This is a genomic window from Collinsella aerofaciens (genome assembly GCF_019131995.1).
GTDB lineage: Bacteria > Actinomycetota > Coriobacteriia > Coriobacteriales > Coriobacteriaceae > Collinsella > Collinsella aerofaciens_S.
Window position 1 is genome coordinate 1 of record NZ_JAHONA010000014.1, and the last position, 52,354, is coordinate 52,354.

Annotated in this window: 46 protein-coding genes and 2 pseudogenes; 36 read left to right on the plus strand and 12 right to left on the minus strand. The window is 60.0% G+C overall.

Translation table 11 applies throughout. From position 1 onward, the window contains the following. Nucleotides 1-174: 174 nt before the first annotated feature. The 24 genes from pyrG (at nucleotide 175) to KSY82_RS05965 (ending at nucleotide 26,857) form a co-directional block, all read left to right on the plus strand. Entirely contained in the window at nucleotides 175-1,836 is a 1,662-nt protein-coding gene (gene pyrG / locus KSY82_RS05845) for a CTP synthase (RefSeq protein WP_006234274.1), read from the plus strand. A gap of 2 nt (nucleotides 1,837-1,838) precedes the next feature. Then, nucleotides 1,839-2,780: a site-specific tyrosine recombinase XerD gene (gene xerD / locus KSY82_RS05850; RefSeq protein ID WP_171025140.1), complete on the plus strand. Its 942-nt coding sequence runs from the start codon at nucleotides 1,839-1,841 to the stop codon at nucleotides 2,778-2,780. A gap of 462 nt (nucleotides 2,781-3,242) precedes the next feature. Then, nucleotides 3,243-3,677 (plus strand): division/cell wall cluster transcriptional repressor MraZ, encoded by a 435-nt coding sequence (locus KSY82_RS05855; RefSeq protein WP_006234269.1) that lies wholly within the window; start codon nucleotides 3,243-3,245, stop codon nucleotides 3,675-3,677. A 20-nt stretch (nucleotides 3,678-3,697) separates the two neighbouring features. Continuing rightward, nucleotides 3,698-4,663, plus strand: coding sequence for a 16S rRNA (cytosine(1402)-N(4))-methyltransferase RsmH (rsmH, locus tag KSY82_RS05860; RefSeq protein ID WP_006234266.1), 966 nt, complete (start codon nucleotides 3,698-3,700; stop codon nucleotides 4,661-4,663). Nucleotides 4,664-4,753: 90 nt separating this feature from the next. Next, a complete protein-coding gene (locus KSY82_RS05865) occupies nucleotides 4,754-5,224 on the plus strand; it encodes a hypothetical protein (RefSeq protein ID WP_217750581.1) in 471 nt (156 codons plus the stop codon). 182 nt (nucleotides 5,225-5,406) lie between these two features. Continuing rightward, nucleotides 5,407-7,107, plus strand: a complete 1,701-nt coding sequence (locus KSY82_RS05870) for a peptidoglycan D,D-transpeptidase FtsI family protein (protein WP_368042040.1) — start codon at nucleotides 5,407-5,409, stop codon at nucleotides 7,105-7,107. Nucleotides 7,108-7,233: 126 nt separating this feature from the next. Beyond that, a complete protein-coding gene (locus KSY82_RS05875; RefSeq protein ID WP_217750579.1) occupies nucleotides 7,234-8,658 on the plus strand; it encodes a UDP-N-acetylmuramoyl-tripeptide--D-alanyl-D-alanine ligase in 1,425 nt (474 codons plus the stop codon). Between the two features lie 3 nt (nucleotides 8,659-8,661). After that, nucleotides 8,662-9,681 carry a phospho-N-acetylmuramoyl-pentapeptide-transferase gene (mraY, locus tag KSY82_RS05880; RefSeq protein ID WP_006234262.1) on the plus strand — a complete coding sequence of 340 codons (1,020 nt, stop codon included), beginning with the start codon at nucleotides 8,662-8,664 and terminating at the stop codon, nucleotides 9,679-9,681. Between the two features lie 9 nt (nucleotides 9,682-9,690). Continuing rightward, entirely contained in the window at nucleotides 9,691-11,097 is a 1,407-nt protein-coding gene (murD, locus tag KSY82_RS05885; RefSeq protein ID WP_217750578.1) for a UDP-N-acetylmuramoyl-L-alanine--D-glutamate ligase, read from the plus strand. Nucleotides 11,098-11,132: 35 nt separating this feature from the next. After that, entirely contained in the window at nucleotides 11,133-12,626 is a 1,494-nt protein-coding gene (gene ftsW / locus KSY82_RS05890) for a putative lipid II flippase FtsW (protein ID WP_217750577.1), read from the plus strand. Beyond that, nucleotides 12,616-13,731 (plus strand): undecaprenyldiphospho-muramoylpentapeptide beta-N-acetylglucosaminyltransferase, encoded by a 1,116-nt coding sequence (gene murG, locus KSY82_RS05895; protein ID WP_089571582.1) that lies wholly within the window; start codon nucleotides 12,616-12,618, stop codon nucleotides 13,729-13,731. Before ftsW ends, murG begins: the two co-directional genes overlap by 11 nt. Nucleotides 13,732-13,828: 97 nt before the next feature. Beyond that, complete coding sequence (gene murC / locus KSY82_RS05900) at nucleotides 13,829-15,247, plus strand: UDP-N-acetylmuramate--L-alanine ligase (RefSeq protein ID WP_055286074.1); 1,419 nt, start codon at nucleotides 13,829-13,831, stop codon at nucleotides 15,245-15,247. 5 nt (nucleotides 15,248-15,252) lie between these two features. Continuing rightward, nucleotides 15,253-16,164 (plus strand): UDP-N-acetylmuramate dehydrogenase, encoded by a 912-nt coding sequence (gene murB / locus KSY82_RS05905; protein ID WP_006234257.1) that lies wholly within the window; start codon nucleotides 15,253-15,255, stop codon nucleotides 16,162-16,164. A 424-nt stretch (nucleotides 16,165-16,588) separates the two neighbouring features. After that, complete coding sequence (locus KSY82_RS05910) at nucleotides 16,589-17,377, plus strand: cell division protein FtsQ/DivIB (protein ID WP_022094490.1); 789 nt, start codon at nucleotides 16,589-16,591, stop codon at nucleotides 17,375-17,377. A gap of 199 nt (nucleotides 17,378-17,576) precedes the next feature. Continuing rightward, complete coding sequence (gene ftsZ, locus KSY82_RS05915) at nucleotides 17,577-18,731, plus strand: cell division protein FtsZ (protein WP_022094491.1); 1,155 nt, start codon at nucleotides 17,577-17,579, stop codon at nucleotides 18,729-18,731. A 210-nt stretch (nucleotides 18,732-18,941) separates the two neighbouring features. Continuing rightward, entirely contained in the window at nucleotides 18,942-19,742 is an 801-nt protein-coding gene (locus KSY82_RS05920) for a purine nucleoside phosphorylase YfiH/LACC1 family protein (protein ID WP_217750576.1), read from the plus strand. Further along, nucleotides 19,739-20,575, plus strand: a complete 837-nt coding sequence (locus tag KSY82_RS05925) for a phosphate ABC transporter substrate-binding protein (protein WP_055251678.1) — start codon at nucleotides 19,739-19,741, stop codon at nucleotides 20,573-20,575. Before KSY82_RS05920 ends, KSY82_RS05925 begins: the two co-directional genes overlap by 4 nt. A 1-nt stretch (nucleotide 20,576) precedes the next feature. Beyond that, a complete protein-coding gene (gene pstA, locus KSY82_RS10380; RefSeq protein ID WP_254881742.1) occupies nucleotides 20,577-22,412 on the plus strand; it encodes a phosphate ABC transporter permease PstA in 1,836 nt (611 codons plus the stop codon). A gap of 12 nt (nucleotides 22,413-22,424) precedes the next feature. Beyond that, nucleotides 22,425-23,228: a phosphate ABC transporter ATP-binding protein PstB gene (pstB, locus tag KSY82_RS05940; RefSeq protein WP_006234249.1), complete on the plus strand. Its 804-nt coding sequence runs from the start codon at nucleotides 22,425-22,427 to the stop codon at nucleotides 23,226-23,228. A 92-nt stretch (nucleotides 23,229-23,320) separates the two neighbouring features. Continuing rightward, complete coding sequence (locus KSY82_RS05945) at nucleotides 23,321-24,178, plus strand: phosphate signaling complex PhoU family protein (protein WP_006234247.1); 858 nt, start codon at nucleotides 23,321-23,323, stop codon at nucleotides 24,176-24,178. 119 nt (nucleotides 24,179-24,297) lie between these two features. After that, nucleotides 24,298-25,035 carry a YggS family pyridoxal phosphate-dependent enzyme gene (locus KSY82_RS05950; RefSeq protein WP_217750575.1) on the plus strand — a complete coding sequence of 246 codons (738 nt, stop codon included), beginning with the start codon at nucleotides 24,298-24,300 and terminating at the stop codon, nucleotides 25,033-25,035. Between the two features lie 60 nt (nucleotides 25,036-25,095). Further along, a complete protein-coding gene (locus tag KSY82_RS05955; protein WP_022094497.1) occupies nucleotides 25,096-25,818 on the plus strand; it encodes a cell division protein SepF in 723 nt (240 codons plus the stop codon). A 36-nt stretch (nucleotides 25,819-25,854) separates the two neighbouring features. After that, nucleotides 25,855-26,121, plus strand: coding sequence for a YggT family protein (locus KSY82_RS05960; protein WP_488212537.1), 267 nt, complete (start codon nucleotides 25,855-25,857; stop codon nucleotides 26,119-26,121). A gap of 61 nt (nucleotides 26,122-26,182) precedes the next feature. Further along, complete coding sequence (locus KSY82_RS05965; protein ID WP_217750574.1) at nucleotides 26,183-26,857, plus strand: DivIVA domain-containing protein; 675 nt, start codon at nucleotides 26,183-26,185, stop codon at nucleotides 26,855-26,857. Between the two features lie 166 nt (nucleotides 26,858-27,023). Here KSY82_RS05965 and KSY82_RS05970 read toward each other — a convergent pair whose 3' ends face one another. From KSY82_RS05970 to KSY82_RS05980, 3 genes are all read right to left on the minus strand, one after another. After that, nucleotides 27,024-27,554: a nitroreductase family protein gene (locus KSY82_RS05970; protein WP_138339888.1), complete on the minus strand. Its 531-nt coding sequence runs from the start codon at nucleotides 27,552-27,554 to the stop codon at nucleotides 27,024-27,026. Nucleotides 27,555-27,840: 286 nt separating this feature from the next. Further along, on the minus strand, nucleotides 27,841-28,464 hold the full coding sequence (locus KSY82_RS05975; RefSeq protein WP_217750573.1) for a DUF47 domain-containing protein: 624 nt from the start codon (nucleotides 28,462-28,464) through the stop codon (nucleotides 27,841-27,843). Nucleotides 28,465-28,531: 67 nt separating this feature from the next. Beyond that, the gene (locus tag KSY82_RS05980; RefSeq protein WP_117655139.1) at nucleotides 28,532-29,581 is read right to left on the minus strand and encodes an inorganic phosphate transporter; all 1,050 of its coding nucleotides are present in this window, start codon (nucleotides 29,579-29,581) and stop codon (nucleotides 28,532-28,534) included. A gap of 250 nt (nucleotides 29,582-29,831) precedes the next feature. On the opposite strand from KSY82_RS05980, the gene KSY82_RS05985 reads away from it, so the two are divergent. The 4 genes from KSY82_RS05985 to KSY82_RS06000 all read left to right on the plus strand — a co-directional run bounded on the left by KSY82_RS05985 (nucleotide 29,832) and on the right by KSY82_RS06000 (nucleotide 32,956). Beyond that, the gene (locus KSY82_RS05985) at nucleotides 29,832-30,170 is read left to right on the plus strand and encodes a hypothetical protein (RefSeq protein ID WP_217750572.1); all 339 of its coding nucleotides are present in this window, start codon (nucleotides 29,832-29,834) and stop codon (nucleotides 30,168-30,170) included. 78 nt (nucleotides 30,171-30,248) lie between these two features. Further along, nucleotides 30,249-30,944: a Bax inhibitor-1 family protein gene (locus KSY82_RS05990; RefSeq protein WP_217750571.1), complete on the plus strand. Its 696-nt coding sequence runs from the start codon at nucleotides 30,249-30,251 to the stop codon at nucleotides 30,942-30,944. 141 nt (nucleotides 30,945-31,085) lie between these two features. Next, a complete protein-coding gene (locus KSY82_RS05995) occupies nucleotides 31,086-32,219 on the plus strand; it encodes a TIGR02452 family protein (RefSeq protein WP_217750570.1) in 1,134 nt (377 codons plus the stop codon). 77 nt (nucleotides 32,220-32,296) lie between these two features. Further along, complete coding sequence (locus tag KSY82_RS06000) at nucleotides 32,297-32,956, plus strand: SGNH/GDSL hydrolase family protein (RefSeq protein ID WP_217750569.1); 660 nt, start codon at nucleotides 32,297-32,299, stop codon at nucleotides 32,954-32,956. 247 nt (nucleotides 32,957-33,203) lie between these two features. Here the strand turns inward: KSY82_RS06000 and thiD are convergent, their stop codons facing one another. Together thiD and thiC are read right to left on the minus strand one after the other, a co-directional pair. Then, a complete protein-coding gene (gene thiD / locus KSY82_RS06005) occupies nucleotides 33,204-34,034 on the minus strand; it encodes a bifunctional hydroxymethylpyrimidine kinase/phosphomethylpyrimidine kinase (RefSeq protein WP_217750568.1) in 831 nt (276 codons plus the stop codon). A gap of 180 nt (nucleotides 34,035-34,214) precedes the next feature. Then, complete coding sequence (gene thiC / locus KSY82_RS06010) at nucleotides 34,215-35,549, minus strand: phosphomethylpyrimidine synthase ThiC (protein ID WP_217750567.1); 1,335 nt, start codon at nucleotides 35,547-35,549, stop codon at nucleotides 34,215-34,217. 170 nt (nucleotides 35,550-35,719) lie between these two features. On the opposite strand from thiC, the gene KSY82_RS06015 reads away from it, so the two are divergent. Then, the gene (locus KSY82_RS06015) at nucleotides 35,720-36,235 is read left to right on the plus strand and encodes a hypothetical protein (protein WP_217750566.1); all 516 of its coding nucleotides are present in this window, start codon (nucleotides 35,720-35,722) and stop codon (nucleotides 36,233-36,235) included. A 40-nt stretch (nucleotides 36,236-36,275) separates the two neighbouring features. On the opposite strand, the gene KSY82_RS06020 is transcribed toward KSY82_RS06015, so the two are convergent. Beyond that, the gene (locus KSY82_RS06020) at nucleotides 36,276-37,085 is read right to left on the minus strand and encodes a YaaA family protein (protein ID WP_217750565.1); all 810 of its coding nucleotides are present in this window, start codon (nucleotides 37,083-37,085) and stop codon (nucleotides 36,276-36,278) included. 103 nt (nucleotides 37,086-37,188) lie between these two features. Further along, the gene (locus KSY82_RS06025) at nucleotides 37,189-38,586 is read right to left on the minus strand and encodes an aminopeptidase (protein ID WP_217750564.1); all 1,398 of its coding nucleotides are present in this window, start codon (nucleotides 38,584-38,586) and stop codon (nucleotides 37,189-37,191) included. Between the two features lie 166 nt (nucleotides 38,587-38,752). Between KSY82_RS06025 and polA the strand changes: the two genes are divergently transcribed. Then, a complete protein-coding gene (polA, locus tag KSY82_RS06030; protein ID WP_217750563.1) occupies nucleotides 38,753-41,503 on the plus strand; it encodes a DNA polymerase I in 2,751 nt (916 codons plus the stop codon). Between the two features lie 276 nt (nucleotides 41,504-41,779). Here the strand turns inward: polA and KSY82_RS06035 are convergent, their stop codons facing one another. Then, the gene (locus tag KSY82_RS06035; RefSeq protein ID WP_217750562.1) at nucleotides 41,780-42,607 is read right to left on the minus strand and encodes a Cof-type HAD-IIB family hydrolase; all 828 of its coding nucleotides are present in this window, start codon (nucleotides 42,605-42,607) and stop codon (nucleotides 41,780-41,782) included. A gap of 554 nt (nucleotides 42,608-43,161) precedes the next feature. Here KSY82_RS06035 and KSY82_RS06040 point away from each other — a divergent pair. From KSY82_RS06040 to ndk, 4 genes are all read left to right on the plus strand, one after another. Then, entirely contained in the window at nucleotides 43,162-44,388 is a 1,227-nt protein-coding gene (locus KSY82_RS06040; RefSeq protein ID WP_035138001.1) for an argininosuccinate synthase, read from the plus strand. 233 nt (nucleotides 44,389-44,621) lie between these two features. After that, the gene (locus KSY82_RS06045) at nucleotides 44,622-44,792 is read left to right on the plus strand and encodes a hypothetical protein (RefSeq protein ID WP_217750561.1); all 171 of its coding nucleotides are present in this window, start codon (nucleotides 44,622-44,624) and stop codon (nucleotides 44,790-44,792) included. Between the two features lie 118 nt (nucleotides 44,793-44,910). Beyond that, nucleotides 44,911-46,341, plus strand: coding sequence for an argininosuccinate lyase (argH, locus tag KSY82_RS06050; protein ID WP_217750560.1), 1,431 nt, complete (start codon nucleotides 44,911-44,913; stop codon nucleotides 46,339-46,341). Between the two features lie 385 nt (nucleotides 46,342-46,726). Continuing rightward, a complete protein-coding gene (gene ndk, locus KSY82_RS06055; RefSeq protein WP_006234152.1) occupies nucleotides 46,727-47,131 on the plus strand; it encodes a nucleoside-diphosphate kinase in 405 nt (134 codons plus the stop codon). 151 nt (nucleotides 47,132-47,282) lie between these two features. Here the strand turns inward: ndk and rpiB are convergent, their stop codons facing one another. Beyond that, nucleotides 47,283-47,750, minus strand: a complete 468-nt coding sequence (gene rpiB, locus KSY82_RS06060) for a ribose 5-phosphate isomerase B (RefSeq protein WP_006234151.1) — start codon at nucleotides 47,748-47,750, stop codon at nucleotides 47,283-47,285. Nucleotides 47,751-48,021: 271 nt separating this feature from the next. Here rpiB and KSY82_RS06065 point away from each other — a divergent pair, with 271 nt between their 5' ends. Beyond that, nucleotides 48,022-49,344 carry an L-cysteine desulfidase family protein gene (locus KSY82_RS06065; protein WP_217750559.1) on the plus strand — a complete coding sequence of 441 codons (1,323 nt, stop codon included), beginning with the start codon at nucleotides 48,022-48,024 and terminating at the stop codon, nucleotides 49,342-49,344. A gap of 414 nt (nucleotides 49,345-49,758) precedes the next feature. Here the strand turns inward: KSY82_RS06065 and KSY82_RS10385 are convergent. Continuing rightward, nucleotides 49,759-49,842 (minus strand): annotated as a pseudogene (locus KSY82_RS10385) (helix-turn-helix transcriptional regulator); the annotation flags it as partial. 34 nt (nucleotides 49,843-49,876) lie between these two features. Then, nucleotides 49,877-50,035: pseudogene (locus tag KSY82_RS06075) on the minus strand (helix-turn-helix domain-containing protein); the annotation flags it as partial. A gap of 350 nt (nucleotides 50,036-50,385) precedes the next feature. Here KSY82_RS06075 and KSY82_RS10390 point away from each other — a divergent pair. Then, nucleotides 50,386-51,519, plus strand: a complete 1,134-nt coding sequence (locus KSY82_RS10390) for a helix-turn-helix transcriptional regulator (RefSeq protein WP_229055578.1) — start codon at nucleotides 50,386-50,388, stop codon at nucleotides 51,517-51,519. A gap of 235 nt (nucleotides 51,520-51,754) precedes the next feature. Here KSY82_RS10390 and KSY82_RS06085 read toward each other — a convergent pair. Then, on the minus strand, nucleotides 51,755-52,354 hold a 600-nt coding region (locus tag KSY82_RS06085; RefSeq protein WP_217752371.1), incomplete at its 5' end, for a helix-turn-helix domain-containing protein.

Consider the following 52,354-nt stretch of genomic DNA (forward strand, 5'->3'; position numbering starts at 1 on the left):
TCCGCACATGTACGGATGAATGTGGGAGGTGTTCGGATGAAGTTGATAATCAAGGAGATTGAGAAATGCAATCGCACGCGAGAAAAATTGCGAACGGTCCGCGGCGCGAGTATTACAATGAAGACCCGTAAGATGTGGATAAACAACTTCTACGGGAAGCGCAGGTAACTCAATATGACCAAGCATGTGTTCGTAACCGGTGGCGTGGTTTCGTCCTTGGGCAAGGGTATCACCGCGGCCTCGCTGGGCCGTCTGCTCAAGTCGCGTGGCTACAAAGTAACGATGCAGAAGGCCGATCCGTATCTGAACGTCGACCCCGGTACCATGAGCCCCTTCCAGCATGGTGAGGTCTTCGTTACCGAGGATGGTTACGAGTCCGACCTGGACCTGGGTCATTACGAGCGCTTTATTGATGAGAACCTGACCCGCGATTCCAACTTTACGACCGGCGCCATCTATAAGAGCTTGATCGCCCGCGAGCGTCGCGGCGACTTTTTGGGCGGTACCGTGCAGGTGATTCCTCACGTCACCAATGCCATTAAGGACAAGTTCCGCCGCATTGAGGAGCAGACCGGCTCCGATGTAGTCATCACCGAGCTGGGCGGCACGATCGGCGACATCGAGTCGCAGCCGTTTGTCGAGGCCATCCGCCAGTACCGCAAGGAGGCCGGCCCCGAGAACGTCTGCTACATCCACGTGTCGCTCGTTCCCTATATCGCCGCCGCCCACGAGGTCAAGACCAAGCCCACGCAGCATTCCGTCAAGGAGCTCCGCAGCTTTGGCATCCAGCCCGATATCATCGTGCTGCGCTCCGACCACCATATCGATGACGCTATCCGCGGAAAGATCGCAAGCTTCTGCGACGTCGACACCGATTGCGTCTTTACCAACGAGGACTGCGCGAGCATTTACGATGTTCCGCAGCTGCTTGCCGAGCAGGACTTTGACCTGCGCATTTGCGAACGCCTGGGTCTGGATCCGCGTGAGCGCGACATGAGCGAGTGGAACGAGTTCCTGCGCAAACAGAATCACGCCAATCATCACGCCGACAAGGTGAAGATCGCCGTCGTGGGTAAGTACACGCAGCTGCCCGATGCGTACCTGTCGGTTATCGAGGCCCTGCACCATGCGGGCGTCTTCTACGATCGCCATGTGGACGTCCAGCTGGTCGACGGCGAGAGCCTCGACGAGCAGAATGTCTCTGAGGTTTTGGGCGACGCCTCGGGCATCCTGGTCCCCGGCGGCTTTGGCAAGCGCGCCCTGGAGGGCAAGATCCTCGCGGCCGAGTTTGCCCGTGAGCACAAGATTCCGTATCTGGGCATTTGCCTGGGTATGCAGGTGGCCGTGTGCGAGTTCGCCCGCAACGTCGTCGGCCTTGCCGGCGCCAGCTCCTCCGAGTTCGATCCGGACGGCCCGTATAGTGTCATCGATCTGATGAGCTCGCAGGAGGACGTGACCGAGAAGGGCGGCACCATGCGCCTGGGCGCCTATCCGTGCAAGCTCGCCGCCGATACCCTTGCTCGCGAGGCATATGGCGAGGAGCTCGTCTACGAGCGTCACCGTCACCGCTTTGAGTTCAACAACGCCTTCCGTGACCAGCTCGAGGACGCCGGTTTGGTTATCTCGGGTCTGTCGCCCGACGAGCGCCTGGTCGAGATGGTCGAGCTGCCGCGCGACGTGCATCCGTGGTATGTGGCAACCCAGGCTCATCCCGAGTTCAAGAGCCGCCCGACCAACCCGCAGCCGCTGTTCCGCGAGTTCGTGCGCGCTTCGATCGGCCAGCACGAGGGTGTCGACCGTCTGCAGGTGACGCCCATGAACCTCGCTACGGACTAAGGGTGCCGGCGAATAAGGAACATACCGAAGCTACTCCCTCGTCGCTCGCCGTGGCGGCGGGGGAGTATCTCGATTACCTCGCGGTCGAGCGGGGTTTGGCGCGCAACACGATTGCGGCCTATCGTCGTGACCTGACGACGTACTGCGCCTATCTGGAGCGGGCGGGTATTGTGTCTTTTGAAGAGGTGACCCGTCAGGTCGTGGAGGGCTTTGTCGCCGACCGTCGCGATGGGGGCTATTCCGATGCCTCGGTGGAGCGTGCGCTTGCGGCCGTGAAGGGCCTGCATGCCTTTTTGGTGCGCGATGGGGCTGTGGCCCAAAATCCAACGGCGGCGTTGCGCCTGCCTAAAAAGGCTGAGCGTTTGCCGGAGTATCTATCGGTGGAGGATGTCTCGGCGCTGCTCGATCAAGACTTCCCCGAGGGCGAGATGGGCTTGCGCGACCATGCCATCTTGGAAGTGCTCTACGGATGCGGTTTACGTGTGAGCGAGTTGGTGGGGCTCGATGTGGGCGATATCCATATCGACGATGGCTTTGTGCTCGTTCGCGGTAAGGGCTCAAAGGAACGCCTGTCACCGCTGGTGGGAAGCGCGGCGCGAGCTCTGACGCTTTATGTAACTGAGGGGCGTTCTCGCTTGGCGGCCCATGCCCGCGGAACCGAGACCTCGGCGGTCTTTTTAAATAAGAACGGCCGCCGTCTGTCGCGCCAGGGCATTCATGCCATCTGTGAGCGCTACGGGCGCCAGGTGGGGCTGGTGGGACTCCATCCCCACACGCTGCGTCACTCCTTTGCCACCCATATGCTTGCGGGCGGCGCAGACCTCCGTGTGCTACAGGAGATCTTGGGACATGCCGATATATCGACCACGCAGGTCTACACGCATGTCGACCGAACGCAACTGACCGAGGTCTATCTGGCGGCGCATCCGCTAGCACATCGCTAGCACCTCGCTGACCTGCATATTTATAAATATTAAATGGGACGGGCCCCAGATTGCCGAGACGCACTTTTGCGCGCATGGGCAATCTGGGGCCCGTCCCATTTTTCGCCAGACACCGACGCGGTGGTGGGCCGTGTGTACCGTGGGCAGGGGAGTTTGGGGGCGATGTGAACGGCGTGTAAAGGGACGTAAAAATCGCCTCAACGTCAACTTGAAGGTTGAGGTTCGCGGGCGTGGTTCTACAGGTGGCATCCCGCTGTTGCTGTAAACACAACATATTGTGTTTTCGAACATATGCTTGGGGGTGTTTTGCAATATATGGTGGGTGGAGTAGTGGGGCGGGGTGGGGGAAGGGGTGGGGAAAGGTGTTGAAAAATGGGGCGGTTCCCCATATTATTAATGACGTCGACAGGCGGGGTGGTTCCCCGCGTACGTGCCATCTGAGTAACCGAGGGGAGGGCGCACATGGGAATGACTGGTGCATACGAGCGCAATCTCGATGCAAAAGGTCGTCTGTCCCTGCCTGCACCCCTTCGCGAGGAGCTTGGAGAGCACGTTCGCGTGTTCAAAGCCCTGGATGTCGATGCTCTGTACGTGTTCTCTGCCGAGGCCTTCGATAAGTGGGTCGAAGGACTCTTCGCGGGTCGTGAGGGCCACGAGGGTTTTAACCCGCGTGACATTAATGACCAGAAGCTCATGAGGGCGATCAACAAGCGCACCACGTCGATGGACGTGGACAGCGCCGGTCGTATCGGTCTTTCCGAGTCTCTCCGCAAGCAGGCGAACCTTGACCGCGAGGTCACGGTTGTGGGCAACTACGACCACCTTGAGGTTTGGGATCGCGCCGCGGCCGATGAGGACGATGACGATGAGGCCCTGCTGGACCTCTTCTTCTCGTAAGGGCAAGGCACGGGTAACGGATGGAGCGTGGGATCTTGACACAAGAATATCGGCATGAACCTGTCATGCTCGGCGAAGTGCTTGAGTCGCTGCGGCTAAAGAGCGGCTCCGTTGTCTGCGATTGCACCCTTGGCGGTGCCGGCCATTCGGTAAAGATGGCCGCGCAGGTGGGGGAGACGGGCCTTTTGCTCGGCGTCGATCAGGACGACATGGCCCTCGAGGCCGCTGGCGCCCGTCTGGACCGCGAGGTTCCCGGCGTTCCGCACCAGCTGCTGAAGGGCAACTTCGGCGACTTGGACGAGCTGCTTTGCTCGGCCGAGGTGCCCGGGGTCGATGGCTTCCTGTTCGATTTGGGCGTTTCGTCACCGCAACTCGATATCCCTGGCAGGGGCTTTTCGTATAACGAGGACGCCCCATTGGACATGCGGATGGATCCGGGTAATAACACCTTAAACGCAGCTGAGGTCATCAACACCTATAACGAACACGACCTCGCCCGGATTCTACGCGTCTACGGCGAAGAGAAGTTCGCCTCGCAGATCGCGCGCGAGATCGTGCGCCGCCGCGAGCAAGAACCGATCGAAACCACCGGCCAATTTGTCGAGATCATCAAGGCGGGTATCCCGGCTGCCGCTCGTCGGCATGGCGGACACCCGGCCAAGAAAAGTTTCCAGGCCATTCGCATCGAGGTCAATCACGAGCTCGATGTGCTCGAACGAGGGCTTGATGCCGCCACCAGGTGGCTCAACCCGGGCGGACGTATCTGCGTCATCTCGTATCACTCGCTCGAGGACCGTATCGTAAAGAACCACTTTAAGGAGATGAGCCAGGGGTGCACGTGTCCGCCGGAGATTCCGGTGTGCGTGTGCGGCAACGTGCCGATACTCAAGGTCATCACCCGCAAACCCTTGGTTGCCCAGCCTGATGAGGTTGAGCGCAACCCTCGGGCGAGATCAGCCAAAATCCGCGTGGCGCAGCGTCTGTAGGCGCGACCGCGCGATATTGGACCTCCCGCTCGCACCATAAACGAAGCTTAAACACACTACCAACGTACTCGGGATGGGAGGCGGCATATCATGGGCTACAACACTTCAAGCGCAGCACTCGCCTATGATATGAACGCCATGCCCGCCTATCGTGAGACGCCGCAGGCCCCCGTTGCTCCCCGTGAGCAGCGCACGCCGCGCTTTGATGTCTACACGGGCGCGGGCCGTCAGGCAAACCAGGCGGTAAGCCCGGTTTTCATGAGCGTTCTTAAAACGTTTTGCATCATTGCGGCTATCTTCATGACGATCGGCGTCGCCCGCGTGGCGCTCGCCGGCGTTACGGCCCAAGTGCTCAACAGCAACGCCGAGCTTACCAACACGCTCGAAAAAGCGACCGATGAGAGCTCCGACCTGGAGGTCATGCATTCGGTCTATGGCGCCGACACGCGCATTCGCGACTTTGCGGGCGCTTATGGCATGGTGGAGCCCAGCGAGAGCGTTACACTTGACTTTTCGCAGGATGCAGCCGCGGGCGCCAACGCGACCGCGACCGCTCAGTAGCAAGACGGTAGCTGAGTATGACAAATGACTATCGCCGCGGTTCCGATGGGGGCCGCGGTTCTGGACGTCCCTCGTCGCGGGGACGTTCTGGTTATCAAGGAACGGGTCGGCAATCTTACAACGCCGAGCAGTCCCGTGGCAACGACCCGGCGTCGCGACTTCGCGGCTCGGGCGGCCCTCAAGTGCATAACACCAGGTCGCGCAAGAGTTCGTCGACCGAATGGCTCACAGGCGCGCCTCTGCCTCGCCGCAAAGCCGTCATGGGCTTCATCGGGCTTGGCTTGGGCTTGGGCGTCTTTCGCCTTGCCGACTATCAAATTGTCGAAGCCGATAAACTGCGCGAGCGTGCCGATGCGCGCCGCCTGCTTGCGCAGACCCTCTATGCCAAACGCGGCACCATCTACGACCGCAACGGCAACGTGTTGGCGTCGTCGGTCGAATGTCGCAACATCGCCGTGAACCCGCAGCTTGTCGAGGATGTTGACAAGACGGTGTCGGCGCTGGTCAAGGCAACTGGAATCGATAAAAAGACCTGCCGCAAGCTCGTTGAGTCCGATGGAACCTGGGTGTATATCAAGCGCCAGGTGGACGAAGACGATGTTGCGGCGCTGGAGAAGAAGAACCTGCCCGGCGTGCTTTTTGAGCAGGCCATGAAGCGCGTATATCCATACGGCAATCTGGCATCGCAGGTGCTGGGTGTAGTGAATGTAGACAACGACGGCTTGACGGGTCTCGAAAAGCAATACAACAAGTTTCTGACCGGCACGAACGGTTCTCTCGTACGCGAGCGCGCGAGGGACGGCAGCTATATCGCGGGCGGTGCCTATAAAAAGGTGGCTGCGGTCGACGGCGTTGATATCGTGACGACGCTCGACGTCAATATCCAGCGTGCGGCCGAGGATGCCCTGGCAGAGGCAGTTGAGAAGACTAAGGCCAAGAACGGCTCGGCGCTGGTCACCGATCCTACGACAGGCGAGATCTTGGCAGCCTGCTCGTACCCGACCTACGACCAGACCGATCTGGAGAATGCCAAGACCGAGGATATGAACTTGCGCCTGGTCACCGACGCCTACGAGCCCGGCTCGGTTTTTAAGACGCTCGTGGCGGGCGCCGGCTTCGACTTGGGCGTCGTGCGATCGAGTACGTCGTTTGAGGTGCCGGCGAGCATCAAGGTGGGCGACGATACCGTCACCGATGCCGACAAGCGCGACTATGCCATGACCATGGATGTGCGCGAGATGATGCGCCGTTCGTCCAACGTGGGCTTTGTCCTGGTGGGGCGCAAGATCGGTGCCGACGACTTTGCCACCTATGTGGACAAGTGGGGCATCGGTCACAGCTCGGGTGTCGATTTTCCGGGAGAGAGCCTGGGTATCGTCAAGGAGCGTGACCAGTATGACGGCGCCACGCTGGGCTCGATGAGCTTTGGACAGGCACTGTCCGTCTCGCCGATTGAGATCGCACGTGCCGTGGGCGGCATCGCCAACGGCGGCGTGATGATGACACCGCACTTCTATAAGTCCAGCAAAGGCGACGAGAAGGACTGGGGCGAAGGCGAGCGCGCGATTTCGGAGGACGCCGCATCCCAGGTGACATCGTGCATGCAGACGGTCGTGTCCGAGGGAACGGGCGTTGGCGGCGCGGTTGACGGCTATGACGTGGCGGGTAAGACCGGTACGGCCGAACGTGCCGACGAGAACGGCGGCTACCTCAAGGAGAACTACATGTCGTCCTTTATGGGCTTTGCACCGGCACAATCGCCCAAGGTGCTGTGCTATATCACGCTCGACGGAACGCCGAGCGGCTCAGATGCCGCTGCGGTGCCGTTCCAGTCCATTATGGCCAACGCGCTCGACGTGCTGGGTATCCCGCACACGAAGTAGGGGGTTACAATCTTTGGGGCGTGGTTTGTTGTCCCATATGAGGGTGTTCACATGCCCTGCACCACGCATGTGCGGCGCTGGGATACAATACGCCGATAGCATTATTAGGTTTACAGGGGAGCTGCAATGATAGAGATCGCCGTCAACAACCTCGCGGCCGCAACAGGGGCCCGAACCGTGACGGGAGAAGCCGATCGGGTATGCCGCGGGTGCGTTATCGACTCGCGCCAGGTCGAGGAAGGGACGATTTTCGTCGCCTTTCCCGGTGAAAACGTTGACGGCAATGATTTTGCTTCCCGTGCCGTCCAGTCGGGTGCCGGCGCCGTCGTGATGACGCGTGAGCCCGAGGCCGAGCTGGTCTCGCTGGCACAGGACAAGGGATGCGCCATCCTGCTGACCGATGATCCCGAGGAGTTTCTGCTGCGTTTGGCGCACACGTATCGCCTGGAGCTTGGCTGCCTGGTCGTTGGCATTACCGGTTCCATCGGCAAGACGACGACCAAGGACGTGCTCGCCGCCGTGCTCGCCAAGCGCTATCGTGTCTGGGCCACCAAGGGCAATTTCAATAACCTGATCGGCATGCCGCTCACGGTGCTTTCCGCTCCGGCCGATACCGAGGTCCTGGTGCTCGAGATGGGCATGAACCATTTCCACGAGATTGAGCGCCTGTCCCAGTCCGCCAATCCCAACCTTGCCATCGTGAGCAAGATCGGCACCTCTCATATCGGCATTATGGGCAGCCGCGAGAACATCGCCCGCGCTAAGGCCGAGATTGTCCAGGGTATGTGCGCCGCCGGCGACTTCTTGCCGCTGCTGGTTTTGGGCGGCGAGGACGACTTTACGCCGTTCATTCGCGATACGTTCGCCCAGCCTGCTGGTATCGACGTGATGCTGGCCGGCGTCTCGGACGATGATGAGGTCCGCGCCCGCGACATTCGTGTTGATGACGAGGGCCGTCCGGTCTTTACGCTCGATTTTGGCCAGGGTGAGACGATCGATACCATGCTTGCCATCCCCGGCGTGCAGTCCGTCCCAAATGCCGTTAAGGCCGCCGCAGTTGCCTATCGCCTGGGCGTGACGCCCGAGCAGGTCGATGCTGCCTTTAGGGGCCTCACGATCACCGGTCACCGCCAGGAGATCAAGCGCGCCAAGAGCGGTGCCCGCGTCATCGATGACTCCTATAACGCCAGCGCCGAATCCATGGCTGCTGGTCTCGATCTGCTGTGCTCGCTTTCGTGCACGGGGTCTCGCATGGCGATCCTGGGCGAGATGGGCGAGATGGGCGATGAGGCTCCTCGCATGCATGAGCTCGTGGGCGCCTATGCCGCCGCCAAGAAGCTCGACATGCTGGCGTGCGTGGGTGGTGAGCTGGCCCAGCTTATGGCCGATGCCGCGCGCATGATGGGTATGGACGAGGACCGCATCCAGGTGTTCTCCGATTATCAGCAGGTGCTCGACCGCATGGGCGGCGCGCTTGAAAAACATGATGTTGTACTGGTCAAGGGTTCCCGCTTTGTTGAGCTCGACCGCTTTGTGGAAGGTGTGTGCTAGCCCATGTTCGGCAATCCCTCGTATCCAACGTATCAGGCTTTTTTGGGGCTTGGCATCGCCGCTGCCATTGCGCTGCTGCTCATGCCGTGGTGGATCAAGCTGCTCAAGGTCGAGGGTATCGGCCAGCAGGTTCGTGCCGACGGCCCCAAGCGTCATTTGGTTAAGCAGGGAACGCCCACCATGGGTGGCGTTGTCATCCTCGTCGCGATCTCGCTGACCTGCCTGCTGATGGGCAAGCTCACCACCGAGCTCGTGCTCGTGCTGCTCGCCACGCTGGCGACCGGCGTGCTGGGCCTGATCGACGACCTGACCTCCGTTACGCATGGGCGCTCGCTCGGTCTGACGCCTCATGCCAAGATGATCGGCCTAACCATTATCTGTGTCACCTTTACGGTACTTGCCGTCAACTGGTGCGGCGTCGCCCCCGAGATTCGTTTTCCCGGCGGCCTGACGATTGACCTCGGTGTTCTTTCGACCACCATCTGTGGCCTTTCGTTCCCGTGGCTCTACATTGTCTTTTGCTGGCTGATGATCGCCGGTCTTTCTAATGCCGTGAACCTGACCGATGGCCTTGACGGTCTTGCTGGCGGCACCTCCATGATTGCCATGCTCGCCATGGCTGCCATGGCGTTTTTGCACGGAGACGTGAACCTGTCCATCTTCTGCACCGCGTGTGCCGGTGCCTGCTTGGGCTTTCTGTGGTTCAACTGCTATCCGGCGAGCATCTTTATGGGCGATACCGGCTCGCTTGCCCTGGGCGCCGCGTTTGCCTGCACGTCCATCATGACCAACACCGAGGTCGTCTCCCTCATCATCGGCGGCCTGTTTATCGTTGAGACCCTGTCGGTCATGATTCAGGTTGTCTACTTCCACTTTACGCACAAGCGCGTCTTCCTTATGGCGCCCATCCATCATCATTTCGAAAAGAAGGGCTGGGCCGAGACCAAGGTCGTCATCCGTTTTTGGATTATCGCTGCGGCCTTTGGTGCCGTTGGCCTTGCTCTGTTCTTCCAGTTGGGATAGTGGTCTTTCATGTCTCTTGCTGATGTCTTTAGCCTGCTCGTTTTGGGTCAGGGCAAATCCGGTCTCGATGTCGCCCGCTGGGCGTTGGCACATCCCGAGCGCGTAAGTGCCGTTACCGTGTATGGCGGTGGCACCTCTGAGCCCAATGACGCCACGCGTGCGCTCGAGGCTGCTGGTGCGTCGTTTGTCTATGGGACCGAACAGGTCGAGGGCGCCTATGACGTATGCGTGACGTGCCCGGGCATCTCGGAGTTCTCGGGCTTCTTTAAGGCCGGGCGCGAGCATGCCGCCCAGATTATGGGTGAGCCCGAGTTTGCCTATCGCCTGTCGCCCGATAACTGGATTGCCATCACGGGCACCAACGGCAAGACGACCACCACGTCGCTGGCTGATTATCTGCTTAAGGCTGCCGGCGAGGCCAGCGTTGCTGTCGGCAACATCGGCGAGCCGCCGGTCAACGAGATTGACGGCCGAGCCCACAACGAGTGGTTTGTGGCTGAGCTCTCAAGCTATCAGATTGCTACGACAACCGAGCTCCACCCCCGCGTGGCGGTGCTGCTCAACATCACTCCCGACCACTTGGGCTGGCATAAGAGCCATAAGAACTACGCGCTTGCCAAGATCAAACTGTTTGACAATATGGTCGATGACGATCTGGCGGTTGTCGACGTCGAAGACGCCGGCATTCACGAGTTCGATGAGTACATCTACACGCCGGGTCGTCGCATCTGCAAGGTTGCCTTTGACGAGCCTGAGGGCGAGGATGCCGCCTTTGTGCGCGACGGCAAGATGGTCGTGCGCCTGAAGGGCGTCGAGACCCCGCTCATCGCTACATCCGAGCTCAAGATCTCGGGCCATCACAATGTTATCAATGCCCTGTGCGCCGCCACGGCTGCCTTGGCGGTCGGTGCCGATGTCGATGGTGTCTGCCACGGTCTTGCCTCGTTCCAGCCGCTCGAGCACCGCGTGGAGCCGTGTGGCGAGATTGACGGCGTGCGCTACGTCAACGATTCCAAGGCGACCAACACCGATGCGGTCGAGAAGGCACTGACGGCATTTCCCGATGACGACGTGATCTTGCTGCTCGGCGGCCACGATAAGGGCACGCCGCTCACGGACTTCGCGCGCGTCGTTATGGACAACGTGCGCTCGGTCGTCTGCTTTGGCGATGCGCGCGAGCGCTTCACCGCCGCTATGGACGAGGCCGATGTCGATGGCGATGTGGATATCGCCCAGGCGGATGACCTACGCGACGCCGTGGACGTCGCCCGTTCGCTGTCGAGCCGTGGTGACGTGATCTTACTTTCTCCTGCCTGCTCTTCGTTCGATGAGTTCTCGGGCTATGAGGAGCGCGGCCGCGTGTTTAAGGACTACGTGGCCCAGCTTGCCGCTGCAGCGAAATCACAAATGGAATAGGGGTTGCGGTGAGAGAGGAGAGCCCCCGACAAGGTATGAGGAGGCCCGACTCGGACCGTGCTTCCTCACGTCGTATCACACCGCGTTCCAGCCGCGGCGGGCAGTCGTTTAGCGAACGCTATATTGCCGGCGTTCCCGCCCGTATCATGCGCCCCCGTTTGATATTCATGGCCTGCTTGTTTACCTTGGTATGCTTTGGCCTGCTGATGGTGTACTCGGCGTCTTCGGTCGAGGCGCTGCACGAGAATGGCTCGGCGACGTTTTTTCTGGGTCGACAGGCCGCGTTTGCCGTGGTCGGTGTTCTGGCGCTGATTGCCATCGTGCGCGTTTTGCCGGACAGCTGGTTTGGGGAGGATGTGCTCAGGATCTTCCTCATAGGCATGATAGGGCTACTGTTTCTGGTGTTCTTGGTGGGCAGCGGCAGCCGTGGCGCCACGCGCTGGCTTAACATCGCCGGTATTCAGTTCCAGCCTTCCGAGTTTTTAAAGCCATTTGCCATTGCGTATTCGGCCATCATGCTTGATCGCTTCTTTTCGCCCGGTGGCAACATCAACGAATTCCTTCGCAAGATGGGCATCTACCTGGGCATTTCGCTCTTTCTGATCTTTATCCAGCCCGATTTCGGTACTGTCCTGATCATCCTGTTGACCCTCATGTGCATGGCGTTGTTTGCGGGTCTCGACCCCAGATTTATCATCGGCGTGCTAATCTTCGGCATTCTCGTGATCGTGATTGCGCTTGTCGCAGAGCCGTACCGTATGGTGCGTATTCAGGTTGCCTTGAACCCTTGGGCCGACGAGTATGGTGACGGCTATCAGGCCACGCTTGCCATTATGGCCTTTGCCTCGGGCGGTCTGTTCGGCCGTGGCATCGGCAACTCAACCATGAAGTACTCGTATCTGCCCGAGGCGCACAATGACTACATCCTGGCCATCATTGGCGAGGAAGTCGGTTTTGTCGGAACCGTGCTGTTCTTCTTGGTGTTTGCGATGCTGATCTACTCGGCGTTTCGCATTGCCGAGCAGGCGACCGATCGCCGGGGCGCGCTTATGGCGTCTGGCTCCGCGGTCATTCTCGCAGTGCAGTTTTTGATTAACGCGCTGGGCATCCTCAACGTGTTTCCCATGACGGGCAAACCGTTGCCGTTTATTAGCTACGGCGGTTCGTCGATTATTGTGTCGCTCATGCTTGCCGGGTTGATCCTGCGCGTTTCGTACGAGAGCGCCCGCCGCGATGAGTATGACCGCCGCCGCGAGAGCTTTGCCGTTATGGATGAGAGTACCGCCGGCGTGCCCCACGTGCGCGGCGAGCGATCTTCGCGTAACGGTTTTACCGTCCTGGATGGCTCTGCGACCGAGCCGGCAGCCCGCCCGCGTCAGCGAACGGCGCCGCAAGGTCGTCCTCAGCGCCCCAGCCCTCGCAACGCGGGCGGCGGATATAATCGAATCGATTTGAACTCGGACCCGTCGGCGCGTCTGCGTACCGACGACCAGGGACCGCGTGTACGAAGGGACTACCATGACCGATAAAATGACCGTTGCTATTGCAGCCGGCGGCACGGCCGGGCACATCAACCCCGCGCTCGCCTTGGCCGAAGAGCTGCGTGACCGTGGCCACCACGTTGTGTTCGTGGGCCAGTCGCGCAAGCTCGAGGGTCGTCTGGTCCCCGAGGCTGGGTTTGATTTTGTGCCCATTACGGTCACGGGCTTCGACCGCTCCCGTCCTTGGACGGCGCTGACCTCGCTGTGGCGTGTCAACAAAGCCAAGCGTGCGCTCGCCAGTCATTTCTCAAAGGTCGGCAAGCCCGATGCCGCCATTGGTTTTGGTGCCTATGTCGAGGTTCCGCTGCTGGGGTGGTGCAAGGGCGCGGGCGTTCCGTATCTGCTGCATGAGCAGAACTCTGTTCCGGGCCTGGCCAACAAGATGATGAACTCCCACGCCGCCCGCGTGTGCATCTCGGTGCCGGCAGCGCGTTCGGTCTTTGAGCGCGAAGGTGACCCTGACCACGTGCTCATGACCGGCAACCCCGTACGTCGCTCGGTGATCGAGGGCGATCGCGCTCGCGGCCGCAAGGCACTTGGCGTTCCCGAGGACGCTACGCTGCTGCTCGTCTTTGGCGGTTCACTTGGCGCCCAGCACCTCAACGAGCGTGTGGCTTCGCTCAAAAACGAGCTGCTTTCGCGCAAGAACCTCTATGTGTTGCATTCGACGGGTGCCGACGGCTTTGAGGAGACCGAGCGCGCTTTGGCGCTGACGCCCGAGGAGGCGAAGCGTTACCGCGTCCAGCCTTACATCGACAACATGGGCGATATGCTGGCTGCTGCCGATTTGGTGCTCTCGCGTTCGGGCGCATCGAGCGTGGCCGAGATCGCTGCACTCGCCGTGCCTTCGGTGCTCGTGCCGTACCCGCATGCGACGGCCGACCACCAAACCACCAATGCCCGTTATCTGGTCGACGCTGGGGCCGGCGTGCTCTGCGCCGATGCCGATATCGACGGTTCTGCCTTTGCCGATGAACTGCTGCACCTGGTCGATGACGCGGCAGCGCGCGACGCCATGCGTCAGGCGGCGCGTGGTCTGGCTCAGGATAGGGCCGCCGCTCTTCTGGCGGATGCGGTAGAGGGTTTGCGTTAGTTAGACGGGATATCGTCGGTCGCCCTCGCGCTGATGCGGTAGGTGCGGTACAGTTAACGGGTTACAGGCAGTGTTTACGCAAGGAGTACACGAGCACATGGCTGATTCCCAGACTGCAACCTCCGCGCCCGAGTTTAAGAGCGCCCACTTTATCGGTATCGGCGGCGCCGGCATGAGCGGCATCGCCCTCGTTCTTCACGAGCGCGGTTATGCCGTTACCGGCTCCGACCTTAAGACGTCACGTTATATCCGCCAGCTTACCCGCGCTGGTGTGAAGGTGCATGTGGGCCATGAGGCCGCCACGATCGACGAGGTCAAGCCCGACGTGGTTGTTGTCTCCACCGCTATTCCGGAGTCCAACCCTGAACTCGTGCGCGCTCGCGAGCTTGGTATTCCCGTGTGGCCCCGTGCCAAGATGCTCTCTGCTTTGGGCCACGGCTACACCACCGTCGCTGTTGCCGGCACGCATGGCAAGACCACCACGTCTTCGATGTGCGCCACCATGCTCGACCGCATGGGTCTGGATCCGAGCTTCTTGATCGGTGGCATCGTCGAGGGCTATGACACGAACGGCAAGAACGGCTCGGGCGACTACTTTGTCGCTGAGGCCGACGAGTCCGACAGCTCCTTCCTGTTCCTGAACCCCAACGTGGTCATCGTGACCAACGTCGAGGCCGACCACCTCGATCACTACTCGGGTATCGAGGAGATCGAGGCAACTTTCGCCAAATTCATGAGCCTGGTGGGCGAGGACGGCACCGTCATCGTCTGCGGTGAGGACCCGCATCTGGTCGAGCTCGCCAAGTCGACGGGTCGTCACGTGCTTTCCTACGGCTTTGCCGAGAGCAACGACATCGTCTGCATGCACCCGGATGTCAAGGGCATCCAGAGCGATTTTATCGTTCGCTTTGAGGACGGCACTGAGCACGCTGTGGAGATCAAGAGCAATCCCGGTCGCCACAACATGCTCAACGCCACGGCGGTGCTCACCGTCGCCCATGTCCTGGGCCTTGACATCGACGCCGCCGCCAAGGCGCTCTCGAGCTTTGAGGGCGTCCGCCGTCGCTTTACCCACGTGGGCGATATCGATGGCATCACCGTGGTCGATGATTACGGCCATCACCCCACCGAGATCAAGGCGACGCTTGCTGCTGCTTCGTCGCTGGGCTACAAGCACGTCGACGTCGTGTTCCAGCCGCACCGCTATTCGCGCCTGCAGGCCCTGTGCGACGACTTTGCCGATGCATTTGCCAATGCCGATAAACTGCTGCTGATTGATGTGTTCTCGGCTGGCGAGATGCCCATTCCGGGTGTCACCTCTAAGATGCTCGCCGATACCGTGCGCGCCAAGCATCCTGGCAAGGAGGTCGTGTACTGCTCCAGCCGTCTTGAGCTCAATCAGGAGCTCGAGCAGATGGTGGGCGAGGGCGACCTGCTGCTCACTATGGGTGCCGGTGACGTTACGACCGTCGGTCCCGAGTTCATTGAGTATCTGACTGCCAAGAAAGACGCTTAAGTCTAATGGGTCTGTTTAACGCCGTCATGGCGCTCTCGGGCATGATCGACACGGATGTGATCGAGGACGAGCGCCTTGCGCGTCATACGAGCTATCGTATCGGCGGCAAGGCCGACCTCTTTGTGACGTGCCATAGCTATCATGCCCTCCGCCGCGCCGTGGCGGTGCTCGATCGCGAGCAGGTGCCGTGGGTCATCATCGGCAAGGGCTCCAATCTGCTGGTTGCCGATGGCGGTTATCGCGGCGCCGTCATTTCGCTCGGACGTGAGTTTCAGCGCACGGTTGTTGCCGATGACGGTTGTACGCTGACGGTCGGTGCGGGCGTGATGTTTGCGCGCCTGGTCAACGATGCCCTGTCGCGTAGCCTCTCGGGCCTTGAGTTTGCCGTTGGCATCCCTGGTTCGGTTGGCGGTGCTATATCTATGAATGCCGGCACACGGACCGAGTGGATTGGCTCGCTGGTTGAGGATGTCGTAACGTTTGACCCGGCATCCGGTATCAAACATTATGCGGGGTCCGAGATCACTTGGGGCTACCGCGAATGTAGCCTTCCCCGCAATGAGATCATCCTCGAGTGCGTGCTCAAGCTTAAACCGGCGCCCAAGGCCGACATTCGCGAGCGCATGGAGCGGTACCTGACGAGGCGCAAGCGTACACAGCCCATGGGTCGCGCATCCTGCGGGTCGGTCTTTCGCAACCCGCCCGATGCGAGCGTGGGCAAGCTTATCGAGGATTGTGGATTAAAGGGTTTTTCGATTGGCGGCGCGGAAGTTTCGCCCGTTCACGCTAATTTTATCGTTAATAACGGAACTGCCTCGGCCGATGACGTTGCCGCGGTTATCAGACATGTGCACGGAAAGGTGAGGGAGGCGTATGGCATCGAGCTCAGACCGGAAGTTAAATTCCTCGGCTTCTAGAGCATCGAAACCCACCTTCCGCCGCGCCGGAGGGCGTTCCGGCGCGCCTGCCAAACCTCAACGCAATATCGTCGCGCACTCTAAGCCTGTCGGGCATGCTCGACAGACCAGTCGTCCGGTTGTCGGCTCGCAGCTCGGTAATCGTCCGGCCGCAAAAAAGTCCTCGCGTCCCTCGGTGACGTCAAAGCCTGTTATGGGCGCCAAGCCTGCCCGTCCTATGGCAACTCCTAAGCCCTCGACAGGAACTAAGGCGGCGCGTCCGAGTCGCACGCTGGGCGCATCGAAACCGCGCTCGCTGACATCGGTGCCGGCTACCGCCAAGAAGCCTTCGGGTAAAAAAGGCGTCAACCCGTTGTCTTTACTTAGGGCGATGGCAAATAAAACATCAGACGCCGCTTCTGTCGTTACAGGCAAAGGCAAAATCGTGGGCGGCGTTTTGGCCGTCTTGGCCGTGCTCGTCGTCGTTGCTATCGTGGTGATTAACTCTGGATTGTTTACCGCCACTGATATTCAGATTCAAGGCAGCGAGCATGTGACGAAGCACGATGCTATCCAGCTGATCGATTTGCCCGAGGGAACGTCGCTTTTTAACGTCGATCCCGACCAGATTACCGAGGACCTCAAGCAGAACCCGTGGGTCTCGGGCGTGGATGTCCAGCGTCAGTTCCCACATACGCTCATCATTACGCCGATGGAGCGCAAGGTCATTGCAATTGCCTATATCAGCTCCGATGACCTTGCCTGGGCCATCGGGGATGATGACACCTGGATCGCCCCGCTGTCGACGTCGGTCGAAGTGGATGACCAGGGCAACGTCATCACGACGGGGCAGGGCTCAAATACCCTGACCGGCATTGATGCCGCGCTGGCGCTCGCTAAGCACTATGGCGCGGTGTTGTTGACTGATGTCTCGGCGGATGTCGCTCCGGTTTCCGGCCAGGCAGTGAGCTCCAAGGCCGTTAAGGCTGGCTTGGATTATGTGCGTGGTTTTTCGAGCGAGTTCTTGGGACAAGTCAAGGATATTTCCACGCCTTCGGTCGAAGCCATCTCGGCAAACCTTAATAACGGCATTGAGGTGTCGCTGGGCGATTCGAACGATATCGTCAAGAAGGAGCGCGTAGTCACCAAGCTGCTTTCGCAGGTAGAGGGCGTAACGTATATCAATGTGCGCTCTCCGGGTAACTATACATTTAGGAACGCTCCGACCTCGTAGCGCTGGTTGATGCTTTGTTGAGGGGCCATACCACGCCGTTTATCTGGTTTGTTTGGTTTTCACGGTCAATTATTTGACTGATACGTTCATAATGTGCAAACATAATACGGTTTACCTTTGCATTTACTTTCAACCTGAAGGTTAATGTGCGCAGGGGTCGACCCATGCTATGGCTATAACCTTTGTTCGGAGGACCGACATGCACGAGACAGAGATCAACAACTACCTTGCCGTCATTAAGGTGGTCGGCGTCGGCGGCGGCGGTACCAACGCGGTCAATCGAATGATCGAAGAGGGCATCCGCGGCGTCGAGTTTGTTGCCATCAACACCGATGCTCAGGCACTCGCGATCTCTGATGCCGATATCAAGGTGCACATCGGCACCGACCTTACCCGCGGCCTGGGCGCCGGCGCCAACCCCGAGGTTGGCCGCAAGGCTGCCGATGAGTCCCGCGACGACATTGCCGAGGCGCTCGCTGGTGCCGACATGGTGTTCATCACCTGCGGCGAGGGCGGTGGCACCGGTACCGGCGCTGCTCCCATCGTTGCCGATATCGCGATGAACGAGGTCGGTGCGCTGACCGTCGCCGTCGTGACCAAGCCCTTCACCTTCGAGGGCCGCAAGCGCAAGAAGAGCGCCGAGGAGGGCATTAAGACCCTCTCCGATTGCGTCGACACCATGATCGTCATCCCTAACGATAAGCTGCTCGACATCGCCGAGAAGAAGACCACCATGCTCGAGGCCTTCGCGATTGCCGATGGCGTCCTTTCCCAGGGCACCCAGGGCATCACCGACCTCATCACCGTCCCCGGTATCATCAACCTGGACTTCGCCGATGTTAAGACCATCATGAAGCAGGCCGGTACCGCCATGATGGGTATCGGTACCTCTTCTGGGGACACCCGTGCCGTCGACGCTGCCCAGCAGGCCATCTCCAGCCCGCTGCTCGAGAGCTCCATCGATGGTGCCACGCGCGTGCTGCTCTCCATCGCCGGTTCCAAGGACCTGGGCATCCAGGAGATCAGCGACGCCGCCGACGTTGTCGCCAACGCCGTCGACCCCGAGGCCAACATCATCTTCGGTACCGTTGTCGACGAGTCCCTGGGCGATCAGGTGCGTATCACCGTCATCGCTACGGGCTTCTCCGACTCCAACGTCAACCGTCAGGACGAGCTCTTTGCTGCTCAGCAGTCTCAGAGCAAGGCCGCTGCCTCCGCTGAGCCGCAGCGCACCGCTCCTGCCACGAGCCCGGCTCAGGCCGCTCCGACCCGCAACGTCGGTGGCACCGAGCTTCCTAACTTCGGCAACGATCAGTTCGAGCTTCCCGACTTCCTGAAGCGCGGTAGCTTCTAAGTCGTTCTTTGCATTGTTGTGCGCAGGGGCGTGTCCGTATGGACGCGCCCTTTTTATTTCGACTTTGTAAACTAGAACCTCCAATCTCTTTACGTTCCCTTTACGATTGCCTCCAGCGCAGCAGGTATCCTTTTAGAGAAGTATGACAGCCGTATAAACGCGGGCTGTAGCGGCGATGCCGCGGTACTTGTGTTATTAGGAGGCTTTAGTATGGCAGCACGTGCGGACAAAGTTTCGCGTGTCGACCATGATGGAGTTACGTTGGTGGAGGGCGCGACATCCGATGTTCGCTTTGCCTTCACCGAGCGCGCCGGTGGCGTTTCCGAAGATGCGTACTCCTCACTCAACTTGGGCTCGCATGTTGGCGATGACCCCTTTGCTGTTCAAGAAAATCGTCGTCGTGCGCTCGAGGCTATGGGTGCCGCCGAGTGCGAGCACAACCTGCTCGTTCCCAATCAGGTCCATGGTGATCATATCGTTGCGGTGACCTCGAACGGCGCCGATGACCTTGAGGACGTTCGCGAGCAGATTGCCGAGGGCTGTGATGCCATCGTCTGCACGGCGTATAACGTGCCCGTGCTGCTCTGCTTTGCCGACTGCGTTCCCGTGGTGCTGGTGGCCCCCGGCGGATTTGCCGTGGTGCACTCCGGTTGGAAGGGCACGATTGCACGTATTTCCGCCAAGGCGTGCCAGGCGCTTTGCGATGCTGCCGGTTGCGATGCGAGCGACGTTTCCGCCTATATCGGCCCCCATATCTTGGGTGACGAATATGAGGTATCCCAGGAACTCATGGATCGCTTTGCCGCCGAGTTCTCTTGCATCGATGCGAATACCTCTCGCATGCTTGATCTTTCCGCTGCCATTCGCGAGGCGCTGGTAGATGTCGGTGTCGACGCGGATAATATCGTGGATACCCAGCTTTCGACCGTGCGTCAGAACGACCGCTTTTATTCCTACCGTAACGAGGACGGCACCTGTGGGCGCCATGCTGCGATCGGCGTGATGCTATGAGAAAGATCGTATCGGTCCTGAGCGCCGCTGTGCTTACGCTTACGCTGTGCGCCTGTTCTTCGGGATCTTCTACCTCTTCCATTACCGTGGCCGGCTCCACGACCTGCCTTCCTATCGCCGAGATTGCGGCCGAGGGCTTTAAGGAGGAGACCGGCATCGACGTGCTCGTTTCCGGTTTGGGTTCTTCCGCTGGGATCGAGGCCGTCAGCGCCGGCACGGCCGATATCGCCAGCTCCTCCCGTGGACTCAATGCCGACGAACAGGATCTGGGCCTGACTCCCATCGTCATTGCCCACGACGGTATTGCGGTCATCGTGAACGACGACAACCCCGTCGATAACCTCTCGACCGAGCAGCTCCGCGATATCTACGCCGGCAAGATTACCAATTGGAAAGAGGTCGGTGGCGAGGACCTGAGGATTCAGGTCATCAACCGAGACGAGGCGTCCGGTACGCGCGAGGCCTTCCGTACCATCGTGATGGATGGCACGCCGTTCGATCGCCGCTCGGCTGTTCTTTCGGGTACGGGCCAGGTGCGCGACGTGGTATCTCGTTCGCGTGGGGCCATCGGCTACATTTCGCTGGGCTTCGTCGATAGCCTCAACGCCAAGACCTCGGTCAAGGCTGTCTCGGTCAATCATGTTGAGGCGTCCGAGAAGACGGTCGCGAGTGGCGGCTATCCCATCTCGCGCGACCTTTACTTCTTTGTGAAGGGTGCGCCTTCGCAGCAGGCGCAGGATTACATCGACTACGTGACGTCCGAAAAGATGGACAAGCAGATTCGCGAGGCGGGCTTTATTCCCGTCACCAACGACGAGAAGGGGAGTGAGTAGCATGGAAGCACAGGAAAACTCCCAGACTGAGCAGAATGTTCAGACGCCCAAGAAGCGCGAGCTGGCGCTCGTATCGCGCAGTACCTATATCAAGGAGAAGGCGCTGCAGTGGATCTTCTTTGCCTGCGCGTTCTTGGCGGTCGTTACCGTCATCCTGATTTTTGTCTTTACCACGTACTCGGCGCTGCCCGTCTTTACTGACATCGGTCTGGCTGACTTCTTTAGCTTTACGTGGGCGCCTTCCGAGGGCCACTACGGCATCTTGTCGCTGCTTGCCGGCTCGGGTCTGGTGACCGTCGGTGCGCTCGCCATGGGCGTGCCGCTGGGCGTGGGTACGGCCGTTTACCTGGTCGAGATTGCCAGCAAGCGCGTGCGCAAGCTCATCAGCCCCGCCGTTGACCTGCTGGCGGGCATACCCTCCATCATCTACGGCTTCTTTGGCATGATCATCATCCGCCCGTTTATCGCACAACTGACCGGCGGCCTTGGTTTTGGTGCGCTGACGGCGTGGTTTGTGCTCGCCATCATGATCGTCCCTACCATCACCACGCTCACCATCGATGCTCTCAATTCCATTCCCATGGGCATTCGCGAGGCATCGTATGCCATGGGCGCCACAAAGTGGCAGACCATCTATAAGGTCGTGCTACCTGCCGCGAAGCTGGGTATCGTTGATGCCATCGTGCTGGGTATGGGCCGTGCCATCGGCGAGACCATGGCCGTGCTCATGGTCGTAGGTAACGCCCCGGTTATTCCCGACAGCATTGCGAGCCCCATCTCGACGCTCACGAGCCAGATTGCGCTCGACATGAGCTATTCCTCGGGTCTGCACCGCTCGGCGCTGTTCGGCATGGGTGTGGTCCTGTTTATCATCTCCGCCACGCTGGTGGGTATCGTCCGTCTGATTTCCAAGAAGAAGAGGGGGCAGGCTATGTCCGATTCCGTTGACACGACGGTCGATACGACCTCGTCGCGCGAGCGCATCAAGCGTGCCCTTTCCCACGGCAAGAAGGGCCGCATCAACAAGGACCTGTCCAACAAGATCATGCTTGGCGTGTTTCGTGCCGCTGCCTACATCACCACGCTGGTGCTGGTCGCTATCATCGCCTACGTGGTCATCAACGGCCTGCCACACATCTCGCTCGACTTTATCTTCGGTTGGCCCCAGGGCGTCAACGCCGAGGGCGGAATTTGGCCCACGATCGTCTCGACCGTCTACGTGACGGCGCTCGCCATGCTTATCTGCACGCCGATCGCTGTGCTGGCAGCCGTCTATCTGGCCGAGTACGCCAAGCAGGGCAAGGTCGTCGAGCTCATTCGCTACGCTGCTGACGCTTTGGCCTCGGTGCCCTCCATCGTTATGGGCCTGTTTGGCTACGCCTTGTTTGTCGAGGCTATGGGCCTGGGCCTTTCGATGGTCTCGGCCGCTCTGGCGCTCGCGCTCTTGATGCTTCCCATCGTCATGCGCACCACCGAAGAAGCCATTCGCGCCGTTCCGCGCTATATCCGTTGGGGTGCGTACGGCCTGGGCGCTACCAAGTGGCAGGTCGTCTCCAAGATCGTGCTTCCTTCGGCCTTTGGCCGCATTGCCACGGGCATCGTCCTTGCCATCGGCCGTGCCATCGGCGAGACCGCCGTGGTGCTCTACACCATGGGCCAGGCCATCAATCTACCTATTTCGCCGCTCGATTCCGGTCGTCCCATGACCGTTCACCTGTACCTGCTTGCCAACGACGGCATCAACATGAACGCAGCCTACGGCACCGCGCTCTTGCTGATGGTGATCATTTTGGCTTTCAACCTGTTTGCGCGCTTCCTGTCGCGCAAGCGTCGCTAGTTAAGGAGTCCCATGTCCGTTTATCAGTCCGCTCCCGCGTTGGAGCAAGCGGCCATTACGGCCAAGGATTTCAACTTTTGGTACGGTGACTTTCATGCGCTGACGGGGCTTGACCTCAACATCGCCAAAAACGCCATCACCTCCTTCATTGGCCCTTCGGGCTGCGGCAAGTCGACGTTTTTGCGCTGCATCAACCGCATGAATGACCTGATTGAGGGCACGCGCGTCGAGGGCACCATGACGCTCGACGGCAACGATATCTATGCCGAGGGTGTCGATCCGGTCGATCTCCGTCGTCGCGTGGGCATGATCTTTCAGCAGCCCAACCCTTTTCCCAAATCCATCTACGAGAATGTCGCCTTTGGCCCTCGTCTGCAGGGCGTGACTAGCAAAAGCGACCTCGATGACATCGTGGAAGAATCGCTCAAGCGCGCCAACCTCTGGAAAGAGGTATCCAATCAGCTCAACAAGGATGGTTTGGCGCTCTCGGGCGGTCAGCAGCAGCGTCTGTGCATCGCGCGCGTGCTTGCGGTGCAACCCGATGTCCTCCTGATGGACGAGCCCTGCTCCGCCATCGACCCCACTTCCGTCTCTAAGGTCGAGGATCTGATGGCCGAGCTGGCGCCCGAGATGACGATTATCATCGTCACGCATTCAATGCAGCAGGCAGCTCGTATCAGTGACTACACCGCGTTCTTCTTGCAGGAAGTTGCCGGCGAGCCCGCTACGCTCATCGAGTATGGTCAAACCGACGCGATTTTCACCAGCCCGGTGGACTCGCGGACGGAAGACTATATCACCGGCCGCTTTGGCTGATCGGTGCGACTAGTCCCAAGCCGATCGGATCTGGTCCGGTGCGTATTCACTGTGCGGGCGGCATGACCGCACCCAACTGATTGGAGTGAACCATGCGCAAACTGTTTTCCCGTCAGCTCATCGAGGCCCGTCACGAGATGCTGAGCATCTACGAGGCCGTCGATCTGGCCCTCCACGATGCCGTGAAGGCCTATGTGACCGACGACCGCAAGCTCGCCACCAAGACCAAGAAGCGTACGCTTTCGATTGACGCACGCTGCGCCAACCTGGAGGCCGTCTGCTACAACCTGATTGCCACGCAGTCACCGGTCGCCTCCGACTTCCGCTTGCTGCAGACGATCATCTACGTCGACTTTAACCTGCAGCGCATGACCGATAAGGTTCGCCAGATTTGCCGCGCCACGCGTCATATGATCAAGGCCGACATCTCGCTGCCCAAGGAGCTTGTCGGCACGGTCGAGGCCGAGGCTGAGGCCGTCTACCAGGTGCTGGGCTCTTCGCTTTCTGCGCTCGTCACCAACGACATGTCCATCATCTGCAACTTGGCCGTCGAGGACGAGCCAGTGCACGCCGCCTACGAGAAGTTCTTCCGCACCTTTAACCGCATGGACACGGGCGATTTTATGGACGACGACAGCAACTATGACGACCTGCGCCGCGCCATCATGGTATCGCGCTATCTCGATCGCATCGCCTCGATTTCCATCGATGCCGCCTGCCGTCTGACCTTCCTGTTGACCGGACAGCGTATGACTGCCGGTGATATCGCCTGCACTGATGAGGATGAGCTCGAGAGCATGCGCGTGCCTTCGGGCGAGGGTGTTATCATGAGGCCCGCCGTCGATGCACGCTACGTTGCCAAGGTGCCCGTTAACGAGGTCAGCGAGGGTCTTCGCTACCTGCTCGATCATCTTGAGGATGAGGACGATGGCGAGGACGACGAGGAGTAAGTAACCCCGTTCGTCGAAAGATTGTAAATACCTAAGTGAGCGCGGCCTTGCACATGCGGGGCCGCGCTCTTGCGTTAGCATGGGACTACTTGTTTGGCTGTCAGCGGAGGCGATTGGCAATGGATAACTATTTGGACTTGATGCGCGCTCGCCGCGAGCAGATTCTGGAACGTTTTTATGCGGCGCTCGATCGCGCGGGCCGTCCCCACGACGCCGCGCGCCTCATTGCCGTGTCCAAGACCGTTGGTGTCGATGAGACCGTTGCCGCCATCCAGGCGGGGTATCGCCATTTTGCCGAGAATCGCCCGCAGGAGCTGGTTCGCAAGCTCACAGGTTTGGCGGAGCATCCGGAGCTGCCCGAGGTGCGCTTCGATATGATCGGCAACCTGCAGACCAATAAGATCAATGCGGTGCTGGGCTCAGCCGAGCTGATTCACTCGGTGGGTTCGCTGCATCTGGCGCAGGCGATCTCGAGCCGTGCTGCCCGCAAGATTAAGGCAGGCGAACTCGCCGGCCCCCAGCGTGTGCTCATTGAGGTCAATGTGAGTGGTGAGGAGTCGAAGGGAGGCTTTTCGCCCGATGAGATTCGCGCCGCCGCGGGTGAGCTTGCGGAACTTGAGGGAATTTGCGTACAGGGGCTTATGACTATGGCGCCCCGGGGGAATAAGGATGTGGCACGCCGCACCTTTGCGGGGCTTCGTGAGCTGAGGGATGAGCTGGAGGCGGCGCATCCCGATTTGAACCTGCCTGAGCTTTCCTGCGGCATGAGCGAAGACTTTGAGCCTGCCCTTGAGGAGGGCTCTACGCTCGTTCGCCTGGGCAGGGTAGTATTTAGCCCGGAGTTTGCAGTAAAATAAGGCTCTGAAGTGCGCACTGATTATCGGGGCGCCTGCACTAAACCGCGAGAGGACACAACCATGGGCTTCCTTGACGAGATTAAAAATAAGATGCACCTGGGCGGCCAGCAGGGTTACGACCAGGGTTATGGCCAGGACGACGACTACGGCTACGATGATGGCTATGACGATGGCTATCAGGGCAACGGCTACAGCGGTGCTTCGGGCGAGGGCTTCTACACCCAAGACGAGCCGAGCAACGGCCTGCTTGGTCAGACGCGCCGTGGTGAAGCTGAGTCGGTTGCCGTGTATACACGCTCCGGGCAGCTGGTCGGCGATGACTCCCGCCATGCCACGACGTATAACCCGCCTTCGCGCTCGCAGGACAGTGTTGCGAGCGGTTATCGTCCTGGTGCCTATGACACGCCGTCGAGCTACGCCGAGAACACCCGCGCCCGTGCCGCCGCTGCGCCTGCGCCTGCACCGAGCGATGCCTCGGCCTATGCGAGCAATATCATCAACGCCACACCGCAGCTGCCGGCCTATGTCCTGCGCCCCGAGAGCTATGACGACGTGGAGACCGTGGTGCGCCGCGTTCGCACCAAGCAGCCTGTCGCACTGATTTTTGTGGGCGTACGCACCGAAGTTGCCAAGCGCGTCTTGGACTTCTCTTACGGCTTTGCCTGCGGTCTGGGTGCCACGGTCAAGGAGGTGGGCGACCGCGTGTTCATGGTGCTGCCCGCCGGTTGCGAGGTCAAAGATTCCGATCTCAAGAAGCTTCGTGCCGACGGCTACCTTAAGTAAAGACAAGACGAGGAGATTCCCATCAACATCTACACTATCGTCCAGCTGGTCAATACGCTGTTCAACTTCTATTCCACGCTCATTGTCGTCTACTGCTTTATGACGTGGATTCCCATGAAGCAGGGTGGTTTGCTTCAGGATATTGCCGCGGTGCTTGATAGCGTGTGCGGTCCGTGGCTCAACCTGTTCCGTCGTTTCATCCCGCCGATGGGCGGTATCGATTTTTCGCCGGTCGTTGCGATTATTGCGTTGCAGTTGGTGCAGAGGCTGGTTCTGCAGCTTCTTATAGGTATACTCGTGTAGAACTGTCTTAGTAACTTACGTCGGGCGTGTAGCGCCGAGGCGATGAAAAAGGAGACTTGTTATGGCTATTACCCCTGCAGACATCCAGGCTCAGACTTTCTCTGAGGCCAAGCGTGGCTACGATCCTGCTGAGGTCGACGTCTTCTTGGAGACGCTGTCCTCTGAGGTTGACGCTATGCTCGCTAAGATCGTCGACCTTAAGGGTCGTCTGACTGCTACCGAGCAGCAGCTTGCCGATGCGCAGGCTCAGCTTGCCCAGGCTCAGGATGCCCCCGCCCAGGCCGTTCCTGCCGCCCCCGTGGCTGCTCCCGCCCCTGACTTCTCCGCTCAGGAGCGCCAGATTTCCGCTGCCCTGATCGCTGCCCAGCAGACCGCTGAGACCATCGTCAACGATGCCAATGAGAACGCTGAGCGTATTCGCAACGAGGCTGACGCCAAGGCCCGCGAGGTTATCCGCCAGGCTCTGACCGAAAAGCAGGCTGAGCTCGAGGAGATCGATCGTCTCAAGGCTTCTCGTGAGGAGTTCAAGGCCGAGTATCTCAAGCTCATCCAGCACTTCATGGACGATGCCCAGAACTCCTTCCCGGCCGACCTCATGGCCTCCACGCCGGTCGGTTCTGCCGCTTCTCCTGCGGTGACTTTTCCCGCCGAGCCGCTGCCCGTCGCTGACCCGGTTGTCCCCGTGGCCGATCCCTTCGCCCCGATCGACAACTTCGCTGCCGACGACCTGGACTAACATTCGGCCTACAATTTAGTGCCTAGAAAGGACCCGCAGCTTGCGGGTCCTTTTTTATGACTGTACCGGGGCGCGCAACATAAAAAACCGAGCCCTGCACATAGTGGCGCAGAACTCGGCGAACCGGTGAGCGGTCAAGGATAGGTTTTAGGGCATGTCCCAAAATCTACTTGAGGAGGAAGTCGGAGAGGGGAATGGTACGGGCCTCGCGATGCTCGGAATCGGCGATGTGGTCGGCAGGATATCCGCAGACGAGCATGTGATAGGGATAGACGCCCTCGGGCAGGTTGAACTGCTCCTGTGCCACCTCGGGCTTAAAATGGCATACCCAACACGTTCCCAGGCCCTGCTCGGTGGCCTCCATCATCATCTGATCGCACACTATGGACGTATCGATTTCACTGGAATTCATCTGGTCATACGGGCGCACCCAAGCGTCTTCGGTAACGCTACAAATAAGGAAGATGAGCGGAGCGCCAAAGATAGATCCATCACGAGCAAACCGAGGCTGACAAGCAGCAGCCTTCTCCAGAAGCTCAGGCGTATCCAGCACCATCACACGAGAAGGATGATTATTACAAGCAGAAGGAGCAATCCGCCCAGCCTCAACAATGGCATCCACCACAGCCTGCTCCACAGCCCGATCTTCAAACTCACGACAAGAATACCGACCCCGAGCCAGATCCAAATAAGACATACAAGCCCTCCAACAATTATAAATCAAACAAACCCAAAGTAACTCAAACAGTACCCAAAGCAGCAATCAGCCAAACGCTCATCGAGGGCCAAAGTGTCCGAACGGATACCAAAGGTCCCTTCAGCCAAACCCCCATTGCGCTATAACTATCAGCCAAAGTTCCCAATGGTGGTACGTAAGGGAGCGGGCCCGGCCACTAATAACCTTTTGAACGACTCTGCTTGCAGCCGGAGTGAAAAAGGTTATTAGTGGCCGGGCCCGCGACCGCCGGGACACGTACCCCCAATTAACTGTTCTTCATGACAATCGAATCCACAACATCGGCCACATTCTCGCAGCAGTCGGCGCAGTACTCCAGGAAGGCGTAGACGTCACGCCAAGCGATGACCTCGAGCGGATCCTTGCCGTTAACGTGCAGGTTGCGCATGGCGTTGATGTAGAGCTCGTCGGCCTCGGACTCGATGGTGTTGATCTGGATGACCAGCTCGCGCAGCGTTTTGGACTTGCGGTAGTTGGGAAGCTCGACCATCAGGTCTTTCATGGCGCGGCAGGCGTCAGTCACCTTGTGGGCGATGACGATGGCGTCGGGATGGATGCTCTGAATGTTGGTGAAGTAGACGCGCTGCACGACGCCCTCAATACGGTCGAGCACGGTGTCGAGCGCGCAGCTCATCAGATCCAGATCCTCGCGCTCGAGCGGGGTGATAAAGGCGGTGAGCAGGGCGTCTTCGAGCTCGTGGTGCTTCTTGTCTGCCGCATGCTCAATCGCATGCATCTTATTGAGCATGTCGTGAATCTGCGAGGGATCGAAGTTCTCAAAAATCTTGGTGAGCAGCTCTGCGGCCTGGACGGCGAGGTCGGCGCAAGCGACGTAGTTGTCAAAGTAGAACGAATCGGGTTTCTTTGCCATGGGTGGGTCCTTTCGAGGCGAAGACGGGTGGGCGAAGTGTTGCGGTCCGGATGGACGTTCGGTTTGATTAGAGGAACATCATGAACAGCTTGGCCATGACAAAGCTGATGAGTCCGCAGGCGGGGAAGGTGAAGAACCAGGTGAACATCATGTCCTTGACGACTCCGAAGTTGATGGCCGAGAGGCGCTTGACGGCACCGACGCCCATGATGGCGCAGGTCTTGATGTGTGTGGAGGACACGGGGATGCCGGTAAGGGTGGCAAGCAGCAGGTTCGCGGCGCCCGCGAGGTCGGCGGAGAAGCCCTGATACTTCTCGAGCTTAACCATGCTCTGGCCGACGGACTTGATGATGCGCTCACCGCCCACGCTGGTACCGATACCCATAGTGGCCGAGCACAGCAGCATAATCCAGATGGGGATGCCGGCATCGCCGACGCTGGTCTGGCCGTTTGCGAAGGCCACGCCTAAAAAGAGCACGCCGATGAACTTCTGTCCATCCTGCGCGCCGTGCATAAAGCTCATGGCCGCAGCGCTCGCGATCTGAGCGTATTTAAAGAAGACATTGGCACGTCGCCTGTTGGCGGCGGCGAAAAGAATCGAGACGAGTTTGCACAGGACCCAGCCCATGACAAAGCCCAGGCCGATGGAGAGCGCCAGGCCGTAGATGACCTTCATCCACTCGTGGACGTTGACGCTGCTCGCGCCGCCGAGGGCGATAGCGGCACCGGTCAGGCCGGCGATAAGGCTGTGGCTTTGCGAGGTGGGGATGCCAAAACGCGACGCTGTGGCGCCGTAGACGACGATGGAGAACAGGGCCGCGCACAGGCAGGCGAGCGCCATGGTGCTGTTTCCGCCAAAGTCGACGATATGTGAAATGGTATTGGCGACGCTCGCGTTAAAGTGCGTCATGATGAGCACGCCGAGGAAGTTGAATGCGGCGCTCATGAGAATGGCGGCGCGGGCGGGCATGCAACGCGTAGTGACGCAGGTCGCGATGGCGTTGGGCGCGTCGGTCCATCCATTGACGAAGATGGCGCCCAACGCGAGGATCACGGTGACGGCAAGGACTGGGTTCGACACAATTTGGCCGAGGAAGGTTGAGAACGTTACGTCCATATATGGGCTTTCTCGAAGTTTGCAGGCACGTTACAAAAACATGATAAATCGTATCACCTCCTGCGGGTTTCTTTACCGAGTTCTGATGGGAGAAGTGAACTTTTTGGCACTAAAATTGAATATTAGCCCTGTTGACCGCGGGTATTCTTTTTGCTAACACGCCATGAGGACACGCGTGCGCGCCCCAACACCCCAAAACCACAGTCTGTTCGCTTTACAACATACAAACATGCGTTCGATAATAGAGGGCATGGAATATCGACAGACAGACGGCAAAACTCGGCGCGTGCATAAGCAGTATGTGGACGTCGTGGCTCGCATCCTCGCGGGCGGACAGGTCGTGCCGGTCACCGTCTGCTGGGTCGACGGCCGTTGTTTTACGATCGACGAAATTATCTCGACCATTGGGTTTGGCCTGATGGTCCACGGCATCCGTACAGCAACATATAAGGTGCGTTTTGGCAGGCACGCGACCGAGTTGTATCTGGAGGACCAGACGCGCGAGCGGGCGGACGGCTCGCAGGCGCACGTGATGCGTTGGTGGGTCTGGGCCTTTGATCGTACGCTTGAGGGCGAGCGCCGTAGGTAAGGACGTGCGGCATTCGGGTACAATGGCAGGAATCTTGTCACCTACGGCGCTGTCGTGCGCTTTTTGAAAGGACGAAGTATGAACGATATCCAGGGCTATCAGAACGGCCCCATCGAGACCGGCGCAAGTCGCGCCAAGGAGATGTCGCCGCGCGCGTACAATCTCGCCATGTCTGCCCTGATCTTCTTGGGCTTTTGCGCCATGGGCGCCGGTGCTTACTTTACGAGCACCATGGCGTTTGCCCGCATGATGATGAGCGGCGCCGCCTTGCCGCTGGTCTTTGGCTCGTTTATCCTGACTATTGTCGGTATCGTCATGATGTCGGCTGCTGCGGGCAAGCAGTCCGTGGGCCTGTCGCTCGTGGGTTACGTGATCTTTGCGAGCACCTTTGGCCTGACCGCGTCGTTTGGCCTTGCCAACTATGACCTGCCCACTATCAACACCGCCTTTATCGCCACCGCTGCCATCACCTTTGTCTTCGGTGCGCTGGGCGTGACCTTCCCCAAGTTCTTCCAGCGTGTGTACGGCATCGGCTTTGGCATCCTGCTTGCCACGATTCTGGTTGAGATCGTGCTGATGTTCATGGGTGTCTCGCAGACCATCACCGACCTGATCGTGATCGTGGTGTTCGCCGGCTTTATTGGCTACGACACCTATGTTGCCACGACGGTGCCGCCCACGCTGCCCAATGCGGTGCTCATGGCGTCCAACCTGTTCGTGGACATTATCAACGTGTTCCTGCGCATCCTGAACATCCTCGGCCGTCGCGATTAAAGCGCGGCATTGCGACGCTTCCTGCCGGACACGGTAAAACGATACGAAAGGCGGTCCTTCGGGGCCGTCTTTTTTGTGCGCGGCGGGGTATGATGGATGGGAAAAAGCCGATAGCGGCAGCGACAGGAAAGGTGGCCACGTATGGCAGATGTCGACAACAGGAACCGTAACCGCAGGTCTAACCGAGCGGGTCAGCCCAATCCCAAGCGCGAGGCGCGTGCCAAGGCCGCCGAGCGCCATGTGGCGGCTGTGTCCGAGGCCTGCGCCAAGGACATCGAGCGTTCGCTTGCCGGCGTGCGCGAGTTCGATGGTATGCCTGCCGGTTTTGTCGCGGCGATGAAGGCCAAGGCCCAGAAGGCGGCGGTTGCTGAGGAGCAGGCTGCGGAGGTTGTGGAGGCTGACGCTGCCGAGGCTGAGGTTGCCGAGGTGGAGACCGCGGTCGAGCCCGAGGTGGCGCTCGAGTCCACCGAGCCGGCCGACGAGGCTGAGTCCGAGCCCGCGGAGGAGGCTGCTCCGGTCCTGCCCGAGGTCACTGTGCTTGATACCTCCGCCACGCAGGCAATCCTCGATAACGGCCGCGGCTATGCGCAGTTCTGCGATATGGCCGTGCTTGCCTTTGCCTCGTTTACCAATCCGGGCGGCGGCTATATCCAGGGCTATCTGGGCCAGGAGGCGACGCTCTGCGCCGATTCGTATCTGTACAACGTGCTCGACAAGCAGCGCAAGTGGTACGGCGAGAACCGTCGCCGCAACATCAACTGCGAGCTTTACCGCAACCGTGAGCTGGTGGTGCCCGCCGTACGCTTCGATCGCAACCATGTGCACGCCTATGCCGACGTAATCGTGGCCGCCGCGCCCAACGCCAAGCGTGCCCGCCAGGAGTATCGCGTGAGCGACGATGCCTTGCTTGACGCTCTGCGCGATCGCATCCGCTTTGTGCTTGCCATCTGCGACGAGCTTGGTCGCGAGAAGCTCGTACTGGGTGCTTGGGGTTGCGACAACAACGGCTTCGACGCCGAGGCCGCGGCCGAGCTCTTCCGCAAGGAGCTCGCATCGGGCGACTTTAAGGTCAAGCAGGTGTTCTTTGCCGTGCCTTCTACGCGATGGGATGAGGATTTTGCCAAGTTCGAGCACGTGCTGGCAAACTTCCCCGAGCGCAACGAGGAGTCCTATGCCCAGGTTGCCGCACGCGCTGCGGCTGCTCGCGCCGCCGAGCAGGCTCAGGCCGCTGCCGAGGACGATGAGGATGACGACGACTGGCGCAAGTACCTGTAATCGGTACGTGCTGACAAATAGGTTGAGCCGGCGGGAGGGCTGCCCCCGTCGGCTTTTCACTAAAGGAAGGGCTTACGATGAAAAACGTTCTGTGCTTTGGTGACAGCAACACCTATGGCTATGATCCGGCGGGTATGCGCGATGGCACCGCGGTGCGCTATGCGCAGGATGTGCGCTGGTGCGGCGTGGCACAGCGTGACTTGGGCGAGGGCTGGCATGTGATTGAGGAGGGGCTCAACGGCCGCACGACGGTGCGCGACGATATGTGTCATCTGGACACTAACCTCAACGGCATTCGTGCGCTTCCGATGCTGCTCGAGGCCCATAAGCCGCTGGACGCCATTGTGATCATGCTGGGCACCAACGACTGTAAGACGGTCTTTAACGTGACAGCTTCCGATATCGCCCGCGGCGCCATGGCGCTGATTCGTGCCGTCCGCGCGTTTCCGTGGACCGACGCTGCGCCTTGTCCGCGCATTCTGCTGATGGCTCCTATCAAGATCAAGCCGCAGATCGCCGATGTGTATATGACCGACTTTGACGAGCATTCCGTTGAGGCATCTGAGCATTTTGGCGAGTACTATGCGCACGTGGCAGAGCAGTTTGGCTGCGACTTTTTGAATGCCGCCGATTTCGCCGAGCCGGGTGATATCGACTACCTGCATATGATGCCCGAAAGCCACGAGAGCCTGGGCCACGCCGTGGCAACCAAGCTCCAGGACATGCTCGGTGAGTAGCGCGAGCCCAAGCCACCACAAAAGCTCCCTTTGCGGTGGCTTGTTTCGTTTGTCTTGATCTGTAACAGTTCTAAGGCCGAAAACGGGCTAGATGTTACAGATTGAGATTATTTAGGTCGATATCGGTCGTTTGTCTCGATCTGTAACAGGTGGGCCGAAAAATGGGCTCTAACTGTTACAGACTGAGATGTTTGTGGGAACCACCGCAAAGGCGCCTGTCCCCTTTGCGGTGGTTTTGGGACGGGGCTTAGTACTGCCACATGTGGTTGACGGGGCCGGAACCTTTGCCCATGTCAAAGCCGGCGGCGAGAGCGCCGGTTAGGTAGGCCTTGCCGGCGTTGACGGCGTCGGCAAGATCCATGCCCTGTGCCAATGCGCAGGCGATGGCGGACGAAAGCGTGCAGCCGGTGCCATGCGTGTTGCCGGTCTCGATGCGCTTGTGGCGGAACCACGTGGTGAGCGGATCGCCCAGGTGGTTGCCCTCGTCATCGAGCGGCGCGGGCTCCGCTAGCACATCGTTGGCCTCGTTGACAAAATGTCCGCCTTTAACGAGGGACGCGCAGCCAAAGCGGCGGGTGAGGAGCATGGCAGCGTTTTGCTGTGTGCGCTCGGAATCGACCTCGTAGTCGAGCAGCGCCATGGCCTCGGGAATGTTGGGCGTGATGACGGTCGCCAGCGGGAACAGGCGACGCGTGAGCGCCTCGGCGGCATTCTCGGTAATGAGGCGAGCGCCCGAAGTGGCGACCATAACGGGGTCGACGACCACGTTGGTTGCGTTCCATGCGCTCAGGCGGTCGGCGATAACTTCGATAATCTCGGTGGACGAAACCATGCCGATCTTGACGGCGCTCGGGCGGATATCGTCAAAGACGGCGTCAATTTGCGCAGCGACGATATCTGGCGAGATATCCTGCACGGCGGTGACGCCCAGTGTGTTTTGCGCTGTGATGGCGGTGATGGCCGTCTCGGCATACAGACGGTGCGCCGTGATGGTCTTAATGTCTGCCTGAATGCCGGCGCCACCGCTGGAATCGGATCCTGCGATGGATAGAACGGCGGGTACTTTACTGCGATCCATGTTCGCTCCCTTGTCCGGTCGGATTCAAATGGGTCTTTTACCCCGCATTATAAAGATGCCCGGGTCGGCTGTATTCCGAACCCGGGCGGGCGATGCAATCTTTACGCAAATGTAAGCAATTGTTCACAAGTCAACAATAGACGGGCGTTGCAGCAGGCATGCTGGATTGCCTCGTAAAGGCTAATCCTCCATGCCAAGATCGATCGTCGTGCCCTCGAACACCTTGTTGACGGTGCGGACGGCGCACATCTTGCCGCACATGGTGCAGGTGCCCTCGGTGGCGGCGGGGGATTCCTCGTAGCGCTTCTTGCCCGTAATCGGGTCGAGCGCACACTTCCACATGGCATCCCAGTCGAGCTTGCGGCGCGCCTGGCCCATCTTGTCGTCCATGTCTCGGGCGTGCGGCACCTTCTTTGCGATATCGGCGGCGTGCGCGGCAATCTTAGTGGCCATGAGGCCGTCGAGCACGTCTTGGGCGTCGGGCAGGCACAGGTGCTCGGCCGGCGTCACGTAGCACAGAAAGTCGGCGCCGGAGCTCGCGGAGATGGCGCCGCCGATGGCTGCGGTGATGTGGTCGTAACCCACGCCGATATCAGTCACCAACGGCCCGAGCACATAGAACGGGGCGTTGTGGCACAGGCGCTTCTGCAGCTTCATATTGGCGGCGATCTCGTCGAGCGCCATGTGGCCCGGACCCTCGACCATAACCTGGACGCCGGCGGCCCAGGCGCGCTTGCACAGCTTGCCCAGCTCAATCATCTCGGCGGTCTCGGTGGCATCGTTGGAGTCGTAGAGGCAGCCCGGGCGGCAGGAGTCGCCGAGCGAGATCGTCACGTCGTACTCGTGGCAAATCTCGAGCAACTCGTCGTAGAACTCATAGAACGGGTTCTCGTTACCGGTGACCTCCATCCAGCCAAACAGCAGCGAGCCGCCGCGGCTCACGATGTTCATCAGGCGGCCGGTCTCCTTAAAGGTCTTGGTGACCGACTTGTTGATGCCGCAGTGGATGGTCATAAAGTCCACGCCGTCCTCGGCGTGCGCGCGCACGACTTCGAACAGGTCGTCCTTGGTAAGCTTGACCAGCGGCTTTTCCATGTAGCCGATGGCGTCGTACATGGGAACGGTGCCCACCATGAGCGGCGTCTCGTCGATGAGCTGCTGGCGGAACTGGCGCGTCTTGCCCGAGTTGGAGAGGTCCATGATGGCGTCGGCGCCAAAGTCCTCGGCAATCTTGACCTTCTTCCATTCCTCGGCGGCATCGGCTTTGTCGCCCGAGATGCCCAGGTTTACGTTGACCTTGGTGGACAGGCCCTCACCGACACCAAAGGCGCGCATGCCCTTTTTGATGTGCACGATGTTGGCGGGAATGGCGATGCGTCCGTCGGCCACACGCTCGCGGATGTACTCGGGGTCGCGATGCTCGCGCTCGGCGACTTCCTTCATCTGCGGCGTGATCTGCCCGGCGCGGGCGAAGTCGATTTGCGTGACGAGCTTGGGCTCGGTCTGTGTGCTCATTGGCACGGCTCCCTTCGTTGGCATTACCCATATCAGGTTTGCGGGTCAGGGCGGGCGCGCCCAGTCTCAGCCTGCCGTCTTGTCCTACAAGCTCCCCATTATGTCATGGGCTCAAGTATAGCCTGAATGGGTACGATTGGGCCAACGAGCGTGCCTGTGGGGAGGCGAACATGGAAGACAAGCATCTATATCGAGAGACGCAATGGGATGTATCGGCCGAGGAAAGCCGCGCGCACCATGGCCTTGTCGCGATTGGTTTTGCGGTGCTTGCCGTGCTGGTGATTGCCTTTTGTATCTGGACGTTTGGCGGTCGCGGCGGCGCTGCCTGGGAGTTCGAGGCTGATGATAGCCTACCGATCATGACGGTGAAGGTCGCTGGCGGTAACACGGTGGCAGCTCCCGGCGACTATTGGTATCCGTGCGATGGATTTGTCCAGCTGCAGCTAAGCGGTGGTTCCATTCCTGGTGAAGAGATCGAGCGCGTGACCTTCGATGCGTCGCTTAAGACGCTGTCAGTCGAGCTCAAAGATAAAGGGGATGTGCCCACGACGATGGATATCGCACTGACGGAATGGCGTCTTGAGCCTCCGTCGGGTGTTACGGTGTCCGAGGTGGAGCATGTCAAGATTACCTATCAGGACGGCTCGACAAATGAAATTGCCAAAGCCGACGGCTTGGCGGAATAAACGCCGTGCCTAGGCAGCACATTCAAAAGTAGCAGCGGTCCTACAAGGCCTGTTCGTTCAGGAAGACCAAAGTGTTTTTATTTGAAAGCTCGGGAAAGTGGCGATAACCAACGTCGAACGCGGTGAGTTCGCCTACATCCTCGAGCTTGTTTTCTGCCATCCAGCGCACCATGGAGCCGCGTGCCTTTTTGCTGGCGGTCGAGCGCTGGATGGGCTTGCCGTTGCGGATGCCTTCGCCAAAGAGGCATGTGACGGCTGTGGCGTCGCCCGCGAGGTGGGGCAGAACGGCTTTGGCGTATTCCGCGCTGGCGAGGTTGACGATCGTAGCGTTGGAGCCTGCCGGAGCGATAGCCCGTGCGAGCTTGTCGCCCCAAAACGCGTAGAGGTCTCGGGCGCCGTCGACGACAAGCTTCGCGCCCATCTCCAGCCGATACGGTTCAACGGCATGAAAGGGGCGTACGCATCCGTAAAGGCCCGAGAGGATCCAGAGATGGTTTTGCAGCCAGTCGAGCTGTGCGGCATCCATGACCTCGGGCGCCATGCTTTGGTATTGGATGCCGTGGTAGGACATGACGGCGGGGGAGATTCGACGCGCGATATCGGGGTCGGCGAGGTCGGCATCGCTCAGGACGGGCATAAATTCGTGAAGCGTATCCAGGCACGTTGTAAGCAGCCTGTCGCTCACGTTCCAAAGGACCTGCAGGCCGCCGCTGCCTTCATTCCGCTCGATATCTAGCAGTGCGCGGTGGAGGCGAGCTGTCTCGCGCACAAAGGGTGGAATGCCCAGGACTTCAAAAGCATCTTGGGCCGCGCGCATTTGCTTGGCGGGCGAAATGATGACCTGCAGCATAGACTCTCCTCTGCCAAAAAAGAAGTTGCGGTGGAATACGGTCTGTTTTGGCCGTGTATGGGCCAGTTTAGTCCGTATTTCACCGCAAGTTATAAAGGGCTGGTTAGGCGCGCTCGAGGAAGGCCTTGTAGCCGCGGTAGGCCTCGTAGATGTCGGCCTTGTTGGCGACCTCCCACAGGGCGTGCATGGACAGGACGGCAACGCCGGAGTCGATGACGTTCATACCGTACTTGGCCATGATGTAGGCGATGGTGCCGCCGCCGCCTGCATTGACGCGGCCGAGCTCGCAGGTCTGGAAGTCCACGCCGGCCTCGTCCATGATGTCGCGGACGAGGGCCACGTACTCGGCGTCGGCGTCGTTGGAGCCGCCCTTGCCGCGGCTGCCCGTGTACTTGTTAAAGCACAGGCCGCGACCCATAAAGGCTGCGTTCTTGGTCTCGAACTTGCCGGCGTAGCCCGGGTCGAAGCCGGCGGACACGTCAGAGGAGAGCATACGGCTGTGGGCGAGTGCACGGCGCAGAACCAGTGGGCTATCCTCGCCGGCGAGCGTCATGATCTCGGCGACGGTGTTCTCGAAGAAGCGGCTCGTCATGCCGGTGGCACCCACGGAGCCGATCTCCTCCTTGTCGACGATGAGCGTGATGCTCGTGCGCTCCACGTTTGCGACGTCGATCTGGGCAAGCATAGAGGGGTAAGCGCAGACGCGATCGTCGTGGCCATAGCCCAGAATCATGGAGCGGTCCAGGCCCATGTCACGGGCGGGACCGGCGGGCACGACCTCGATCTCGGCGGAGAGGAAGTCCTCCTCCTCGACGTCGAACTGCTCCTTGAGGATGTCCAAGAACATTTGCTTGACGGGCTCCTTGGGGGCGTCCTTGTCGTCCTCATCGAACTTGACGGGACGGCCGCCTACGATCACGTCAAGGATCTCGGCGTCGACGGCGTCCTTGGCGGGCTTGGCCATCTGCTCGCTCGAGAGGTGGATCAGCAAGTCGGAGATGGTAAAGACCGGATCGTCGGCCTTGTCGCCGATGTTGATGTCGACGGTGGTGCCGTCCTTTTTGCAGATGACGCCCACGAGTGCAAGCGGGGAGGCCACCCAGTGGTAGCTCTTGACGCCACCGTAGTAGTGCGTGTCGAGGTAGGCCATGTCGCCGGCTTCGAAGGCGGGGTTCTGTTTAAGGTCCAGGCGCGGCGAGTCCACGTGGGCGCCCAGGATGTTAAAGCCCTGCTCGAGCGGGGCGGTGCCCAGGTTGACGAGCATGAGGTCCTTGCCGTGATTGGCGGCGTACACCTTGTCGCCGGCCTTGAGCGCGCGGCCCTCGGCGATCACGGTCTCCAGATTGACGTAGCCCGCCTCCTCGGCCATCTTGATGCCGGTCTTGACGCACAGGCGCTCGGTCTTGTTCTCGCTCAAAAACTGCTTATAGCCGCGGCAAAGCTCCTCGAGCTCCTCGATTTGCTGTGGCGTGTACTTTTTCCATGCGCAGGGACGCTCCATGACGCAGGCTCCTTTCGGATCGATCGTGCTGGTTGATGTACCGTGAGCCATCGTATCACGCACGGGCGTGAGATGGCGGCGGAGCTTGATGTGCGGTGGCCGCGGGGCGGGGAGCGTGTAAACTGGGGTGAGCAAACCGTGCCCAGCCCAAAGCGAGGTATTCAATATGTCTGATAAGCGCCGCACCTTTGCCGTTATCGACGGCAACTCGCTCATGCACCGCGCCTTCCACGCCGTGCCGCCCACCATGAACGCGCCGGACGGTCGTCCCACCAACGCGATCTTTGGCTTTTTGAATATGTTCCTCAAGATGATTGACGCCTTTAATCCCGACGGCGTTGTCGTGGCGTTTGACAAGGGCAAGCCGCGCGTGCGCATGGAGATGCTGCCGCAGTACAAGGCCCAACGCCCGCCCATGGACCCCGATCTGCACGCACAGTTTCCCATGATTAAGGAGCTGCTCGCCGCGCTCAACGTGCCGATTTTGCAGTCCGAGGGCTGGGAAGGCGATGACATCCTGGGCACTATGGCGCGTCTGGGCGAGCAGGCCGGCTGTGACATGCTGCTGGTGACCGGTGATCGCGATATGTATCAGCTCGTGACCGAGCACGTCAACGTGGTCTCGACCCGCAAGGGCCTGTCCGACGTGGCGATCATGACGCCCGAGAGCGTGGACGATCTGTATCACGGCATCACGCCGGCGCTCGTGCCCGACTTTTATGGTCTGAAGGGCGACACGTCCGATAACATCCCCGGCGTGCCGGGCATAGGCCCCAAAAAGGCGAGCGCGCTCATTGCGCAGTACGGTAGCCTGGACGAGGTCATCGCACACGCCGATGAGGTCAAGGGCAAGATGGGCGAAAACCTGCGCGCACACATCGACGACGCGCTGCTGAGCCGTAAGGTGGCGACCATCCGCACCGATGCGCCCGTTGAGCTCGATTTTGAGTCGACGTCCTTCCCGGCGTTTTCTGCCGATGAGGTTTCCGCGGCGCTGGGTACGCTTGGTATCACCGCTATGCAGAACCGTTTCTTGGCGCTGATCGGCGGCGAGGGCGGGGCTGCTGCTGCCTCCAGTGCGTTTGAGATACCTGCGATAGTTCGCGCAACCGCCGGCGATGCTGAGGCGCTTGGTGCCGTTGCGGCTGAGGTTTCCCGCGCGGTTGATGCCGGCGAGTGGGTCGCCGCCGTGGTGGACGACGACAAGGAAGAGGGCGCGCTCTTTGGGCTGACGCGCACGCTGTGGTTGGCGACGTCCAAGGGCCTGTTCGCGCTCGAGGAGGGCGACAGCGATGCGGCGGCTGAGGTTGAGGGCTTCAACTTCGTCCACGGCGTGATCGCTGGTGTGCTCGCGCGTCTCTTTATGGAGGGTCGCGTGGCGAGCCCGGATATGAAGACGCTGTTGCACGAGCTTTCGCCTATCGATTCCTCCGAGCCCGAGCTCATGGATCCGCTGGCAGTCGATTCCACGCGCATCTTCGATACCGTTGTTGCCGCCTACCTGTTGGATTCCGATCGCTCCGAGTTCGATGAGGCATATCTTGCCGATACCTATCTGCAGATGGCGCTGCCTGCGGCGCGCGGCGCAGAGGGTGCTGGTGAGGACGCTCCGGCGCCTGCCGCTCGCACGGCGGCCTTGACGCTGGTGCTAGTCGCACCGCTGCGCGACCGCATGGCCCGCGAGAACGCCGCCAACGTGTTCGATGGCATCGAGATGCCGCTCGTGCCGGTACTTGCCAAGATGGAGCGCGCGGGCATGCTCGTGGATCCCGATCGCCTGCACAGCCTGTCCGAGGGCCTGGCGACCCAGATCACCGAGGTCGAGCGAAGCATTCGCGACCTTGCCGGTGACGAGACCTTTAATATTGGCAGCCCCATGCAGCTGTCGCACGTACTCTTTGATGTGATGGGGCTTCCGACCAAGGGCCTCAAGAAGACTAAGCGCGGCTATTATTCGACCAATGCTAAGGTGTTGAGCGATCTTGCCCGCGACCACGAGATCGTGCGCCTGATCTTGGACTGGCGTGAGAAGTCCAAGATTAAGTCGACCTATCTGGACACGCTAGGTCCGCTGCGCCGTGGTGACGGTCGTGTGCACACCACGTACAACCAGACCATCACCGCGACGGGGCGTCTGTCTTCGAGCGACCCGAACCTGCAGAACATCCCGACTCGCTCGGAGCTGGGGCGTACCGTCAAGACGGCGTTCTCGGCGGGCGAGGGAAGCGTCTTTTTGGCGGTGGACTACTCGCAGATCGAGCTGCGTCTGCTGGCGCATCTTTCGGGTGATGAACATCTGGTACGTGCCTTTAACGAGGGCGAGGACTTCCACGCCGAGACGGCCGCGCGCGTGTTTGGCGTTCCCGTGTCCGAAGTAACGCCCGACCTACGCAGCCGCGCCAAGGCTGTGAACTTTGGTATCGTGTACGGCCAGCAGGCCTACGGCCTGTCGCAGTCGCTGCATATCTCGATGGCCGAGGCGCGCGATATGATCGATCGCTACTACGAGGCCTACCCGGGCGTGCGCACGTTCCTCGACAATGTGGTGGCGCGCGCCAAGCAGACGGGCTATGCCGAGACCATGTATGGCCGCCGTCGCCATATTCCCGAGCTCAAGGCCAAAAACCCACAGCTCCGCGGCTTTGGTGAGCGTACGGCCATGAACCATCCTATGCAGGGCACCGCGGCCGACATCATCAAGATCGCGATGGCCCGCGTAAGCCGCCGTCTGGAAGAAGAAGGCTTTGCCGCCCACATGATCCTGCAGGTACACGACGAACTGGACTTTGAGTGTCCCGTCGACGAAGTCGAGCGCCTGACCGCCATGGTCCAAGACGTCATGGAGCACGTAGTAGACCTCCGCGTACCGTTGATCGCCGAAGCCAGCACCGGCATAACTTGGGCAGACGCGAAATAGGAAAGCAACCACAGTTCCAAAGTAATAAAAAACAGAAGGACGCCCCTCATCAACAAGGAGCGTCCTTCGTTCAATTAAATTCAGCCAAAGTATCTAGACGCCAAGACGCCATCTAGGCGGCAAGCAAGTCACCGCAGGACCTGGCCGGGTGGCATGGGTTAACTTTTCGTAGATTCCGCACGCAAAGAAAGCCACTTAATGTGGCTTTCGTCTTGCGCAGGACCTGACCGAGCGAAAAGTTAACCCATGCCACCCGGCCAGGTCCGACGAGCAACGTTAACGAGCCGCCAAGATGGCGTCGATGAGCGTCAGTACGCCCCCGTCGTTGTTGCTCGGAATGCGCCATTTAGCATGCGCGTTCATATGCTCCTCGGCATTGTCCACGATAAAGCTGTGCCCGACGCGCTCGAGCATGGGGATGTCGTTGTAGGTGTCGCCCGCGGCGGCGGCGTCAGCGATATCGATGCCCAGGTGCTCGCACAGATGAGCGACGCCGGCGCCCTTGTCAACGCCCAGGTTCATAAAGTCGATCCACTCGCGCCCGGCGTTGGTGACGTAGAGCTTGTCCGAGAACTCGGGGCTATAGGTCTCGCGGAAAGCGGGCTCGGCGTCGTAGCCGGGGAAGAAGACCGAAATCTTGTTGGACTCGAAATCAATGCCCTCAAAGCTGTCGACGTAGTTGATTGTGTTGTAGTAGACGCTGATCTCGTCGTGGTACTGATGGTCGCGGGCAAGCACGTAGAACTCGTCGAAGCAGCACAGGACGGGGACAGCGCGCGGGTCCTCCGAGGCACGGCTCAAGACCTGCTGATACAGCGCCACATCGATGTTGCTCTTATAGATATAGTTGCCGCGATAGATGACGCACGCTCCGTTGTCGGGACAAAAGGCGAGGCGGTTCTTGATGTCCTCGAACATCTCCTCGAGTTTGGGGGCTGGACGTCCGCTAGCGGGGCAGAATACGATGCCGGCGTCGGCGAGCTTGTCCAAGCGCTCATCAAGACCCTGCGGCAACACGCGCTCGTCGGTCAGCAGCGTTTTGTCCATGTCGACGGCGATGAGCTTAATGTTTCCGATATTGGCGTCCGATTCGTAAGTTTGCATAAAAGCGAGCCTTTCGTTTCGAAATTGTTTCAGATGTTATAACCATCAACTCGTAGTCAGGCGTATTTTCGCAGGAACGCAGCGTATTTGCACTGCATTTCACAAACTAATGAAAAAACTTTTCAGAAATTTGAATTTGTCGCTTGTGCTGCGGGCACTTTAGCGTAATATAGCGACCATCGAAAACGGAGACGGCAAAAGAGCCGCTTACCGAGGAAAAGGTACCGTTTACGATATTTGAATTGCGCCCGGCGATAGGTGAAAGGAGAGGCAGATGCAGTTCGTAAAGATCATCACTACTGCAGACAATGCCATCCGACGCCAGCGCGCAATTTCCCGACGACGATAACAATCGTCTCTGTCCGCATGGGGCGAATTGCCTCAACAGAGTCATTTTGAGGTCGTTGGGTTTTAGCACGACATTGCTGCATGTTTCTAGGGCATGTATGTGCTGATTTTTGCTATTTAACCTGATATTGCACGGTATATGACCTTGAAATGACTTGCAACTGACCGATGTTCTAATTAGCTACCAAGGGCGAAAGGAAACAGCCATGAGCAAGGAAAAAGTCGTTCTCGCATATTCCGGTGGTCTTGATACATCCGTATGTGTCAAGTGGCTCCAGGACGAGAAGAATCTCGATGTCGTTTGTGTCTGCGGCAACGTGGGCCAGGAGGAGACCGGCCTGGACGCCAAGAAGCAGAAGGCCCTCGACCTGGGCGTTCTCGATTGCCAGGTGCTCGACCTGCGCGACGAGTTCTCCGATGAGTTCTTGACTAAGGCCATCGCCGCAAACTCCATGTACGAGAACAAGTATCCGCTGCTTTCCGCCCTGTCTCGCCCGCTGCTCGCCAAGAAGCTTGTCGAGGTCGCTCACGAGTTTGGCGCGACCTACGTCGCCCACGGCTGCACCGGCAAGGGTAACGACCAGGTTCGTTTTGAGGCTGCCGTCAAGGCCCTCGACCCCGAGCTTAAGGTTATCGCCCCGGTTCGCGAGTGGGACCTGAAGTGCCGTCCCGACGAGGTCGCCTATGCCCACGCCCACAACGTGCCGGTTCCCGAGGGTGCCAACGACAACCCCTATTCCATTGACGACAACCTGTGGGGTCGTGCCATTGAGTGCGGCCACCTGGAGGATCCCTGGAACGAGCCGCTCGACGACGCCTGGGTTATGACCAAGAATCCCGAGGACACGCCCGATACCCCGACTTACACCGAGATTGAGTTTGAGGCGGGCAAGCCCGTCGCCGTCGACGGCAAGAAGATGAAGCTCTCCGAGATCGTCATCGCCCTCAACAAGATTTCCGGCGACAACGGCTTTGGCCGTCTCGACCTGGTCGAGGATCGTCTGGTGGGCCTCAAGAGCCGCGAGTGCTACGAGGTTCCCGGCGCCCTGACGCTCATCACCGCCCATAAGGCACTCGAGGACATCTGCGTCGAGGGCGACCTGCTCAAGACCAAGATCAAACTCGAGCAGGATTGGGCCACCGCCGTGTACAACGGCCAGTGGTACAGCCCGCTCAAGAACGCGCTCGACGCCTTTATGGCCGACACCCAGAAGTTCGTGACCGGCACCGTCCGCCTGAAGTTCTTCAAGGGCAACTGCCACGTCGTCGGCCGCAAGAGCCCCTTCAGCCTCTACGACTACGGTCTGGCTACCTACGACCGCGACACCACGTTTGACGAGAAGGCCAGCGCCGGCTTTATCGAGATCGATACGCTGTCGCTCAAGACGTGGGCCAAGGTCCAGGGTCCCAGCTCTGCCGCTGCCCAGGCTTAGGTCTTCCTTTCCTTGGTATCCGCGCGGCCCATCCGCGTGATACATAACGGGCGCATGGGGTCCCTACCTTTCGTTATGCTTGCTGACACTTCTTAACATCGGTGGCCCCTACGTTCCGCCCGCATATATGACGCCGCGACTGCGGCTGAGTCCGAGCCCCGCCGGGGTTGTCCGGCGGGGCTCCTTCTATCAATTTGGCGGCTCTGCGCCTATATATATGAGGAGTATCCATTATGTTCAATGCTGTCGTGCATGCTTTACTTGCCCTCGCGCCCGAGCTCGATGCTGCAAAGGTCGAGGACGTCCCCATGAGCCTGAAGGCTTGGATTGACGGTTCGCAGGGTAACCTCAGGAGGGAGTCCGTGGGCGCCAAGTGCATGGTGCGTCACTTCTTTGCAAATTAGCTACATGGTCCCGCACGCAGTGGGGAATGTGCAAAACTAGCTGTTGGTAAATCGCTTTAGCGACAGGGCACATTGCTTTGGGCGCTTGTTTCGGTATTTGGAGAAAGGAGACGGTTCCATGGCTCTTTGGGGCGGTCGTTTTGAGGCGGGCGTGGCCGAGGTCACGCAGGAGTTTGGTGCGTCGTTGCCGGTCGACAAGCATCTCTATAAGCAGGATATCGCCGGCTCTAAGGCACATGCCAAGATGCTGGCCGCCCAGGGCATCATCAGTGCCGAGGACGAGCAGGCGATCGCCGAGGGCCTGACCGGAATCGAACAGGATATCGATGCCGGCAACTTTACCTTCGATATCAACGACGAGGACATCCATATGTCCATCGAGAGCGAGCTGACGCGTCGCATCGGCGAGGCCGGTAAGCGCTTGCATACTGGACGTTCGCGCAACGACCAGGTGGCGACCGACACGCGCCTGGGCGTCAAGGCACTGGCCAAGGAGCTCATGGAGGCCAATCTTGAGCTGCGCCATGTGCTGGTGGATGCGGCTAAGAAGTACGACAAGGTGATTCTGCCGGGTTACACGCATATGCAGCACGCTCAGCCCGTGCTGCTGTCGCATCATCTGCTGGCATATTCCTGGATGTTCGCGCGTGACTTTACGCGCCTGAAGGCCGCCTTTGATGCCGCCGACAACTGCCCGCTGGGCGCTGCCGCGCTTGCTGGTACGAGCTATCCGCTCGATCGCCAGATGACGGCTGCCGAACTTGGCTTTGCGGGCGTGATTCCTAACTCACTCGATGCTGTTTCCGACCGTGATTTCCTGCTCGATCTGCATTACGCCGGATCCGTCATGGCGATGCACCTGTCGCGTCTTTCCGAGGAGATCGTGCTGTGGTCGAGCTCCGAATTTGGCTTTATCACGCTTTCCGACTCGTACTCCACCGGCTCGTCCATCATGCCGCAGAAGAAGAACCCCGACTTTGCCGAGCTTATCCGCGGCAAGAGCGGTCGCGTGTACGGCAACCTGGTGCAGCTGCTGGTAACCATGAAGGGCCTGCCGCTTGCTTATAACAAGGACTTGCAGGAGGACAAGGAGGGCGTGCTCGATACCGCCCATACGCTCATGCAGTGCCTGTCGGTTATGGCCGGTATGATTTCGACTTGGACCGTCAACGAGGATGCCATGGCGCGCGAGTGCGGCGTGGGTCACCTTGCCGCCACCGATGTTGCCGATTACCTGGCTAAGCGTGGTCTGCCGTTCCGCGAGGCACATGCCGTGGTGGGCCATCTGGTCCTGATGTGCGAGAAGCGCGGCTGCAATCTTGAGGACCTGCCGTTTGAGGTGTTCCAGGAGGCAAGCCCGCTCTTTGAGCGCGACATTACCGAGGCGCTCGACATCCCGTCGATTGTCGCTGCGCGCACGACCGAGGGCGGCACCGCCCCTGCCGCCGTTGCCGTGCAGCTGCAGCGTGCCGAGGCGCAGCTCGTGGTCGACGAAGGTGTGTTTGGATCGCTAACCAAGGTCGTCGAGATGGGTCACGGGGCAAAGTAGAGGTTTGGCTGAAGACGTATTGTCCATTTATTGATAAATCGTTTTCGCTTTACGGGCGCCTGCTGATGTGGGAGCCCGTATTTTGTTGCTATGGGGGAAGGGCTTGTCGAGAACTTCTGTAGGACCTTTGGGCAGGTTGTGAAGGGGATACGTTCGCGGGCGGCAACCGACCGCCTGCTCTGTTCGGCGCGGTTGATGGGCGGTCGGATGGTACTCTAATCGGGCTTCGAAACAGAAGTGACACATATGGAGCGCTTTAATAAATTGCAACGTTTCAATAAACAGCTTTTTGTTTAACTGCAGCTAAAACTCTGTTACGATGCAGTCCAGGCGGGTGCCGGAATGGGACTTGGGCACGCGCGAACCTACTTGAAAGGCTACTTTTATGGCTATCGAGAAGACCTTCATCATGATTAAGCCCGACGCCGTGCGCGACCGCAAGATCGGCGAGATCGTTGCTCGCATTGAGCGCAGCGGCCTTGTCATCGAGCGCATGGAGATGACCACGCTCGAGCGCGCTACCGTCGAGGAGCACTACGCCCATCTGGCCGACAAGCCCTTCTTTGGCGGTCTCTGCGACTTTATGACGAGCGGTCCGGTCGTCAAGATGGTCGTTTCCGGTCTCTCCGCTGTTGCTAAGATGCGCACCCTCATGGGCGCTACTAATCCGCTTGACGCTGCTCCTGGTACCATCCGCGGCGACTTTGCCGTCGATGTCAACGCCAACGTGATCCACGGCTCCGACTGCCTGGAGAACGCCGAGATTGAGATCAAGCGCTTCTTTGGCTAAACCAGCTTTGACTCCTTAATGCTGTTAGCGTGTGGCTTGGGCGCCGCGGAACTCCATCCGCGGCGCCCTTTTATTCCAAAATCTATGAAGGGGCCCGCTCGGTCATGAGTTCCGAGCGGGCCCCTGCTGTTAGCTTGTGGCACTGAGTGGTTTAGGCCTCGTCGACGACCTTGAGGCCGCGCGTGTGATCGATCTCGTTGAGGAGGTTAACGCGACGCTCGTGACGGCCGCCCTCAAACTCGGCGTCGAGCCACTCGTCGACGATCATCTTAGCGAGCTCGGAGCCCACGACACGGGCACCAAAGGCGAGCACGTTGGTGTTGTTGTGCATGCGGGAGAGCTTGGCGCTGAAGGGCTCGGAGCACACGACGGCGCGTACGCCCTCGACCTTGTTGGCAGCCAGGCTAATCCCGACACCGGTGCCACAGATGAGGATGCCCAGGTCGACGTCGCCGTTGGCAACGGCCTTACCCACCTTGTAGCCGGCGATGGGGTAGTCAAAGCTCTCGGAGGTGTCGGTGCCAAAGTTCACGACCTCGCAGCCGCGCTCCTTCAGGTGCTCGGAGATGATGTTCTTGAGCTCGACGGCGGCGTGGTCGTTGCCGATACCAATCTTCATGAGTGGTTCCTCTCTGGTCTGTGCGGCGCAAATGCTAAAGGTTTTACCGCGTTCGACTGCATGATAGCGCGACTTTTGCGTAAACGCTCGGGCGTTTTTTGGTCAAACGCTTTAGCATGCAACAAGACCGGCTTCTCATGAATGAATGCTGTCAGTTTGTGCTTGAGCGCCGTCCGCCGGAACCATGGTTGCAGTTTTTGATGCATTGTTATCAAATAAAGGAGCTAACTATTTTTGAGAGCCAAGCCCGTTATGCAAGCAGGAGATACCTATGCCTACCGATTCCCTTCGTGATGCCGCGTTTTGTGATGTTTTGAACCGCGAACTTGTCTGCGCGCTCGGCTGCACCGAGCCCATTGCCGTTGCCTATGCGGCGGCACTCGCGAGTCAGACGCTCGGTTGCGAACCCGAGCATATGGACATTGCCTGTTCGGGCAACATTATCAAGAACGTGAAGAGCGTGACCGTGCCCAATTCGGGCGGCATGCATGGTATTGAAGCCGCGGCCGTGCTGGGTGCCGTGGGCGGCGACGCCAAGAGCGCGCTCGAGGTGCTCGAGAGCGTCGATGACGCGGACCGCGCCCGCGTGGCCGAGCTGCTTGCCGATGCGGACTACTGCGATGTGTCGCTTGTCGAGGGTGTGCCCAACCTCTACATCAAGGTGACTGCGACGGCCGGGGGCCATACCGCGGTCGTCGAGATTACCGATCACCACACTAATGTCACGTGCCATACGCTCGACGGTATTCCGGTATGCGGTAAGTCGGCGGGGGAGTGCGCCGCCTGCGCCGAGCGCGTGGTGGCCGAGCGTGCGGCAGATAACGCCGACACGCCCATGTCGATCGAGACCATCATCGACTTTATCGAGGACGGTGACATTGAGGACGCCCGCGCTGCCGTTGAGCGTCAGATTGAGCTGAATGGCGCGATCAGTGCTGAGGGCCTCGCGCACGCTTGGGGCGCCGAGGTGGGCCGTACGCTGCTGGGTGCTCGTGCCGATGACGTCGCCTGCCGCGCCCGTGCCCGTGCGGCCGCCGGGTCCGACGCCCGCATGAACGGTTGCGCGCTGCCGGTCGCCATTGTGTGCGGCTCGGGCAATCAGGGCATTACCTGCGCATTGCCCGTCATGGAGTATGCCGAGTACCTGCGTTGCGACCACGAGCGCCTGGTGCGCGCCGTGATGCTGTCCGATCTTATCGCCGTGCATATCAAGAGCTATATTGGTGCGCTCTCGGCGTTTTGCGGTGCTATTTGCGCTGCGTGCGGCGCCGGCGCTGCGATTACCTGGCTGTGCGGTGGCACGCGCGAACAGATTGGCGCGACGGTCTCGAATACGCTTGGCAACGTGGGCGGCATCGTGTGCGACGGCGCCAAGGCGAGCTGTGCCGCCAAGATCTCGGCTGCCGTCGATGCGGCGATTCTGGGCCACGATATGGCCATGCAAGGCCGCGGCTTCCGCGCCGGCGAGGGCCTGATCCAGGATACGGTGGAAGAGACGATCGCCAGCATGGGCTATGTGGGCCGCGTTGGCATGAAGGATACCGACGTCGAGATCCTCAACATCATGATCGGCAAGACCATCGTCGACTGCTAGGGGCTCTGGGGCACTGCATCTTGTTGTTGAAACTATCGCGCTTGTGGCTGTAAAGCACCTGTCTGCATTGCGGACAGCGAGGATCTCGCGGTATGTCACCAGGTCGTTCTCGCGCTTGATGCGCTCGAGGACGGTCGCGACAACAAGCGCCGCTATCGCCGGCAGGAACGCCGCAGCCGCGGCGACGCCGGCGCCCCAGGTGCCCTCCATCCAGTTAAACGCCGGCGACAGTATCAGTGCGAACGCCACCGCCAGCAACGCGAGCATCAGCACGGCCAGCCATAGCATCCGCGTTCCCATGCGCTTGCGATCTCTTTCGACTGCCTCTTCCATAACGGTCACGTCTCCCTTCACGAGCGTGTCTATGGAGGTGTCGAATAGGATGCTCAGCATGAGCAGACTCTGGACGTCCGGATACGTCTTGTCCCGCTCCCAGTTCGAGATCGTCTGACGCGACACGTAGAGTTTCTCGGCGAGCTGTTCTTGGGAGAGCCCCATCGCCTCGCGCCTCGTCTTTGCTCACCGGCACGTCGAGCGTCTCACCGAGGGCGACGAGTATCTCCGCGTCGGGCACCGAGAGCCCGCGTTCCCATTTGGAAACCGTCTGCCTCACCACGTTCAGCTTGAGCGCGAGCTCCTCCTGCGATAGCCCTTTCGATTTCCTGAGGGCCTGGATGTTCTCGTTCAGCATGGCGGATCCTTTCTCTCGCCCGGTTCCTACGTTACCGCAATGCTGCCCGCAGATGGCCCGTTGCCGCAAGCAACGGGTCGTAACATCGGCGGGGACCGTTTGAGTTCACAGGTGATGCAAGCTCCTAATAATTTGACGTCCATTCAATCTACCTGCGGTTTGCAACCATAGGGTGCCTGCAGGTTGCGTAAAATGAAGCCTCAAGTTGGTGGTTTCCGCCATGTGGCTACCGTAGTGTGTAAGTCGCCGGCAGGAAAGCACCGAACGCTGGGATGCCGCGCCCGCGCCGTCGCCGTGAGCCAAGATCACGACGCCCGCGTGCCCGCTTCCAGCCAACGAGAGGACCTACTATGAGCTTCCGTACCAACCTTCAGTATCTGCGCGCCGAGCGCCATATGACCCAGGAGCAACTCGCCATGCTGCTTGGGGTATCCCGCCAGTCCGTCACCAAGTGGGAGGCCGAGAAGTCCTACCCGGAGATGGATAAGCTCATCAAAATGTGCCAGATTTTCGAGTGCTCGCTCGATGACCTGGTGCAGGGTGACGTGTCGCGCCGCGCGGCCGTGAGCCAGAGCGCCGCGGATGGCGTGCAAAACGATGGGAACGCCGTCGTCCGCGTCGAGGCTCCGCACGGGCGGAACTCGTTGTCCGACATCGGATCCGCCTTTGTGCCCGCGATCCCCGTCGGTCCCAACACGGATGTATGCGGCTATGACGAGCACATGGTCGCATTTGCCCGCAAGGTCGCACTCGGTGTGGCGCTCATCATCCTGGGGGTCGCCGCCGCGGTCTTCACCGATGAGGTCCTGCACTCAGACGGAATCGTCCTCATGGCGTTGTTCGCGCTCGTTGCCGCTGGCTTGGGATTCCTTATTCCATCCGGCATGGAGCACGCGGCTTTTGTGGAAGCCCATCCGTATGTTGCGGACTTTTACACCGCAGAGCAAAAGGCGGCAGAGCGTCGTCGTGCTTCGATCGCGATCGTTTCGGGTATCGCGATCATCCTTCTTGGCATCGCCGTATCGGCGCTGTTTGAGGTGGAGGCGAACGTCCAGGTATATGGCGACACGCTGATGATGGTCCTGGTCGCCGTCGGTGTTGGGGTGATTGTCCACTGGGGCATGCTGTGGGGCCGCATGGATGTCGCGGAGTACAACAAGGAGTGGCTCGAGACGGTCGAATTGAGTGCGGAGGAGCTGTCGCAGCTGGATCCCCAGAGCCGCGAGGCGTATCTGCGCGCGTGCAATCCCAAGTATCGCCGTACAGCGGCGCGCAAGAAGAGGGCTTGCGTCGTGATCATGCTCGCCTCCACCATCATCGCGCTCATCTGGCTGTTCGTCGGTGCTGCCATGGATGCGTCCGAGGGGATCGGCGGCCTGTTCTGGCTCCCGTGGGTCGTCGGTAGCTTGGGCTCCGCTATCGCCCTTATCGTTATCGACGATGACGATGAGAATGATGCGGCTGCATGCGGCGATAGGGAGTAGAGGCGTTCGAAGACATCCGTCTGAATGAAGCGGGCGGCCTCGGGTGTTCCGGGGCCGCCCGCATTTTGCTGGGCGCTGCTGTATTGCCGGCGTGGAGCGGGCCTCAAGCTAGTGCTTGCCGTCAATTTGAAGTCTTCGGCTGCGAGCACCTTCGAGTCCGCATCACGAGCGCAACGCTGGCGCCCAAAGCGCTGATTCTTGACGCGCGTGATGCGGACTTCGGCAGATGCTGCCTCTAGTTCAGCAGCCCCCACACGGCAAAGCCGAGTGCTCCGCCGATGGCGGCTGCGGCGAAGAAGGTCAGCAAGTCGTACGCCAGTCGGTGCTTCGTCGGCCACGCGCGGCGGGGGAGTGCCCGCGGATCGCGCTCGATGTCCGCCTCGCCGTTCATGAAGGCGAGGATCTCGCGGTATGTCACCAGGTCGTTCTCGCGCTTGATGCGCTCGAGGACGGTCGCGACAACAAGCGCCGCTATCGCCGGCAGGAACGCCGCAGCCGCGGCGACGCCGGCGCCCCAGGTGCCCTCCATCCAGTTAAACGCCGGCGACAGTATCAGTGCGAACGCCACCGCCAGCAACGCGAGCATCAGCACGGCCAGCCATAGCATCCGCGTTCCCATGCGCTTGCGATCTCTTTCGACTGCCTCTTCCATAACGGTCACGTCTCCCTTCACGAGCGTGTCTATGGAGGTGTCGAATAGGATGCTCAGCATGAGCAGACTCTGGACGTCCGGATACGTCTTGTCCCGCTCCCAGTTCGAGATCGTCTGACGCGACACGTAGAGTTTCTCGGCGAGCTGTTCTTGGGAGAGCCCCATCGCCTCGCGCCTCGTCTT

Bases quoted from the DNA above. Each gene is read 5' to 3' on its own strand.
- pyrG (WP_006234274.1), top strand. From the start codon at position 175: ATGACCAAGCATGTGTTCGTAACCGGTGGCGTGGTTTCGTCCTTGGGC.
- KSY82_RS05855 (WP_006234269.1), top strand. From the start codon at position 3,243: ATGGGAATGACTGGTGCATACGAGCGCAATCTCGATGCAAAAGGTCGT.
- rsmH (WP_006234266.1), top strand. From the start codon at position 3,698: ATGGAGCGTGGGATCTTGACACAAGAATATCGGCATGAACCTGTCATG.
- KSY82_RS05865 (WP_217750581.1), top strand. From the start codon at position 4,754: ATGGGCTACAACACTTCAAGCGCAGCACTCGCCTATGATATGAACGCC.
- KSY82_RS05875 (WP_217750579.1), top strand. From the start codon at position 7,234: ATGATAGAGATCGCCGTCAACAACCTCGCGGCCGCAACAGGGGCCCGA.
- mraY (WP_006234262.1), top strand. From the start codon at position 8,662: ATGTTCGGCAATCCCTCGTATCCAACGTATCAGGCTTTTTTGGGGCTT.
- murD (WP_217750578.1), top strand. From the start codon at position 9,691: ATGTCTCTTGCTGATGTCTTTAGCCTGCTCGTTTTGGGTCAGGGCAAA.
- ftsW (WP_217750577.1), top strand. From the start codon at position 11,133: ATGAGGAGGCCCGACTCGGACCGTGCTTCCTCACGTCGTATCACACCG.
- murG (WP_089571582.1), top strand. From the start codon at position 12,616: ATGACCGATAAAATGACCGTTGCTATTGCAGCCGGCGGCACGGCCGGG.
- murC (WP_055286074.1), top strand. From the start codon at position 13,829: ATGGCTGATTCCCAGACTGCAACCTCCGCGCCCGAGTTTAAGAGCGCC.
- murB (WP_006234257.1), top strand. From the start codon at position 15,253: ATGGGTCTGTTTAACGCCGTCATGGCGCTCTCGGGCATGATCGACACG.
- ftsZ (WP_022094491.1), top strand. From the start codon at position 17,577: ATGCACGAGACAGAGATCAACAACTACCTTGCCGTCATTAAGGTGGTC.
- KSY82_RS05920 (WP_217750576.1), top strand. From the start codon at position 18,942: ATGGCAGCACGTGCGGACAAAGTTTCGCGTGTCGACCATGATGGAGTT.
- KSY82_RS05925 (WP_055251678.1), top strand. From the start codon at position 19,739: ATGAGAAAGATCGTATCGGTCCTGAGCGCCGCTGTGCTTACGCTTACG.
- pstA (WP_254881742.1), top strand. From the start codon at position 20,577: ATGGAAGCACAGGAAAACTCCCAGACTGAGCAGAATGTTCAGACGCCC.
- pstB (WP_006234249.1), top strand. From the start codon at position 22,425: ATGTCCGTTTATCAGTCCGCTCCCGCGTTGGAGCAAGCGGCCATTACG.
- KSY82_RS05945 (WP_006234247.1), top strand. From the start codon at position 23,321: ATGCGCAAACTGTTTTCCCGTCAGCTCATCGAGGCCCGTCACGAGATG.
- KSY82_RS05950 (WP_217750575.1), top strand. From the start codon at position 24,298: ATGGATAACTATTTGGACTTGATGCGCGCTCGCCGCGAGCAGATTCTG.
- KSY82_RS05955 (WP_022094497.1), top strand. From the start codon at position 25,096: ATGGGCTTCCTTGACGAGATTAAAAATAAGATGCACCTGGGCGGCCAG.
- KSY82_RS05965 (WP_217750574.1), top strand. From the start codon at position 26,183: ATGGCTATTACCCCTGCAGACATCCAGGCTCAGACTTTCTCTGAGGCC.
- KSY82_RS05970 (WP_138339888.1), bottom strand. From the start codon at position 27,554: ATGTCTTATTTGGATCTGGCTCGGGGTCGGTATTCTTGTCGTGAGTTT.
- KSY82_RS05975 (WP_217750573.1), bottom strand. From the start codon at position 28,464: ATGGCAAAGAAACCCGATTCGTTCTACTTTGACAACTACGTCGCTTGC.
- KSY82_RS05980 (WP_117655139.1), bottom strand. From the start codon at position 29,581: ATGGACGTAACGTTCTCAACCTTCCTCGGCCAAATTGTGTCGAACCCA.
- KSY82_RS05985 (WP_217750572.1), top strand. From the start codon at position 29,832: ATGGAATATCGACAGACAGACGGCAAAACTCGGCGCGTGCATAAGCAG.
- KSY82_RS05990 (WP_217750571.1), top strand. From the start codon at position 30,249: ATGAACGATATCCAGGGCTATCAGAACGGCCCCATCGAGACCGGCGCA.
- KSY82_RS05995 (WP_217750570.1), top strand. From the start codon at position 31,086: ATGGCAGATGTCGACAACAGGAACCGTAACCGCAGGTCTAACCGAGCG.
- KSY82_RS06000 (WP_217750569.1), top strand. From the start codon at position 32,297: ATGAAAAACGTTCTGTGCTTTGGTGACAGCAACACCTATGGCTATGAT.
- thiD (WP_217750568.1), bottom strand. From the start codon at position 34,034: ATGGATCGCAGTAAAGTACCCGCCGTTCTATCCATCGCAGGATCCGAT.
- thiC (WP_217750567.1), bottom strand. From the start codon at position 35,549: ATGAGCACACAGACCGAGCCCAAGCTCGTCACGCAAATCGACTTCGCC.
- KSY82_RS06015 (WP_217750566.1), top strand. From the start codon at position 35,720: ATGGAAGACAAGCATCTATATCGAGAGACGCAATGGGATGTATCGGCC.
- KSY82_RS06020 (WP_217750565.1), bottom strand. From the start codon at position 37,085: ATGCTGCAGGTCATCATTTCGCCCGCCAAGCAAATGCGCGCGGCCCAA.
- KSY82_RS06025 (WP_217750564.1), bottom strand. From the start codon at position 38,586: ATGGAGCGTCCCTGCGCATGGAAAAAGTACACGCCACAGCAAATCGAG.
- polA (WP_217750563.1), top strand. From the start codon at position 38,753: ATGTCTGATAAGCGCCGCACCTTTGCCGTTATCGACGGCAACTCGCTC.
- KSY82_RS06035 (WP_217750562.1), bottom strand. From the start codon at position 42,607: ATGCAAACTTACGAATCGGACGCCAATATCGGAAACATTAAGCTCATC.
- KSY82_RS06040 (WP_035138001.1), top strand. From the start codon at position 43,162: ATGAGCAAGGAAAAAGTCGTTCTCGCATATTCCGGTGGTCTTGATACA.
- KSY82_RS06045 (WP_217750561.1), top strand. From the start codon at position 44,622: ATGTTCAATGCTGTCGTGCATGCTTTACTTGCCCTCGCGCCCGAGCTC.
- argH (WP_217750560.1), top strand. From the start codon at position 44,911: ATGGCTCTTTGGGGCGGTCGTTTTGAGGCGGGCGTGGCCGAGGTCACG.
- ndk (WP_006234152.1), top strand. From the start codon at position 46,727: ATGGCTATCGAGAAGACCTTCATCATGATTAAGCCCGACGCCGTGCGC.
- rpiB (WP_006234151.1), bottom strand. From the start codon at position 47,750: ATGAAGATTGGTATCGGCAACGACCACGCCGCCGTCGAGCTCAAGAAC.
- KSY82_RS06065 (WP_217750559.1), top strand. From the start codon at position 48,022: ATGCCTACCGATTCCCTTCGTGATGCCGCGTTTTGTGATGTTTTGAAC.
- KSY82_RS10390 (WP_229055578.1), top strand. From the start codon at position 50,386: ATGAGCTTCCGTACCAACCTTCAGTATCTGCGCGCCGAGCGCCATATG.